Raw genomic sequence first — 54,716 nt, forward strand, 5'->3', positions numbered from 1 at the left:
AGGTTCGTGAACGCCGCGACGTCGAAGACGACGCCGTCGACGCGGTGCCGGGTGAGGGCCTGCGCGCTGACCTCGATCGCCGCGGCGCCGACGCCCTCCTCCTGCATCCGGGCGATGAGAGCGTGCAGCTCGGTGGCCTCGGGAGTGGTCAGCCCGCTCGTCACCGAGGTGTCGCCGATGTGGCGCTCGGCCGTGGAACTCAGGCCCGGCACGACGCCGAGCTGGCGGAGCATCCCCTCGAGCATGTGCACCGTCGAGGTCTTGCCGTTGGTGCCGGTGACGCCGAGGAGCAGGGGGGCGCGCTCGGTGGTCGCGTAGACGACGGCGGCGACGGCGCCGAGGCGGGCCCGCGGGTCGTCGACGACCAGCACGGGCAGACCGGTGGCGCGCGAGGCGGACTCGCCGGCCGGATCGGTGAGGACGCCGACGGCGCCGCGCTCGGCGGCCTCGGCGACGAAGTCGGAGCCGTGGCGGTGGACGCCGGCGAGGGCGACGAAGAGGTCGCCCGGCTCGACGTCCGAGGCGGTGAGCGTGATCCCGGTCACCTCGACGGGCGGGACGTCGCCGTCGGGCAGCTCGATCGCGCGGGCGAGGGCGGGGAGGGGGACTGCTCGGACGTGCAGGGGGCGCAGCATGGGGTCCTCTCGTCATCGGGACCGGTGGGCGGCTCATCCGAGGGGGCGGATGCGCGCGGTCGCCGAGGCTGTCACTCAAGCTAGGGGGTCTGCTTATGTGAATCCTTTGAGGATATTCGACACCCCCATGGAGGAGCAGTGCTGAACGGATACACCCCTCAGTGCTTGACAGGGCTCTCCGCGGGCGCGAACGGGGCCCCGCGTAGGCTCGGAGCATGACCTCGGACGAGAACCCGGCCCCCGACGGGCGCCCCGTACGGCGCCGAGCCCTGGTGATCGGGGGAGTCGCCGTGGCCGCCGGGATCGCCGCCGTGGGCGTGAACGCGGCCCTCGGTGCGGGGCGCGCGAGCGCTCCGACCGCGTCCGCGACTCCGAGTGCCACCCCGGGCGCGTCGGCCGGCGCCTCCGCCACGGCGAGCGCCGCTCCGGTCGAGACCCCGACCGAGACGCCCACGCCGACGCCGACCGCGACGCCGGGGATCGACCTCTCCGCCCACTCGAACGACGACCCGGCCAGCATCTGGGTGGTCGTCAACAAGCTCCGCACCCTGAACCCGGTCGACTACGTGCCGGCCGACCTCGTCTCCCCGGACGTCCGCTACGTCAACCGCCAGCCGATGCGCCAGGCGACCGCGGACGCGCTGGTGCCGATGTTCGCGGCGGCCTCGAGCGAGGCCGGCCTGACGCTCGCGGTGCAGAGCGCCTACCGCTCCTACGACACCCAGGTCAGCGTCTACGCCGGCTGGGTGTCCTCGCGCGGCCAGGCCGGAGCGGACGCGACCAGCGCGCGCCCGGGGCACAGCGAGCACCAGACCGGCTGGGCCGTCGACGTCGTCGGCTCCTCGGGGACCTGCGCGCTCGAGATCTGCTGGGGCGATACCCCCGAGGGCCAGTGGGTCGGCGCGAACGCGCACCGCTTCGGCTTCCTCGTCCGCTACAAGCCCGACACCACGCCGATCACCGGCTACGAGTCCGAGCCGTACCACCTCCGCTACATCGGCGTGGAGCTCGCGCAGCACCTGCACGACGCCGGCATCCCGACCCTCGAGCGCCTGTTCGGTCTGCCGGACGCCCCCGACTACGCGCCGGGCACGGTCTCCTAGCGCGCCCCCGGTCGGCTGATCGGCGGGCTCGAGATCACCTCCTCGCGCATCCCGGCGCGCCCTGTCGGGCATCCCGCGCCACGCCTTCCGTTCGAACGAGCACGTCCCTAACCTCTCCTTCAAAGCGAGGCAGGCTCGCTTTCGATCGAAGGAGATCTCATGACGTTCCCGCTGCACGCCTCCTCGAAGCGCTCGTCCGCGATCATGGTCTGCCTCAGGGGAAAGTAGGGCCGGAGCGTGTTCCGCCGACGTTCACCTGAGTGCTTATTGCGTGAGCTCCGCTCGATCGATGACGCCATTGCAGCGCATCCCTTCAGGTCCGAGCCGATCACGCGCGCCTTCGCCGTCATCGAGGACGGCGACGGGGACAAGGAGCTGATCAGCGCGCGACTCCGTGAGCAGGGCCTGCCGGAACTTCAGACGATCGGAGCTTCCACGCTGCGGTACTCGCTCAGCTGGTGGTGGCTGCACAACCGGCGGCGCGCGGCCGTGCGGAAGATCGAGCGGCATCGGGGTTGAACCCGCCCGTCGTCCGTCGGCGAGCCTGCCCTGCGCTCGAACGGACTGGGAGCTGTCGGCGCATCCGCTGGAGGGTGACAAGCCTGTTGAGACGCGGGCGGGAGGGGTTCCCGCCCGCGTGGCCGAGAGGCGGAAGGGAAGCGCGGTGCTCCGGAGACCGACGCGGGAGAAGCTGCAGCGCGACCTGGAGGTGATCGACGCCGCGATCGCCGGACATCCGTTCTCCTCCGACGTGCTCGTTCGCCTCCAATCGGTCTTCGCCGAGAGCGACGGCACTGGGAAGGACGGGCAACGGATCAACGCGCGCCTGGCGGAGGAGGGTCTGCCGACCATCCCGGGGATCTGGATCTTCTACGCCCGGAACTTCTCCAGCTGGGGGTGGCTGCACAACCGGCGGCGTGCGGCCGTTCGCAGGATCGAGCGGCGCGAGGGCTGAAGGCGTGTCCGTTCGGACATCCGGATGTGTCCGGAAATCGGTCCGCAAGGGCTTGCGGAGGCGGCCGTGATCAGAACCGGACGTGACAGACGGGCGTTGTTACCGTACCGTTACTCGGAGTGCTTTCGGAGGTCGCCCTTAGGGGACTCCGACTCCCGCGTGGTGACATGGCCGCTTCCCCCTGAAATCCCGCACGCCCCCGCCCCCGTGCGCACCGACCCGTGAGTTCCCCTGTGCCCCACAGTTCCACCCGTTCCACCGTGCCCGCTGCCGCCGAGGTCGCCCCCGCCGACGCTCAGCTCGCACCGCCGCTGACCCGCCGTGAGGCGCGCGAGCGCGAGGGCCGCGTCCGCGCGACTCCGGTCGCCGCTCCTGCCGCTGCCGCCGCCCCCGCCGTCGAGGCCCCGGACCCGGCCGTCCTCGCTCCCGCCGCGCTCGCGCCGGCCGCCGAGGGCATCCGCCCCTCCGCCGGAGCGCCGCTGCACCCCGCCAGCGGCGACGTCTTCCCCTCCCGCCGCGACCGTCGCGCCGCCGAGGGGCACCGCCAGCGCGTCGAGCCCGCTCGTCGCGGCTCCTCCTTCTTCCGCCCCTCGCGCCGGCACCTCGTGCTGGCGATGTCGGGCGGGCTCGTCCTCGTGGCCGCCGCCTCCGGCGTGAGCCTCACCGTCGGCGCCTCCGCCGACGCCGAGTCGGCGACCGCCTCCACCGCCGCTTCGACCGTGACGGCCGCTCCCGTCACCGTGCTGCCGGCCACCACGGCCGACGCCCGCGTGGTGCTCAGCAGCGTCTCGACCACCACCGGCACCGTCGCCGGCGGCACGAGCGTCACCATCGCCGGCTCGAACCTCGACTCCGTCGCCACGGTCCGCTTCGGCGACGCCGAGGGCAGCGTCACCGTCGACAACCCCGACCAGATCACCGTCACCGCTCCGCCCGCGGACGGCGAGACCGAGGGTGTCGTCCCCGTCGCCTTCTTCGACGCCGGGGGAGCGCCGATCACCTTCGACGCCGTCACGGACTCCGTCGCCGCCGCGACCGTGGACGGCACGCCGGTCGAGACGGTGCAGCCCGCCGTGGACACCACGACTCCGACCGAGGAGCCGCTGACCGCGACCACGGCCACTCCGGCGGCCACTCCGACGGCCGCCGACGCGACCGCCGCTCCGACCGCGACGCCGGCCGCCGCCGCCACCGAGGCGCAGCCCGCCGAGCTCGTCGCCCCCACCGCGACGGCCTCGCCCAGCCCGACCGCCACCGGCGTCCTCGCGACCACCAAGGTCGTCGCCTCCGCGATCACCTTCGCCTACACGCCCGACCCGGCGATCGAGGCCGCGAAGGCCGCCGCCGCGCTCGAGGCCAGCCGCCTCGCGTCGCAGCTCGACTACCTGCAGACCTACTGGTCCGACTACAACTCCGCGCAGTACGGCGTCATCGGCGGCAACGACTGCGTCAACTTCACCTCGCAGTCGCTGATCGCCCGCGGCTGGGAGATGGACGGCGAGTGGAGCTACTCGCGCACCGGCGGCTACAGCTCGGCCTGGGCCTCCTCGACCGCCTTCAACTCCTACCTGGCCGCGCACCCGGAGCGGGCGACGCCCCTCACGAACGCGCAGCGCTCGGAGGTCAAGCCCGGCGACGTCGTGCAGTTCGACTGGGACGGCTCGGGCGACTGGGACCACACCGGCGTCGTCACGAGCGTGAAGGGGAGCACGATCCTCTACTCCTCGCACACCGCCGACAACCTCGACCAGAGCATCGACTCGGCCTCGGCCGGACGCATCATGTTCTGGAGCGTCTGAGCCGGAACCCCGGGGCCGCGAGCCCAGGACTCCGCAGGGAGCCCGGACACAGCGGAAGAGGCCGCCGTCGCATCAGCGACAGGCGGCCTCTTCGTCGTTCGACGAGGGCGTCAGTTCTTGAAGACGTCCTTGACGTCCTCGCCGACCTTCTTGGTGTGCGCCTTGGTCTGGTCGGCCTTGCCCTCGGCCTCGAGCTTCTCGTTGTCGGTCAGCTTGCCGGCCGCTTCCTTGGCCTTGCCGAGCAGGTTCTCGGCCGCGTTGCGGATCTTGTCGTCAGCACCCATGAGGGGCTCCTTCCGTTCGATTCGGTTCGTCCTCCGGCGACGGCCGCCGGAGGAAGTGGTGGGCGAGCGCGGGCGCTCGCGGGTCAGGCGACCCGGTCCTCCTTGGAGAACCCGGCCCGGGCGCTCGAGGCGACCTCGAGCACGACGGGCAGTCGCGCGCCGAGCAGGCGATCGAGCTCCAGGACCTCCTGGTGCACGGCGTCCACGACCGTGCGGGGTGAGACCCCGCCGCGGGGCAGGACCCGGACCTTGAGCGCCGTCGACGAGCCGTGGCGGTACGCCGAGACCGTGACGTCGATCAGGTCGGTGCGGCCGGCCAGCGCGTTCTCGAGCACGTCCTCGGCGAAGCCGGTGGCGATCTCGACCTCTCCGGCGACCCCGCTGGACGAGCCCGCGTCGGTGAGGACGGTGCTCGTGCGGCCGTGGCCGTGCGCGGAGATCAGGACGATCGCGAGCACGATGCCCAGCAGGCAGATGCCGAGGATCGCGTAGAGCGGCCACAGCACGGCCGCGTCGCTCCAGGCGGTGCCGTCCTCCGGCGAGATGCGGGAGACGAGGGCCGCGCCCTGGCCGTCCGCGAAGTCCGCGACCGCGTCGCGGACCGGCTGCGAGACGGCGATCAGGACCAGGCCTGCGGTGACGGCGGCGAGGACCAGGCCGACCAGGAAGAGGATCAGGCGGTTCACGAACCGGTTGCTCGTGGTCATCAGATCCTCCCGGACTCGGAGATGCGGACGGTGGCGCGGGTGGCGGGCGTCGCCGCGATGCGGCTCAGCTCGTCGTCGACCGCGGACTGCACGGAGTCGCGGTCGACGGTGATCCCCGAGGAGGGGGTCACCTCGATCACGGCGGTGCGGCGGCCGATCGAGGCGCGGGTGTCCTCGCGACGCGACCGGGCGGCCGAGCGGGCCGAGCGGGCGAGGGAGGAGGCGATCACGCCGTCGTCGATCACGACGGCGAGCCGGTCGTCCGCCACGGTGTGGCGGGCGCGGGCCCCCGGGGCGAGGGCGAGCACCAGCAGGATCAGCGCCAGCACCGCAGTGCCGACGGCGATGCCGATGATCGCGCCGGAGGCGAGATCGGTCACGCCGACGATCGCGCCGAGGAGCGCGGACGGAGCGAGCAGCAGCGGAGCGGCACCGAAGATCGCGAGCACCGCCTCCGTTCCGACGTACGCGGCGATCAGGATGATCAGCACGAGCACGACGATCTGGGCGGCCGAGCGCGAGCTGTGGGTCTCGCGGCGCAGGTAGCGGCGGTAGCGCGCGTCCGGTGCCGCGTCGCGCGGTGTGGCTGCGGGGCTCATGCGACTCTCCTCGTGGCTCGGGTCGGGGTGCGGGTGCCGGTCACGCGGATGTCCACGCGGCTGACGGTGCGGCCGGTGAGCGCGCCCATCCGGGAGGCGATGGCCGCCCGGTCGCGGTGGAGGCGATCGAGCAGGCTCCCCTCGGCGGTGGAAGCGCCCTCGGTCAGGACCGGGGCGGAGACGGCGAGCGCGAGGCCGCCGCTGTCGTCCGACAGCCGGACGCGGATCGCGGAGACCTCGACGCCCAGCTCCTCGTGGACGACCGCCACGGCCATCCGCTCGAGGGAGCGGACGGAGATGGTGACGGTCCCCGGCTCCGACGGAGCGGTCCGCTCGCCGGGACGCTGGTCGAGTGCGGTCACGGCGACTCCTAGCGGGAGGTGGTGCGGCCGCGGAACACGTCCACGAGGCTGCGCACGTCGAGCGAGCCGTCCAGCATCCGCGCGATCAGGACGCCGAGCGCCATGAACACGGCGGTGAGGACGAAGCCCCAGAAGCCGAAGAGCAGGGAGGCGAAGGCGAGGATCGCGCCGACGACGAGGCCGAGCGTGGTGCTGCGGCCGGCCGGGGCGGGGGCGGGGGTGCGGGGTTCGCTCATCGGACGCGGCTCTCGGTCTCGGTGTCGCCCTTGTCCTCACCGGGGATGTGCACGTCGACGATGGCGACGTTGATCTCGGCGACGGACATGCCGACGAGCTCGGTGATGGCCTCGGAGACCGCGGCGCGGACCTGGTCGGCGACCGACTGCATCGGCACCGGGTACTCGACGACGAGGGTGACGTCGGCGGCGACCTGGGTCTCGCCGACCTCGACGCTGACGCCCTGGGCGTGGTCGTTGCCGCCGACGGCCGAGCGGATCGCGCCGAAGGCACGGGCGGCGTTGTTGCCGAGGGCGAAGACGCCGGGCACCTGGCGCGCGGCGATGCCGGCGACCTTGGCGATCACGGCGTCGTCGATGACGGTGCGGCCCTGGGCCGTGCCCGAGGCGGCGCTGTTGCCGAGGCTGGTGACGGTGTCGACCGACGCCTTGTCGACGCGGGGGGCGGTGGGGGTAACGGGGGTGGCGGGGGTGCGCGTGCTGTCGCTCATGGTGACTCCTGTGCGTGTCGTCGGCCGCTGGTGGTGCGCGGCCGGGGTCGGGGAGTCCGGCGGATTTCCCGTCGGGCTGTGCTTTCATGAGTGAGACGGAGCCCGACGGGGATTCGTCACGGTGCGATCCGGAGTTTTTCCTGATAGTCACCTGATGGTCGATGCCGGCTCGAGCCGGTGCCCGCTGGAGGAGTCCCATGCCCGGTCTGGAGACGGCGAGCGACGCGCTCCTCGCCGAGCGCTCCGCCGAGGGCGACGTCCGCGCGTTCGAGGTGCTGGTCAAGCGGCACCAGTCGATCCTCCGCGCCTACGCCTGGCGGCTGACCGGCTCGCAGGCGGACGCCTCCGACGCGGTGCAGAACGCGCTGATCACCGTCTGGGCCCAGCTCCCGCAGCTCCAGGAGCCGGCGAGCGTGCGGAGCTGGATGATGCGGATCGTCAGCCGCTCCAGCGTCGACCTGCTCCGCCAGCGCAAGCCGGTCGACGACGTCGACGCCGTCGAGCACCCGCCGGCGCGCGAGCCCGGGCCGTTCGAGTCGGTCGAGCAGAGCGACGCGATGCGCGCTCTCGCCCAGGCGCTGGCCGAGCTGCCCGAGACCCAGCGGCAGTGCTGGCTGCTCCGCGAGGTCGGCGGCGAGTCGTACAGTGAGATCGCCGAGCACCTCGGCATCACCGCCACCGCCGTCCGCGGCAAGCTCGCCCGAGCACGGGAGTCGCTGGTCGTGGCGATGGAGGACTGGCGATGAGGGCCCGCGGAGAAGGAGTCGGCGCGATGAAGGAGTCGGCGCGATGACCCCGGACGAGACGCCCGGCGGGACGCCCGGCCTGCCCGGCACCGGCGAGGACGCCGTGCTGCCGCTGCCCGTGCCGCTGGTCGCGGACGACGCCGACGCCGAGCCGGACGACGGCTCCGCCGACGCGATCGGCATCGACGAGCTCGGCGACTACCTGGACCGGGGCCGCCTGCCCTACGACCCCGCCATCGAGGAGTCGCCGGAGCACCGGCGCACGCTGCGCGCCCTCGAGCGCGTCCGCGCGCTCTCCGGTGCGCTGATCGACGACGACGCGGCGCACCTGCCCGCGCCCACCGAGAGCTGGTTCGGCTCGATCCTCACCCAGGTGCGGCGCGAGGCGCGGGCCGGACGCGACATCCCGCTCGCGAGCACCGACCCCGACGTCGAGCTGACGATCACCGAGGGCGCCGTCCGCGGCATCGTCCGCGAGGCGGGCGACAGCGTCTCCGGAGTCCTCGTCGGCCGCTGCCGGCTGCAGGGCGACGTCGCCGATCCGGGTGCCGACATCGCGGTCGAGGTGACGATCTCGGTGTTCTGGGGCGTGCCGATCGCCGACGCGGCCCAGCAGGTGCGCGAGCGCATCCACTCGCGGCTGCTCACCCAGACCGAGCTGCGCGTCTCGACGATCGACGTGCGCGTCGAGGACGTCTACGTGCCGGGAGGGGAGGAGTCGTGAGCGGGTCCGAGCCGATCCCCGTCCCTCCGGCCCTGCTGGTCCCCGCGGTCGCCCTCGGCGGATCCGCGCCGAGCGCGGCCGCCGTGCTCACCGCCGAGATCCGCGCCCTCGTGGGAGTGGCGATGCTCGTCCCGGCGCGCGGCCAGGTGCGCGACGTCCTCGCGCACGCGGCCGGCGCGCTGACGCCCGCCACCGTCGATCCGGCCGACGGCCCGCTCGGTGCGGTCTCCGGCGGCACCTTCGCCGAGCCGGTGCTCGTGCGCGTCCTCGGCGACGAGGTGTCGGTGTCCGCGGAGGTCTGCGTCGCCGCGGAGTCGTCGGCGCCCGACATCGCCCGCGCGGTCGGCTCCGCGGTGCGCGAGTGGTGCCGGCGCGAGCACCCCGGGCGCCGCGCGCGCATCGCGGTCAGGATCGCCTCCGTCGACTGACGCTGAAGCGCGTCGTCGCTGAGGGTGCCGCCGCTAGGCGCCGTGCTCGGCGAGGAAGGCCTCCGTCTCGGCGGCCGTCGGCGTCGAGACCGCCGCTCCCGCCCGGGTGACCGAGATCGCCGCGGCGGCGGTCGCCCAGCGGACGAGCTCGACCAGTGCGGCCGGGTCGTCGAGCCTCTCGCCGCCGCTCGCGAGCCGTGCCGCGAAGACGCCGCAGAAGGTGTCGCCCGCGCCGGTCGTGTCGACGACGGAGACGCGGAAGGCCGGTGCGCGCACCGGCTCCTGGTCGCGGACGGCGACCACGACGCCGTCCGCACCGAGGGTGACCAGCACCACCGGGACGAGCGCCGTGAGGGCGACGGCGAGGGCCGTGTCGTCCGCCGCCGCGATGCCGCGCTCCGCGCCGAGCTCGCGCGCCTCGTGCTCGTTGACGATCAGCACGTCCAGCTCGGCGAGCAGCTCCTCGGGCAGCGGGCCGATCGGCGCCGCGTTGAGGATCGTGGTGGTCCCCGCCGCGTGGCCGGCCCGCGCCGCCGCCAGCACGGTCGGGACCGGGATCTCGAGCTGCAGCAGGAGCGCCGAGGCGCTGGCGATCAGCGCCTCCTCCTGCGCGGTCAGGTCGGTGAAGGCGGCATTGGCCCCGGAGTCGACGACGATCGCGTTCTCGCCCGCGTCGTCCACCGTGATCTGCGCCGTGCCGGTGCGCTCGCCGCCGCGGCGCGCGTGCAGCTCGAGCGGCTCCTCCGCCAGCAGCCCCGCGAGCTCGTCGCCCGCGGCGTCGCGGCCGAGGCTCGTGACGAAGCTGCTGCCCGCGACCGTGCGGGCGGCGGCGACCGCCTGGTTGAGCCCCTTGCCGCCGGGGAAGGTGCGGGAGTCGAGGGCGAGGACGGTCTCGCCGGGCGCGGGGATGCGGGCGACCCGGTGGACGTGATCGAGATTGGCGCTTCCGAGGACGACGAGGCTCATGCTCCGACGGTAGGGCACGCGCAAGGGGCTGCTCGCATCCTCCGGCCGCACCTACGGTGGAGGAATGGAAACTCGAATCTTCGGCCGCACTGGTGCGCCCGTCTCCGTCGTCGGCCTCGGAACCTGGCAGCTCGGTGCCGACTGGGGTGACGTCGCGGAGAGCGACGCCCTCGCGATCCTCGACGCCGCGGCGGAGTCCGGCGTCACCCTCTTCGACACCGCCGACGTCTACGGCGACGGCCGCAGCGAGCGGACCATCGGCGCCTGGCGCGCCGCGCACCCCGACGCGGGCGTCTTCGTCGCGACGAAGATGGGCCGCCGCGTCGAGCAGGTCCCCGCGAACTACGTGCTGGACAACTTCCGCGCCTGGACCGACCGCTCGCGCTCGAACCTCGGCGTCGACACGCTCGATCTCGTGCAGCTGCACTGCCCGCCGACCTCCGTCTACTCCGACGACGCCGTCTTCGACGCACTGGACACCCTGGTCGACGAGGGCGCCATCGCGCACTACGGCGTCTCGGTCGAGCGCACGGAGGAGGCGCTCACCGCCATCGCGCGGCCGAACGTGGCGAGCGTCCAGATCATCCTGAACGCGTTCCGCCTCAAGCCGCTCGACGCGGTGCTGCCGGCGGCCCGCGAGGCCGGCGTCGGGATCCTGGCGCGCGTCCCGCTCGCGTCCGGCCTCCTCAGCGGCCGCTACACGACGGAGACGACCTTCGCACCCGACGACCACCGCACCTACAACCGCGACGGCTCCGCCTTCGACGTCGGCGAGACCTTCTCCGGCGTCGACTTCGCGACCGGCGTCGAGGCCGCTCAGGAGTTCTCCCTCCTGGCCGCCGACCACGGCCTCGCCCCCGCCGCCGCCGCGCTGGCCTGGATCATCCAGCAGGACGGCGTCACCGCCGTCATCCCCGGCGCCCGCTCCGTCGAGCAGGCGAAGGCGAACGCCACCGCCGCGGACGCCGCCCCCCTCGGCCCCGCCTTCATGGAGGCCGTCAACGCCCTCTACGACACCCACTTCCGCCCTACGGTCCACCCCCGCTGGTAGCCGTCACCCGCTGAGTCGCCCGAGAAGGCTCGTTCTCCACCCCGAGAACGAGCCTTCTCGGGCGAGTCAGTGGTGCCTGTGGACAACTCGACGCACGGGTCGCTCAGGGGCGCCAGCATGGCGCGGTGAGTGGCGACGGGCCGGAGGGCCTCTTCAGGGTGGCGGAGGGGAGCGCCGCGGGGCTGTCGCGGGCGCGGATGCGGTCGGCGGAGTTCTCGTCGCCGGCCTACGGAGTCAGATCGTCGGCTCCGGCCGTCACGCTCGCGGATCGCTGTGCGGCGGTGCAGCACCGGCTCGGCGACCACGTCTTCGTCTGCGGGCCGACCGCGGCGCTGCTGTGGGGCGCTCCGCTCGACCGGTGCTGGGAGCAGCGCGCCGTCCTGGACGTCGCCGTCGTCGCACCGGCCAGGGCGCCGCACGCGCGAGGGCTGGCGGGCCGCAGCCTCACGGTCGATCGCGACGTCGACATCGTCCTCGGCAAGCGAGGCGCGCTGACCACTCCGGCCCGCACCTGGTGCGACCTCGGTGCCGTCCTCGAGCTGGCGGACCTCGTCGCTGTCGGCGACGATCTCCTCCACCGGCGTCTCGTCGGCGAGGAGTCCCTGCGTGCCGCGCTCGCCCGGCACCCGGGTCGACGCGGGATCGCGCGCCTGCGTCGAGCCCTCGGGCTGCTCGACGGCCGCGCGGAGTCGCGGCCCGAGTCGCAGGTCCGCGTCGCGCTCGTGCTCGCAGGCATCTAGGGTCTCGAGGCGAACGTCGAGATCCGTGACGAATCGGGCGCCTTCCTCGGTCGGGTCGACCTGTGCATCGCCACGGCCCGCCTGATCATCGAGTACCACGGCGACTACCACCGCTCGGAGCCCGGCCAGTGGCGCAGGGACGTCGCCCGCGCCCGCCGCCTCCGCGCGGCCGGCTGGACCGTGATCGAGCTCACCGGCGACGACCTCGCCGACCTCGCCTCCGTCGTCGCCCAGGTGCGCGCGGCGCTGCAGCACTGACTCGCCCGAGAAGGCTCGTTCCCGGGGTGGGGAACGAGCCTTCTCGGGCGACTCAGCGGTAGCGAGCCGCGGGCGGCGCGCGGGCTAGGAGCCCAGGGCGGCGTCGACGATGGTGCGGGCCTCGGCCTGCACCTCGTGCAGGTGGTCGAGGCCGCGGAAGGACTCGGCGTAGATCTTGTAGACGTCCTCGGTGCCGGAGGGGCGCGCGGCGAACCACGCGTTCTCGGTGACGACCTTGACGCCGCCGACCGCCGCGTCGTTGCCGGGGGCCTTCGAGAGCTTGGCGACGATCTCCTCGCCGGCCAGGGTGGTCGCCGAGATAGCGTCGCCGTCGAGCTTGCCCAGCGCCGCCTTCTGAGCCTTCGTGGCCACCGCGTCGACGCGCTCGTAGACCGGGTCGCCGAAGCGCTCGGTCAGCTCGCGGTACAGCGCCGAGGGGCTCTTGCCCGTGACGGCGACGATCTCCGAGGCGAGCAGCGCCAGCAGGATGCCGTCCTTGTCGGTGGTCCAGACGGTCCCGTCGAAGCGGAGGAACGACGCACCCGCCGACTCCTCGCCGCCGAAGCCGACCGAGCCGTCGACCAGCCCGGGCACGAACCACTTGAAGCCGACCGGCACCTCCCAGAGGCGGCGGCCGAGCGACTCCGCGACCCGGTCGATGATCGAGGACGACACCAGCGTCTTGCCGATCGCCGCGTCCTCGCGCCAACCGGAGCGGTGGCGGTACAGGTAGTCGATCGCGACCGCCAGGTAGTGGTTGGGGTTCATCAGGCCGCCATCGGGCGTGACGATGCCGTGGCGGTCGGCGTCGGCGTCGTTGCCGGTGAGGATGTCGTAGTCGCCGGCCCGGGCGACGACCGAGGCCATCGCGCTGGGGGAGGACGGGTCCATCCGGATCTTCTCGTCCCAGTCGAGGGTCATGAAGCCCCAGGCCGGGTCGACCTCGCCGTTGACGACCGTCAGGTCGAGCTCGTACATCTCGGCGATCAGCTGCCAGTAGTGCACCGAGGCGCCGCCCAGCGGGTCGGCTCCGATCTTCACCCCGGCCTTCTTGATCGCGTCGATGTCGATGATGTTCTTCAGGTCAGCGACGTAGTGCGTGCGGTAGTCGTAGGTCTCGACGGCGCTCGGCTCGGCCGACTTCACGTCGCGGTTGCCGTCGGCGATCAGCTCGTTGGCGCGGTTCGCGATCCAGGAGGTGGCGTCGGAGTCGGCGGGGCCGCCGTGCGGCGGGTTGTACTTGAAGCCGCCGTCGCGGGGCGGGTTGTGCGAGGGGGTGACCACGATGCCGTCGGCCCGGTCGGTGTGCGACGGGTCGTTGTTGTAGCGGAGGATCGCGTGGCTGAGCGCCGGGGTCGGCACGTAGTCGTCGAACTCGTCGACGAGCACGCGCACCTCGTTGGCGACCAGCACCTCGAGCGCGGTCGTCAGCGCCGGGCGCGAGAGGCCGTGGGTGTCGGCGCCGATGAACAGCGGGCCGGTGATGCCCTCGTTCGTGCGGTACTCGACGATCGCCTGCGTCACCGCCGCGATGTGGTCCTCGTTGAAGGCGGTGTCGAACGACGAGCCGCGATGCCCGGAGGTGCCGAAGACCACCTTCTGCAAGGGGTCGGACACGTCCGGCTTCTTCTCGTAGTACGCCCTCACGAGGGCCTCGACGTCGATGAGATCGGAGGCCTCTGCCGGCTTCCCTGCGCGATCGGTCATGGGGTCCATAGTGGCAGTCGCGCCGGGGCCGCGATACCGGCTGGACAGGCGCTGGCTAGGCTGTCCGCCATGCCCGACCGCGCCTCCGACGGTGTCCCCGACACCGCCCCCGCCCCCCGCACCTACAGCTATCTCGGGCCCTCCGGCACGTTCACGGAGGCGGCGCTCGCGCAGGTGCCCGAGGCGCGCGGGCACGTCTGGCGGAGCGTCGGGAACGTCGGCGAGGCGCTCGACGACCTGGTCTCGGGCCGCAGCGACGGCGCGGTGATCGCGATCGAGAACTCGGTCGAGGGCGGGGTGACGGCCGCGCAGGACGCGCTGGCCAGGATCCCGGGCGTGCGGATCGTCGGCGAGTACCTCGTGCCGGTGTCCTTCATCCTGGTCGGCCGCCCGGGCGCGCGGCTCGAGGACGTGCGGATCGTCGCCGCGCACCCGGTCGCCTACGGGCAGTGCCGCGAGTGGCTCGACCGCACGATCCCGAGCCACGAGCACCTGCCGGCGTCGAGCAACGTGCAGGCCACGATCGACCTGCTCGCGGGCTCGCCCGCCCAGGCCGCGATCGCACCGCCGGGCATCGTCCGCCACCACGACGTCGAGGTGCTCGCGGAGCGGATCGGCGACAACCCGAACGCGGTCACCCGCTTCGTGCACGTCTCGCGCTCGCGGGTGCTGCCCGAGCCGACGGGCGCCGACAAGACCAGCCTGATCGTCGAGCTGCCCTCCGACGCCCCCGGCGCGCTGCTCGACATGCTGGAGCAGTTCGCGACCCGTGGAGTGAACCTGAGCATGATCCAGTCGCGGCCCATCGGCGACGCCCTCGGCCGCTACCGCTTCGTGATCGACCTCGACGGCCACGCGCACGACGAGCGGGTCGCCGACGCCCTGCTGGGCCTTCGCCGCTTCAGTCCGCGGGTGATCTTCCTGGGCTCGTATCCCCGTGCGGATCGCCGTCCGGTCTCGTACGTGCGACGCTACGACGACGAGGTGTTCATCGAGGCGCGTGACTGGCTTCGCGGGATCCTCGGCAGCGAACCGGAGGTCGACGATGACTGAACGAGGCGGAGCCGAGCGCGAGCGCGTCGATCCGCGGTACGACGCCGCCTTTCAGCGGGGTTTCGCCGGGGGAGTGGACCGGGTGCGCGGCGACGAGCGCGCGTTCGCCCGGCCGGTGACGGCACCGGAGGGGATCGCGCGTCGGCGGCCGCCCGCGCTCGCCGACATCGCGACCACGGCCGACAGCCGGCGCTCGCGGCGGGCGGCCGAGAGCGGCACTCCGATCAGCGCACCCGCCCGGCTGCCCTCGGACGCGGCACTGGACCGGGAGCCGTTCGCCGATCCCGCGCCCGAGGAGACGTCCGTCCGCCGCGTCGAGGTCGCCGTGGAGCCGTCGGCGCCGCTCTGGCGGAACCCCTGGCTGCTCGCCCTGCTGCTCGCGGGGCTGGCCGGCAGCGTGCTCGGCGTCGCGCTGCTCTACAGCGGCTACTCCTCGCCGCCCGCGTCGTACTACGGCGACTCCGACACCCCGTCACCGGAGTGGATCCAGCGCCAGATCACCTACTACGCCTCGATCCCGCTGCTGGGCAGCCTGCCGTTCGCGCTGCTGCTCGCGATGGGCGTCGCGGCCCTGCGCTGGCGGTCCAGGCCCGCGAAGCAGGCGCCCTCCGACGACGTCGAGACCGAGTCCGAGGCGACGAGCATCTGACGCCACCCCCTCCGGCGGAGGGGGATCCACGTGGAAGAGACACCCGCACACATGCTGGTCGAGTAGCCCCGCAGGGGCGTATCGAGACCCACGACCGCCAGCACTTCCCGCGGAGGGTGGATCTCGATACGCCCGCTGCGCGGGCTACTCGATCAGCGCGAGCACGCCGGCTCCGGCAAGCTGCTCAGACCCCCGACGCGCCGAACAGCAGCCCGAGCAGGTAGGTGACGAGCGCCGCGCCGTAGCCGATGCCGAGCTGGCGCAGGGCGCGCGCGAGGGGCGGCGCGCCGGAGAGCAGGCCGACGATCGCGCCGGTGGCGAGCAGCGCCAGGCCGACCAGGACCGACGCGAGGATCACCGCGGCCAACCCGGACATCCCGAGCAGGTACGGCAGCACTGGGATGATCGCGCCCGAGGCGAAGAAGCAGAAGCTCGACAGCGCCGCGCCCATGCCCGTGCCGATCGACTCGTACTCGTCGACCGACGGGTCGGCCTTCACTCCGCCGATGGTGATCGGCGAGGTCGGCGCCGCGCCACCGCGCAGTCCCGCGAAGACCCGGGCCGCGCGGGCGTCCGCGTCCTCCTGCGAGAGCCCGCGGGCGCGGTAGACGAGCGACAGCTCGTTGGCGTCGACGTCGAGGTCGGGGACGACGTGGTTGGTGTCGAGGTCGGGGGAGGAGGCGGAGAGCAGCTCGCGCTGCGAGCGCACCGAGACGAACTCGCCGGCGCCCATCGAGAGCGCGCCCGCGAGCAGCCCGGCGATGCCGGTGAACAGGACGACCCCGGTGCCGACTCCGCTCGCACCGACGCCGAGGACGAGCGCCAGGTTCGAGACCAGGCCGTCGTTGGCGCCGAACACCGCGGCGCGGAAGGTGCCCGAGAGCCGGTTGCGACCGCGCTCGGCGAGCCCGCGGACCACCTCGCCGTGGATCCGCTCGTCGGCGGCCATCGCCTCCGTCGCATCGTCGTCGTCGGCGTAGGGCGAGCGGGCCTCGGCGCGCTGGATCAGCGCGAGGACGAAGACCGAGCCGAACTGCCGGGTCAGGAAGCCGAGCAGCCGCGTGCGCAGATCGGGTCGGGGCTGCGGCTCTGCGGCTGCCCCCAGCAGCTCGCGCCAGTGCTCCTCGTGCCGGCCCTCGGCGGCGGCCAGGGCGAGCAGGATCTCGCGTTCCTCGCCGGAGCGGCGCTCGGCGAGATCGCGGTAGCTCGCGGCCTCGGCCAGCTCGTCGGCGAGGTAGCGCCGCCAGCGGCGGATCTGCACCGGTGTGGGGGAGGAAGGGGTGTCTCGGGCGGTGGTCGCCATGGGATCTCCTGGGCTTCGGCACCCCGGCCGACCCGCGCGAGAGGACCGGCCAGGACACGTGTCGACTGGCCGAAGGTCTCGTTCGCCCGATTCCGCGAGGATCCGGGTGGCGCGCCGGGTCCGGGACTCTCCGGACCAGCATGTCGACGCGCCTCGTCGTCCGCTCGGCGGACGGTGGGAACTACTCCCCTTCGCAGGGACCACCGTAGCCGAGAAGGCAGCGCGGCGCCCCTCCGATCGCAGGGCGGCGCCCGCGGGTACAGTCGAGCCGCGGCGGAGCCTCCCGGCCCCGCCCCCGCGCCGCACCGGCGCCCTCGAAGGGGAGGCCGCCCATGACCGCCGACAGCGCACCGACCCGCCGGCTCGTCGCCGAGCTGGAGGAGCGCGCCCGCGAGGTGCTGCCCTGGTTCGTCGCCGACTACTACGGCGCCGTCGCGGGCGGCCGCTCGGAGCGCGACGCCGACCTCGCGGCCTGGGACGCGATCCGCTTCCGGCCGGCGGCGCTGCGCGGCGAGCTCGACGGCGACACCACGACCTCGGTCCTCGGCACCGAGGTGCAAGGCCCCGTGCTGATCGCGCCGATGGCGCAGCAGAACGCGGCGGATCCGCGCGGCGAGATCGCGATGGCGGAGGCGGCGGCGCGCGCCGGCACCCTGCTCGGCGTCTCGACGAACACGGCGCTGCCCTTCGAGCGGATCGCTGCGGCGGGCGCGCCGTGGTGGTTCCAGGTGTACCTGCTCGCGGACCGCGACGTGACCCACGCGTTGATCGAGCGGGCCGCTGAGCACGGCGCCCGCGCTCTGATGCTCACGGTCGAGATGCCGGTGCTGCGCGGCGAGCGCCCCGGCATCGAGCCGCTGACCTGGCCGGAGATCCCCGGCAAGGCGAGGCTCGGCAACCTGACCGAGCAGGAGCGCGCCCTGGTCCTCGGCCGTCCCGTGCCGAACCCGGGACTCGACGACATCGGCCGGCTCCGCTCGGTCAGCGGTCTGCCGGTCCTGGTGAAGGGCGTGCTGCGCGGCGAGGACGCCCGTCGCGCGGTCGACGCGGGCGCCTCCGGGGTCGTCGTCTCGACGCACGGCGGCCGGCGGATGGACGGCTCGATCACCGCGGTCGGGGCGCTCGCCGAGGTGGTCGACGCGGTCGGCGCCGACGCCGAGGTCTACATCGACAGCGGGGTGCGCACGGGCCGGCACGTGCTCGCGGCGCTCGCGCTCGGGGCCCGCGCGGTCTTCGTCGGGCGGCCGCTGATGTGGGCGCTCGCCGTGGGCGGCGCCGACGAGGTCGCCGGGCTGCTCGGACTCCTCGACCGCGAGTTCCGGGTCATGCTGCAGCAGTCGGGGGCGGCGTCGATCCGCGATCTCGGCGGGCTCGTCGCCCGGTCCTGACGGGGGTCCCCGGTCAGGCCGCGATACTGCTGCGGGCCCGGCGGCGCTGCTGCCGCTCGTGCTCGGCCTCGAGCAGCGCGCGGGTGCGCTCGGTGGCGAGCAGCTCGACGAGGGTGTCGGTCTCCTCCTCGATCCGCTCGCGCAGGTCGAGCGGCTCGGCGGTCAGCAGTCGCTTGGCGGCGGCGGCCACCAGCGGCGGGCGGGCCGCGAGCGCCCGGACGCGCTCGTCGACGCGGGCCGCGAGCTCGGCGCGGGGGACGACCTCGGTGACGAGCTGCCACTCGAGCGCCTCGGCGGCCCGGACGGAGCGGCCGGAGAGCACGAAGTCCAGGGCGCGGCGGCGCCCGATCGTCGCGGGCAGGGTCGCCGTGACGCCGCAGTCCGGCACGAGCCCGACGTCGCCGTAGGCGCTGACGAAGGTGGCGGCGGGCGTCGCGACGACGATGTCGGCGGCGAGCGCGAAGGCGATCCCGGCTCCCGCGGTGATGCCGTCGATCGCGCAGACGACGACGGCGCTGCTCTCGCCGAGCAGGCGGAAGGCCTCGCCCGCGGTCGTTGCGAGGTCGCGGAGGTACTGGTCGGGCCGGTCGGCGCCCAGGATCGCCGAGACGTCGCCGCCGGTGCAGAACGCGCGACCCGCGGACTCGACGACGAGGACGGTGCAGCCCGCGTCGGCGTTCAGCGTGATCAGGGCGCGCACCAGCTGCAGGGCCGTGTCGAGGTCGAGCGCGTTGAGAGAGTCCGGCCGGTCGAGGATCAGGCGGGCGACGGGGCCGGAGCGCTCGACGCGCACGGTCGGGGGTCGGGGAGTCATGGCGGGGCCTCTCGGGGTGAGGTCGGGGAGCTGTGGTCGGAGCGCTGCGGCCCTCTCGCGGGGGAACGGAGGGGGCCGGCGCCGTCCGTCGGGGGAGGTGGCGCAGAAGTGGTTCGCAGCCCCGGCCCCGCCGGTTCGGTCCGCCCGGCCGATCCTCAGGCGCGCCTCCCGGCCCCTCTAAACTGCTCTGGTGATTGATCCCGTACTTCTCCGCGAGAACCCGGACGTCCTCAAGCGCTCGCAGGAGGCGCGCGGCGACTCCGTCGAGCTCGTCGACGACGCCCTCGAGGCCGACCGCGCACGCCGGGCCGCGATCACCGAGGCCGAGCGCCTCCGCGCCGAGCAGAACGCCTTCGGCAAGACCGTCGCGAAGGCGCCGAAGGACGAGAAGGCGGCCCTGGTCGCCGAGGCGCAGCGCCTCGCCGCCGCCGCCAAGCAGGCGCAGCAGGAGGCCGCCGAGGCCGACGAGCGCTTCGGCTCGCTCGTGAAGCGGCTGGCCAACCCGATCATCGACGGCGTTCCCGCCGGTGGCGAGGACAAGTTCGAGCTCGTGCGCACCGTGGGTGAGCGCCCGGTCTTCGACTTCGCGCCCCGCGACCACCTCGAGATCGGCGAGCTGCTCGACGGCATCGACATGCAGCGCGGCGCGAAGGTCAGCGGCGCGCGCTTCTACTTCCTCAAGGGCCTCGTCGCCCGCCTCGAGATCGCGCTGATGAACCTCGGCCTGGAGCGCGCCCTCGAGGCCGGCTTCACCCCGCTGATCACGCCGACGCTCGTGCGCCCCGAGATCATGGACGGCACCGGCTTCCTCGGCGAGCACGACGACGAGGTGTACCGCCTCCGCGACGACGACCTCTACCTCACCGGCACCAGCGAGGTGGCGCTCGCCGGCTACCACGCCGACGAGATCCTGGATCTCGCGGGCGGCCCGAAGCGCTACGCCGGCTGGAGCACCTGCTACCGCCGCGAGGCCGGCTCGGGCGGGCGCGACACCCGCGGCATCATCCGGGTGCACCAGTTCAACAAGCTCGAGATGTTCGTCTACACGCTGCCCGAGGACGCGGAGGCGGAGCACGCGCGCCTGCTCGCTCACCAGGAGGGCGTGCTGCAGAGCCTCGGCCTGCACTACCGCGTCATCGACGTCGCCGCGGGCGACCTCGGCCAGAGCGCCGCGCGCAAGTTCGACGTCGAGGCCTGGGTGCCCACCCAGGACGCCTACCGCGAGCTGACGTCGACCTCGAACTGCACCACCTTCCAGGCCCGCCGCCTCGACACCCGCTACCGCACCGAGTCGGGGAAGACGGCGCCCGTCGCCACCCTGAACGGCACGCTGGCGACCACCCGCTGGATCGTCGCCCTGCTCGAGACGCACCAGCAGGCCGACGGCTCGGTGCTCGTCCCCGAGGCGCTGCGCCCGCACCTGGGCGGCCTCGAGGTCCTCGAGCCGGTCCGCACCGCATGAGCGCCGGCCGCCGCCTCATCGCCCTCGACATCGACGGCACCGTCATGCACGAGGACGGCACCATCACCGACGCGGTCGTCGACGCGATCACGCGGGTGGTCGCCCAGGGTGACGAGGTCATGCTCGCGACCGGCCGCTCGCCGTCGACCACGCTGCCCGTGGTCGCGCGACTGGGCATCGCTCCGGAGTTCGTCATCTGCTGCAACGGCGCCGTCACCCTGCGCCGCGACCCCGAGGCGGAGGGCGGCTACCGCCCCGACGTCGTCGAGACCTTCGACCCCACCGAGGTCCTCGAGACCATCCGCCGGCACCTGCCCGACGCGCACTACGCCGTCGAGGACGCCGACGGCGCCTTCTCCTACACCGAGGCCTTCCCCGGCGGGGCGGTGATGGGCGCCGAGACGGTGCACGTGCCGTTCGAGGAGCTGCTGGGCGTGCAGTCCACCCGCGTGGTCGTCATCTCGCCCGGCACCGGCATCGAGGAGTTCACCGAGCTCGTCGAGCGGATGGGCCTGCACCAGGTCAGCTACGCCATCGGCTGGACCGCCTGGCTCGACATCGCCCCGCACGGCGTCAACAAGTCGACCGCGCTCGAGCTGGTCCGGAACCGCCTCGGCATCGAGCGGAGCGACGTGGTCGCGCTCGGCGACGGCCGCAACGACATCGAGATGCTCACCTGGGCCGCCGAGCACGGCGCCGGCCTGGCGATGGGGCAGGCGCCCGCCGAGGTCCTCGCCGTCGCGTCCGCGATCCTCCCCGGCGTGCACGAGGACGGCGTCGCCGTCGCCCTCGCCGACCTGCGCTGACCCGACGCGGCGCCGGCCGCTCCCGCGCCGCGCGGGCCGTCGGTTACCATCGACTGTCTCTCCCCGCGGGGAGCGGCAGGGAGGGCTGTCCGAGCGGCCGATGGAGCCAGTCTTGAAAACTGGTGGGCAGAGATGTCTCTAGGGTTCGAATCCCTAGCCCTCCGCCACTTGATCGAGCGGCGAAGCCGCCCCCCGCTGGTGGCGAAGACGTGCACGCGAACCTGCCGTCGTGTCTGCCGTGGTGAGAGACAGGAGGCAGCGGCGTCCCGCCGTGCTGGTCGTGAGGTAAAGGCCGCGGCGGCGTCCCTTCATGCTGGTCGAGTAGCCCCGCAGGGGCGTATCGAGACCCACCAACGTCAGGAGGGCGGGACTGAAGACTCGCCCTTGATGCTGGTGGATCTCGATACGCCCGCTGCGCGGGCTACTCGATCAGCATGAATGGCCCGCTGCGTGGGCTGCTCGATCAGCAGGGAGGGCCCGATGCACGGATCACGCGGTCGGCCCGGACGGCCCCGAGGAGCTGGCGGCCCGAGGTCCGTCGCTGGCGCGCAGTGACATCGTCGTCGGACCCGGTCGCTAAAGTGACGTTCTGTCGATATTCGAGACGGGTCGCCTCCGCCGAGACGCATCTTCTGAGCTTCGGGCCGCCCGCCTCTCGATGGAGAAGGAGCCGTCATGAGCGACGAGAACGTGCCGGGACCTCGCACTGAGCGCCTGCGAGCGGGGGTGTACGCGACACGGGACGCCAACGGCACGACCGTGATGGCGTGGCCACGAGCCCTGGCGCTCGGCGACGGCGCGGACGTCGACGAGCGACTTCGGCAGCTCGTCGAGGGCGGGCCGGGCGGTGCCGACGATCCTGTGACTGCGCGGCTGCGCGAGGACGGCTGGCTCGTCCAGGAGTTCGGGGACGACGACGGTCCCGGCTTCGTCGTCCGTCCGCTTCGGGCCGCGGTCGAGCCCGCTCCTGAGCCGTCCGCCGACCTCGACCTCTCGCGGTTCGCCGTGGTCCGCCGCGACGGCGCCGACCTGCTCGTCGAGTCCCCGCTGGCCAGTGCCGAGATCGTGCTGCACCGGCGGTCCTTGCTCGCCGACGCGCTCTCGGACTCCGGCGGTCTCGCCGCCGCCCTGCGCCGCGAGCTCCAGCGGCACGGGTTCCTCGCGCTGCCGGGCGGACCGGAGGACACCGAGTTCCGCTACCGGCAGTGGGCACCCCACGAGCTTCTCTTCCACGACCGCAGCCGGCAGGGCCATCGCGGCCCGGCCGCCGACTTCGGCGGCACCTGGTGGGGTGGGAAGGCGGGTTTCGGTCCGGAGGGCGCCGCCCCGGTCCCGTTCGGCGGGCGCCGGGTCGCCCTCCCCGCGGTCGATCTCGCCGCCCTGCGTGCGAGTGACCCGCCCTATGCCGAGGTCGTCGAGCGCCGGGTGTCCCTGCGCGACCACGACGACGCCGCGCCGATCGACGTCGCCGAGCTCGGGGAGCTCCTCTACCGGACGGATCGGGTCCGCTGGGTGCGCGTCGACCACGGGACGGAGGTGGTCGGCTCGCCGCGGCCGTCCGGCGGCTCGCTCGCGGAGCTCGAGCTGTACGTCGCCGTCTCGCGCTGCGCCGGGCTCGAGCCGGCGTACTACCACTACGACGCGCACCGCCACGAGCTGGAGGAGGTGTGCGGCATCGGCGCTCCCGCCGTGCGCCGGATGGTCCAGGTCGCGAGTGGGGTCGCGGCGACCGGGGTCACCCCGCAGGTCCTGATCGTCGTCTCCGCCCGCGTCGGCCGGGTGATGTGGAAGTACCAGCAGATGGCGTTCGAGCTCGTCCTGAAGGACACCGGGGTGCTCTACCAGGCCCTCGCCGGGGCGTGCAGCGCGATGGGACTGGCGGGCTGCCCGCTCGGGACCGACGACCCCGTCGCCTTCGCCGAGGCGACCGGTCGCGACCCGCTCCTCGAGTGCAGCGTGGGCCAGTTCATCGTCGGCTCGATTCCACGACCGGTGCCGGCGGTGACGCGATGACCCTCACCGTGGACACCAGCGCCTGCGTGATCGACCATGAGGGGCGCACCTACGGCATGACCGCCGCCGGTGACATCGAGCTGGCCGGCGAGGTCGCGGGCTGGATGCGCGTGATCGCGGCGTGGATCCTGGCCGGCGACGACGTCGAGGAGCGGGCGCGGTCGCTCGATCCGGCCCGGGCCGACCAACTCCGGCGCGTGCGCAGCGCGATGCTCACCCTCGGCTTCCTCCGGGAGGCCCCCGTCGCCGGTCGCGTCCGCCTCCTCGGCGAGACGGTCCTCCTGCAGCGCGCGGTGGCGCGGAGCGGCCGTGCGCTCCCCGAGTGCTCGCTCGCGGTCGGCCCGGTCGGGGGGCGGTGGCTGATCGACGAGGTCCGCGAGCACCCGGAGCGGACGTACGGGGCGGTGCTGCTGCGTGACGGCGCGGCGCTGGTCGTCGGCCCGGCGCCCGGCGCGGAGCTGCTCCCGGTGCTGGTGGCAGCGGCAGAGCGCGGGGTCGAGGCGGGCAGGCCCGAGGGGCACGTGCTCCGGCTGGCCGTCGCCCAGCTGGTCCGCCGCGCTGCCTCCGACCGCACGGATCCGTGGCGGGCCACGACGGTCACTGCGGAGGGAACCGTGCTCACCCGGATCAGCCCGCACCCGTGGCAGGCCGGGCAGCCGGAGGCGACCGGCCCGTTCGAGGAGCGCGCGATGACGCTCGTCGATCCCGACTTCGGGGTCGTCCGGCTGATCGAGGAGGCGGACCTGCCGCAGGTGCCGCGGCACCACTCCCGAGCGCTGGTCGCCTGCGACGCCGTCGTCGCGCGGCGGGACGTCCAGGTCGTCGGCGAGGGCGCGGACTTCGCGGAGGCACGGGCGGACGCCGTGCGCCGGGCACTCGCGGTCCGCGCGGAGTCGGTCCTCGATCCGCGCCGGGTGCTCGACGCCGCAGGACGCGCCGTCGCCGCGCCGACCGCGAGCCTCGAGGAGCTGCGTGCGGCGGTCCGCGACATCGTCGCCGCACCCGCGGAGTGCACCGTGCCGGGCCGGTGCCTGGCCGACAGCGCGACCGTCCGGGTGCCGGTCTCCTTCGCCTTCCGCTGCTCGGACGCCGAGCCGGCGACCGGCGGCCTCGGAGTGGCCGACACGGAGGAGGAGGCGCTGAGGCTCGCGCGGGAAGCGGCTCCCACCTCCGATCCGCGGGCCGTCGTGGTCGACCTCGACCACGATCCCGTCGTCGCGAGACTCGGGCTCGTCGTCCGGAAGGTGGTGATCCTGCCGTGAGCACGGGTGAGATCGACGCTGCGGACGCCGAGGACGGACTGCTCCAGAGCGCACTGGCCGGCATCGGCGCGGCGAGCGGGGTCGTCGTCCGAGCGTCCGACACCTGGCGCATCCCGAGCCGTCCCGCGGCGGACGTCCCGTGGCTGCCCGTGCACGTCGAGGTGAACCGCATCGTGATCGGCCCCCTCGTCCGCCCCGGAGTCCCGGGCTGCCCGCGGTGCCTGGCGCTCCGCCGGGAACGGCTGGGCGGCGTGGAGCCGTGGCGGCTGCGCCTGAGGGAGGAGCACAGGGAGCAGCTCGAGGGCCGCCGCCCCGAGGCGCTCGACGAGCTGGCGACCGACGTCGCGGCGATCTCGCTCGAGCGCCTCCTGGCCCGGGAGCGCGAGGCTGCGGGTGCCCAGCGCCGGGTCGCGGTGGTCCGCCTCGACACCCTGGCGGTGGAGTTCCACGCCTTCCTCCCCGAGCCCCTCTGCGTGCTCTGCGGCGACCTCCCGGAGGACACCGCCGCGGCTGCCCAGCACGTCCTCGCGCCGCAGCCCAAGACCGTCCCGTTCGGAGCGCGGATCCGCGACGTCGTCGGCGAGGCCGACGCCCTCTGCTCCCTCTACATCGACCCCTTCTGCGGGACGATCGCCGCCACGCGCCGCGGGGACGAGGGCGGGCTGGTCATGGCGGCCGCGCCGATGCCGATGCGGCTCGACGGCCTCGTCGAGCCGGGCTACGGGCGCGGTCGCGACTACCGGTCCGCCGAGGTCACCGCCGTGCTGGAGGCGCTCGAGCGCTACGGGGGAGTCGCGCCGGGCGGGCGCCGCTCGACGGTGCGGGGGAGCTATCAGCAGCTCGCCGCCGACGCCGTGCATCCCGACGTCTTCGGCCGGCATCCGGACGAGTCCTACGACGATGCGGCCTTCCGCTACCGGCGGTTCGACGAGGACGTGCCGATCCAGTGGGTCTGGGCGCACTCCTTCGCCGGGGGGCGTGCGCGCCTGGTCCCCGAGGCCCTCGCCTACTACTTCTCGCAGCGACTGCGCGGGGACGACCCCGTCTCCTACTACGAGGTCTCGAACGGCTGCGCGCTCGGCTCCTCCTGGGAGGAGGCCGCCCTGCACGGTCTGCTGGAGACGGTCGAGCGCGACGCGTTCCTCTGCACCTGGTACACCCGCAGCACACCCGCCGCCATCGACCTGACCAGCTGCCGCGACCCGCTCGTCCCCGCTCAGGCGGCGGCGATCACCGCGGCGACCGGCTACGACGTCGCCGCCTTCGACGTCACGACGGACTGGGGCATCCCGGCGGTGTGGCTGCTGGCGACGCGGCAGGGCGGCTCCGGACCGGCCGCCCTCTGCACCGCCGGGGCGGGCCTGGACCCCGAGCGCGCCCTGCTCGGCGCGCTGAACGAGCTCGGCCCGATCCTGGCGGACCTCCTCCGGCGCTACCCGGGCGAGGAGGCGCACGCCGCGGAGATGGTGCGCGACCCCTCCGCCGTGCGCACGATGCTCGACCACTCCGCCCTCTCCGCGCACCCGGACGCCCGCCACCGCCTCGACTTCCTCCGCGGCGGTCCGACGATCCGCGCCGACGACATCGGCGGAGCGGACCGCGTGCGCCCGGACGCCGCGGACCTGGCGGTCGATCTCCGCGCCGCGGTGGACCGGATCGGCGAGGTGCTCGTCGTCGACCAGACCACCCCGGAGCACCGCGCGGGCGGATTCGCCTGCGTGAAGGTGCTCGTGCCGGGTGCCGTGCCGATGACGTTCGGCCACCGCAACCGCAGGATCGACGGGCTTCCCCGGCTCCTCGAGTTGCCGCGGCGACTCGGCACGCTCGACCGCGACCTGCTCCCGGACGAGCTGAACCCCGATCCGCACCCGTTCCCGTGACGCCCGCATCAGGGAGCGAAGACGCGTCGAACGACCCGGATCTCCGGGGCTCGGAGGTCGCCCATCCGCGCCGACCCGAGACCGCCGACCCGCGGCGGCGGGAGCGCATCCTCGACGCGATGCGCGATCTCGTCCTCCGCTGGGGCTACCGCAAGGTCTGCATGCAGGACGTGGCCGACGCCGCGCACGTCGGCAAGGGCACGCTCTACCTGCACTGGAGCAGCAAGGACGAGCTCCTCGACGCCGTCCTCGTCCGCGAGGCGGGCCGGATCGACGCCGAGCTCGGGGCGGCCCTCCTGCGCCGGCCGGAGCTGGTCGCGTTCGGCCTCACCGCGGCGATGCTCTTCCACGGGACCATGGCGGTGCCGCTGCTCGGCGCCTACAACCGCGGGGACAGCGCGGTCCTCGGCTCGCGCGGCGCCCAGCCCGGAGCGCCCGACCGGCTCGGGCTCTCGCTCGTCTCCCGGCTCTCCGACCCGGGCTACCTCGGCGTTCTCAGCCGGCACCACCTCGTGCTCGGCGACGCGCGCTCGGAATCCGGGCGGCTGGCGGTCGGAGCGGTCGTCGGCGGCTTCGTCCTGCGGCCCGAGGGCGCCGGCGACGCGGATCGCGACGGCGACTGCGCCCGGCTCCTCGGCACGGTCCTGCAGCGGTCCTTCGGGCAGCCGACCCACGACCGGCACGCCGAGTACGCGGCGGCGGTGGCCGAGACGGTCTCGCCGGAGGGCCGGTGGGCTGCCCCTCCAGCGTCGCCGCGGACAGCAGAAGGCTCCCGTCCTGCGTGAAGCGGGACGGGAGCCCGGTGCGGCACGCGGAGGGACGCGTGCTCGCGAGCCGCGTCGAGGGGGCGACCGGCGCGCCCTCGGCGCTCAGGCGGCGGGGCCGCCGCAGCAGATGTAGCAGACGCAGTTGGAGTCGGCGAGCTCCTTCATGCCGTGACCGGCGGTGAGGGACTCGACCACCCCGCCCTGGTCCGCCACCTCGAACACGGTCATCGGCAGGTCCCGGACGTCCGTCAGGTGCTTCTCGTTCATGGTCTCTTCTCCTTCGCTCGGTGCGCGTCGCGCCCGGGACGATCCCCGAGGCGTCTCCTCGACTCTGCGCCGGTCACCGTCGGGCCCACCCCTCCGATGAACGGGTGACCGGGATCCGAGCTCGGTCACCCGACCGCTCGGCGCATCCGTGGTGGCGCTGCCATCCGCCAAGTGGCGGGCGAAAGCGCGTCGCTGTCCGGATGACTCCGGGCCGCTGCGTCGGCAGAGTGGCCGGTGGCGTCGATCCCCTCGCGAGGAGTCGCCCCACCCGCACTGCCTGTCGAAGGAGACACGATGCACGTCCACGGACCCACCACGAGATCCCGCCGCCTGACGTCGGCACTTGCCGCGGCCGTGGTGGTGCTGCTGCCGCTGACCGGCTGTCAGAGCGCGACCCCGTCGCCCCCGGCCGGCGAGCGCCCGGCCGAGTGCGACGGCGTCGGGCTCACCCGCGTCGGCTACTCGCCGTACTCCAACTCGGGCGGCTACTTCCCGCTGGTCGAGAAGGGACTGCAGAGCGTCCTCGGCGACTGCGGCATCGACGTCGTCACCTCCGACCCCGACGGCGAGTCCGGCGAGCAGGTCTCCGGCATCGAGAACCTCGTCGCGGCAGGCGCCAAGGCGGTGATCGTGTGCCCGACGGACCCGAAGGCGATCTCGCCGGTGGCACGCCGCCTGGCAGGGCAGGACGTCCTCGTCATCGGCCTCGCGACCGACATCCCCGAGGCGGACGTCGTCTTCAACCTCGACGACCGCGCCTTCGGCGAGCTCGAGGGCGAGAGCGCCGGCGGCTGGCTCGCGGCGAACCGCGCGGACGAGAAGCCCACCGTCGCGATCCTGCACCAGGACTCGGGCGGTGCACCGCTGATCGCCCGGCACGAGGGCGTGATCGCGGGGCTCGACGCGGCGCTCGGGGAGGGGGAGTGGACGCTCGTCAGCGAGGTCGAGGCGTATCAGGAGGACACCGGCAACGCGCAGACCTCGACCGTCCTGCAGGCGCACCCCGATCTCGACCTGATCGTCGGCCTGAACGATTCCAGCGCGCTCGGGGCGCTCTCCGCGGTCAAGGCCTCGGGACGCACCCCCGGCGAGGACGTGGCGATCGTCACGGGCGGCGAGGACGCGCGGATCCTTCAGGGCGTCCTGTCCGGGGAGGTCGTCTCGACGGTGGGACTCTTCCCGGTCCAGCAGGGCGAGATCATCGCCCGAGCGGTCCTCGAGCTCTCCTCGGGCGGCGACGTGGAGCGCGAGCAGATCGTGCCCGTCGAGCTCGTGACGGCGGAGAACGCCCAGGGGATCCTGGACTCCCTCGGATGACGGCACCGCACGGCAGCGCCGCCGTCCTCACCGTCCGCGGAGTGAGCAAGTCCTTCGGCGGGGTCGCGGCCCTCACCGGCGTCGATCTCACGGTGCGCGCGGGCCGGATCCTCGGACTGGCCGGCGCCAACGGGGCGGGCAAGTCCACCCTGATCAACATCCTCACCGGCCAGCTGCCACCCGATTCGGGCGAGCTGCGGGTGGACGGGGAGCCCGTCTCGTTCTCCAGCCCTCGGGAGGCGCAGCAGAAGGGCATCGGCGTGGTGCGCCAGGAGCTGGATCTCGTTCCGGATCTCACGATCGCCGAGAACCTCTTCCTCGGCGATGAGCGGGTGTTCCAGCGGGCGCTGCGGCTCGACCGGCGGCGGATGCGCGAGGCCGCTCGCGCGCTGCTGCGCCGGATGGGGCTCGAGAACGACGTCGACACCCCGGTGCGCGACGTGTCGATCGGCGACCGCCAGCTGATCGCGGCCGCCCGCGCGCTGCGCAGCGCCGGATCCGTCCTGCTCCTGGACGAGCCGACGTCCTCGCTCACGCCGTTCGAGGCGGCTCGCCTCTTCCGCGTGATGCGCTCGCTCAGCGACGAGGGCGTCGGCGTCGTCTTCATCTCGCACCGGCTCGACGAGGTCGTCCAGCTCTGCGACAGCATCGTCGTGCTGCGGGACGGGCGCGTCGCCGGCGAGTTCGGCGCCACCGCGGCCGTGCTGCCGCAGGTGGTCGACGCCATGGTGCCCGGGTCCGCCGCTGTCACCCGGGTCGAGCGGGCGGCCGTCTTCGGCGAGCCCGCCTTCGTCGGCAGTGCTCTGGTGGTCAAGGGACGCCCGCCCGTCGACCTCGCGATCCGGCGGGGCGAGGTGCTGGGCGTCTTCGGGCTCGTCGGCGCGGGCAAGTCGTCGATCGGCCGCTCGATCGCCGGGCTGGAGGCCCTGCAGTCCGGCTCGATGCAGCTGGCCGGCCGGCCCTACCGTCCCCGCTCCGCCGCCGCCGGCTTCGCCCGCGGTGTCGCGTACCTCTCCGAGGACCGCCGCAGCGAGGGAATCCTGCCGCACCTCAGCGTGCGGCGGAACATGATCGTCCGGGCGCCGCGGAACGTCGCTCGAGGCGGCGTCTTCGACCGGCGCGCGGTGACCGCCCTCGTCGCCGAGATGACGTCCCGACTGCGGATCAAGGCCGCGAGCGACGCCCTCGACATCCGCTCGCTCTCCGGGGGCAATCAGCAGAAGGTCCTCGTCGGGCGCCTGCTCGCCGAGGACCTGTCCCTGCTCGTCCTCGACGAGCCCACCCACGGCATCGACGTCCGGGCCAAGGCCGATCTCATCGACACGGTCTGGGATCTCACCGCGCAGGGCGTCGCCGTCCTGCTCATCAGCTCGGAGATCGCCGAGCTGCGCGCCGCCTGCGACCGGATCGTCGTCGTCCGCAACGGCGCCGTCGTCCGGGAGCTCCCGGCGACCACAGCCACCGAAGGAGAACTCATGTCCGCAGCGACCGGAGGCGTGTCATGACCCGCCTCGACACGCCCGTTCCCGGAGTGGCCCGCGCTCCGCGCCGCGGGTTCGACCAGGAGCGCCTCGCCACGATCGTCCTCCCGGTGGCGCTGGCCGTGATGATCGTCGTCTTCGCCGTCAGCTCGACGACGTTCTTCACCGTGGACAACCTCTTCGTCGTGCTGCGGCAGTCGGCGGTGCTCGGCGTCGCGGCGATCGGCGCGACGATCATCCTGATCGCCGGCCGGCTCGACATCAGCCAGGGCGCGCTGATCGCGGCGTCCGGGATCACCTGCGTCTCGCTCCTGCAGGCCGGGCTGCCGCCGCTCGTCGCCGTCCTCGGGGCGATCGCGCTCGGGGCCCTGCTCGGCCTCGTCAACGGCGTCCTGACCGAGAGCCTCCGGATCCCGGGGTTCATCTCGACGCTCGCGGTGGCGCTGGTGGTGCGCGGTGCCGCTCAGGTCTGGACCAGCGGGCAGTCGATCGCGGCGCCGGTCGTGGAGGGCTTCGACCTCCTGCTCTGGGTCGGCACCGGGTCGATCGGCCCGCTCCCGGTCGCGGTGGTGCTCGTGACCGTCCTCTACGTCGTCGCGTGGCTCGTGATGCGCACGACGACCTGGGGACTGCGGTCCTACGCGATCGGCTCGTCCGGGCGGGCCTCGAGGGTCGCGGGGCTGCGGGTGAACCTGCACGCGATGCAGGTCTTCGTGGTCGCCGGGGCGCTCTCGGCGGTGGCCGGCGTGCTCCTCGCGGGGCGGCTCGGCTCCGGATCCGCGAACAACGGCCAGGGCGCCGAGTTCGACATCTTCGCCGCGGTCGTGCTCGGCGGGACCTCGCTCTTCGGCGGCCGCGGCAGCATTCCGCGCACGGCGCTCGGCATCGTCTTCCTCTCGACGCTGAGCAACGGCCTCGTGATCCTGAATGTATCGTCCTACTGGCAGGGCATCGCGACGGGGACCGTGCTGGTGCTCGCCCTGGCGATCGACCGGTTGCGAGCACGCGATGACGAGTGAGGCTGTGACGCATGGAGGGTCTTCTCCGGCGGCTGTCCGAGGGCGGCGAGAGCGGTGCGGACGCGCTGCGCGTCGTCAGCTTCTTCGACAAGCTCCAGCAGTTCCGGGCCGGGATCGACGAGCTGGTGCGCTCGACGGCAATGCTGATCGGGACCGAGGCGGGGTTCGCTGGTCCGGGCGGTGGCTGCGGCTTCGACAGCCTCGGACGCGCGAGGCCGCACGATCCGCCGACCGGCGCGATCAGCACGACGATCGGCGGGGACACGGCGGACGCCGGCCTGGTCTGGGTGGTGCCCGCGAGCAGCGACCCGGACATGGCGCAGCTGATCCTCGAGCGCATGTCCCTGACAGCGGCCACGATCCTCATCCGGCAGGCCGACGCGGCCCGGCTGGGCGACGGCGAGCCGCTGCGGATGCTCATCGAGGCGCTGCCCTCGATCACGGAGCACCGGGAGGAGGCGCTCCGGCGGCTGGGCTTCCGGCCGGACTGGCGAGTGCGCGTCGTCCTCGCCCGGGGCGCGAGCGGACCGCTCTCGGATCCGCGCGGCTGGCGGGAGTGGTGCGGGCCGGAGCGCCGCTGCACCGCTCCCGTGCGCTTCGGGACGGCGCACGCGGTGCTGCTGCACGGTCCCGGGACGCGGCCGGGCACGCTCCCCGAGGGCGCCGAGACCGTCGCCGTCGGCGCGACGGCCTCGGCGCTCTCGCCGCGGGACTCCTACCTCTCCGCGCTGCGCACGCTGCGGCTGTGCTCGCCGGTGCTCGGTCCGCGCGCGCTTGCGCACGACGCGCTCGGCTCGTTGCGCTGCCTCGCCCGGGTCTCCCCGGCGGAGGCCGCCGGCTCGGAGCTCGTGCAGCGGATGCAGCTCCTGGTGCGGACGCCCGTCGGTCTGGGCGAGATCCTCGCCCTGGACGCGTACTGCCGCCACGCGAACGTCCGCGCGGCGGCGACGGAGCTCCTGCTGCACCACAGCTCGCTGGGGCACCGGCTGAAGAACGTGGGCGCGAAGCTGGGGATCGACGTGTTCGACGCCGTGCAGCGCAACGACGCGTGGCTCGCGCTGCAGCTGCTGCGCATCGCCGAGGCGGAGCCGGACGAGGCGTGAGCGCCCTGGGCGCGGCAGGCGGTGGCCGCCGTGGACGCTGAGCTCGCCGCCGCCACCGAGCTGATGCTCCGGCCCGATCTGAACGACGTCGAGGGCACCCGGCGACTGATGGGCTCGTCGACGATGCAGCCGTCGTCCGCCGAGGTGGAATTCGGCGGGTCCGTCGCGATCGAGTCGCGCTCGGTGCGCCTCGACGGACACGACATCGGCCTCCGGCTCTATCGCCCGTCGGCGTCCGTCGGGTCCGCGCTGCTCTTCCTGCACGGCGGCGCCTTCGTCGCGGGGGACACCCTCTCCGAGAACGCCCGCTGCCTGCGCTACGCGGGGGACGCGGGCTGCCTCGTCGTCTCGGTCGACTACCGTCTCGCGCCGGAGCACGCGTATCCGCACGGCCTCCGCGACTGCCGGGCGGTGCTCCGGTGGATGATCGAGCGAGCGGTCGAGCTCGGGATCGATCCCGCCAGGATCGCGGTCGCCGGCGTCAGCGCCGGCGGCGCACTGGCGGCGGGAGTGAGCATGCTCGCCCTCGACGAGGGGGAGCGGGTGCCGCGGGCGCAGCTGCTGCTGTTCCCCGTGCTGGACGACCGCCTGCACAGCTCGTCGATGCGGGAGTTCGATGCCACGCCGGTCTGGGACAACCGCAACGCCGCGGTCATGTGGCGGCTCTACCTCGCCGGTGCGCCGGCCGACGAGTACGCGGCACCGGCGCGACGGGAGTCGCTGATCGGACTGCCCGAGACCTATCTCCTGGCCGCCGAGCTCGATCCCCTGCGCGACGAGGCGCTCCGATTCGGAGCGCGGCTCCTCGAGGACCGGGTCCCCGTCGATCTGCGGCTCTGGGCCGGCACGTACCACGTCTTCGATCAGCTGGTGCCGGACGCCGCCGTGTCGCAGGCCAGCCTCGAGGATCAGGTGCGGTTCCTCCGGCGGACGCTGCGGCCCTGAGCCCGGGCGTCGGCGCGTCGGTCAGCCGGTGTCGTCGCCCGGGCGCGCGGCGTCCACTGCTCGCGCGGCCAGGCGGGCGAACGCCGCGCGGAGCTCGACCGGCTCCACATCGGTGATCGGCGCGTCGAAGCGGGCGATCGACGCGGCGACGCCGGGCCAGGACCAGGAGCCGACGCGGATCCGGCAGCGGCCGTCCGGCTCGACGCTCAGCGTGCCGTCGCCGAGGTACGGGGCGATCTGCACGGCGTCGGCGTCGAGGATCGCCGAGCCCCCGCACGGCCAGGTGTCTGCGCCGGTCGAGCCCTTGGAGCGGGCTGAGAGGAACGCCGCGGGGTCGCCGCCCGGCACGGACCGCGGGGTGAAGCTGGCGCCGGTGTGACTGCGGAGCCGGATCCGGTCGACCCGGTAGGTGCGCCAGTCGTCGCGCTCGGGAGTCCAGCCGATCAGGTACCAGCGGCCGCCGGCGAGGACGAGGTGGTGCGGCTCGGTCGTGCGGGCGGCGGGTTCGGCGTCGGCCGGTCCTGCGGGGGAGTCGTAGTCGAAGCGGAGGGTCAGCGCGTCGCGGATCGCGTCGCCGATGCGCAGCAGCACGCCGGCGTCGGCGCGCGCCTCGGCCGGGCGGGTCGCGGCGCCGGCGCTCGCCGCGAGCCCGTCGATCCGGTGCGCGAGGCGCCTCGGCAGCAGTCGGCGGATCGTTCGGAGCGCCCGCTCGGCCGCCTCGTCCAGGTCCGTGCCGAGGGTGCCGGCGGTCCGCAGCGCCAGGGCGATCACGACGGCCTGCTCGTCGTCGAAGAGCAGCGGCGGCAGCTCCGTGCCGGCGGCCAGGCGGTAGCCGCCGTCGGGGCCGCGCGTGGTCTCGATCACGTAGTCGAGCTCGCGCAGCCGCTCGACGTCGCGCCGGACGGTGCGCTCGCTCACCTCCAGCCGGTCCGCCAGCACTGGAGCGGACCAGTCGCGGCGCGACTGCAGCAGCGACAGGAGGGCGAGCAGCCGCTTCGAGGTGGAGGGCGAGGAGGAGGTGGGCACGGAACGATCATCGCGCGCGAAGCGGACGTTCCCTGGCCGGTACCGACGAGATCGTGTTCTCAAGCCCCGGAGGAACGGGGAGAACCGCGGCCCAACCGCCGCGCAGCGAAGGAGCACACCATGACCGCAGCAGTCGTCGCACACCTCACCTTCACCGGAGAGGCCCGCGCCGCCCTCGAGTACTACGCCGCCGTCTTCGGCGGCCGGGCCGTCGTCCGGACCTACGGCGACTTCGGGATGCCGGCGGGCCTGCCCGACACCGATCGCGTCGTCCACGGCCAGGTCGTCGGCGCGGGCGGATTCACCGTGATGGCGTACGACGTCCCCGCGAGCGAGGCGGACCTGCAGGCCGGATCCACGCGCCGCGAGAACGGCACGACGATCACCGACCGTCCCTTCTTCCTGGCGCTGCAGGCCGCGACGCTCGAGGAGGCGACCGGCCACTGGGACGCGCTCGCCGACGGAGCGAGCGTCGTCGAGCCGCTCGCGGCGTCGGCCTGGTCGGCCGGCTTCGGCATGCTCACCGACCGCTTCGGGGTGGTCTGGGCGATCAGCGTCGTCGAGCAGCAGGGCTGAGCGCGGGGCGGGTGGCCGTCTGGCGCGGCCGCCCCTGCCCTCCGGCGCGAATTCCGGGCGACGGATGGCTTTCCGGAGCGCTCTGGGTACTATGTCCCGACGCGGTGGGAGTCCCCTCCTCCGTGCCCGCGGGTCCCAGGCCCGCCCTCAGCTCCACGCCCCAGCCCCACCAGCCCCAGCCCACAGACGAACGGGAGACGGATGCGCACGACGCGCCCTTCGACGGACCACTCCGCCGCGGACGAGTCGGCGCGCACGCCGCGACCCCACGTCCGGCACGGACGGCAGAAGCGCCACAGCCTGCCGCGGACCCTCGTCAAGGCCGCTGCGACCGTCTCGGGAGTGGGCATCGTCGCCTCGATCTCGATCGTCGCGATCGCCGCGACGCTGCTCGTGCAGTCCGCCCAGCCGTCCGTCAGCCTGCACCCGATCGCGGCGGGCTCCGAGGTCGCGGCCGGCTCGGTCCCCGAGATCGGCGCCCTCGAGGGCGGATTCAACGTCCTCGTCGTCGGCAGCGATTCGCGCCAGGGTCAGGGCGACGCCTACGGTGACCCGGACGAGGAGACCAGCGTCCTCAACGACGTGAACATGCTGATGCACGTCTCGGCCGACCACAGCAACGCGACCGTCGTCAGCTTCCCCCGCGACATGTACGTCGACATCCCGTCCTGCGTCAACGCGGTGACGGGGGAGACCATCCCCGCCCGCTACGACACCAAGATCAACGAGGCGATGGGCAAGGACGTCAGCCTCGGCTGCGTCGCCGGCGTCGCGGAGGAGCTGCTCGGCGTCCGGGTCGACTACGGCGCGGTCGTGCAGTTCAACGGCGTCATCGAGATGTCGAACGCGATCGGCGGAGTCGACGTCTGCGTCGCGACCGAGATCGCGGATCCGTACACCAACACCTACCTCGAGCCCGGCGTGCACTCGCTCGAGGGCATGGCCGCGCTGCAGTTCCTCCGCAGCCGGCACGGCATCGGCGACGGCAGCGACCTGACCCGGATCAGCAACCAGCAGGTCTTCCTCTCCTCGCTGGTCCGCCAGGTCAAGAGCGCCGACACGCTGCTCAACCCGGTCGCGCTCTACGGACTCGCCAAGGCCGCCCTGGGCAACATGACGCTCTCGACCGAGCTCAACAACGTCAATACCCTCGTGCAGATGGGCCTCGCGCTCAAGGACGTCGACATCGCGAACGTCGTGTTCGCGCAGTACCCGACCGGCTCGGTGTCCGGTGGCGTCGTCCCCGACCGCACCGCGGGCGACGTGCTCGCCACCGCCCTGCAGACGGACCAGCCGATCGCCCTCACCGGTGGCACCGGCGCCGGCGCGACGACCTCGGGTGAGCCCGCGGCTCCTGCGGCGACCGAGGCCCCCGCCGCCGGCCCCGCCACGACCGACCCGCTCGCGACCGCGGAGGCGACTCCCGGCGCGACCGCCGCGCCCGGCACGCCCGCGGCCGGCGCACCGGTCGAGCTCCCGGAGGCCATCACCGGCCAGCCCGCCGATCAGCAGACCTGCTCGGTCGGGTTCTTCGGCTGACGCCGGAGGCGGAACCGATGACCGACCCCGTCGTCTCGCGCCGGACAGCGGCCCGTCACGGGCGGCTGCGGCCGCACAGCGGACTCCGGTTCGCCGGGCGGATCCTCGCGGCCTGCGTCGGCGTCGGCGTGCTCAGCACGATCTCGATCGTGGTGATCGCCCTCTCGATGATCGCGGGCAGCGCGCGTCCCTCCGTCGACCTCGGCATCGGCTCGACCGACGCCGGCTCCGCCGTCCCGGAGATCGGCGCGATCGAGGGCGGCGTCAACATCCTGCTCGCGGGCAGCGACAGCGCCGAGGGCTCCGCGGCGGGCGCGTACGGCGACCGCTCCGAGAACCTCAACGACGTCACGATGCTGATGCACATCTCCGAGGACCACTCCACGGTCGAGGTGATCAGCTTCCCCCGCGACATGTACGTGCCGATCCCGTCCTGCACCGACCCGGCGACGGGCACCGTCTCGGACGCGCTCCGCTCCGCCAAGATCAACACCTCGCTGAGCTACGGCGGGCTGGCCTGCACCGTGCAGACCGTGGAGCAGCTCACCGGCCTCGACATCCCCTACGCCGCCCTCATCCAGTTCGACGGCGTCATCGAGATGTCGAACGCGGTGGGTGGGGTCGACGTCTGCGTCGCCACCCCGATCGAGGACGAGTACACCGGCCTGAACCTCACCGCCGGCACGCACACGCTGGTCGGCGCCGAGGCGCTCGCCTTCCTGCGCACCCGGCACGGCGTCGGCGACGGCAGCGACCTCACGCGCATCTCCAGCCAGCAGGTGTACCTGTCGTCGCTGGTGCGCAAGGTGAAGGACGCCTCGACGCTCTCGAACCCCGTCGCCCTCTACGGCCTCGGCAAGGCGGCCGTCTCGAACATGCAGCTCTCCACCTCGCTCGAGAACGTCAACACCCTCGTCTCGATCGGCCTCGCGGTGAAGGACGTGGACCTCGCCAGCGTCGTCTTCGTCCAGTACCCGACCTACATCGACGGCGACGGCGTCTACCCGAGCGAGGAGGCGTCGGCGACGCTGAACGCCGCCCTCCTGGCCGACCAGCCGATCGCCCTCACCGGCACCACCGGCGGCGGCTCGGAGTCGGCCGACGGGTCGACGCCCGCCGCGACCGGCTCGGCGGCTCCCTCGGATCCGGCCACCTCGGACGCGGCCACCTCGGACCCCGCTGCGACCGCGGACCCGGCGACGCCGGCTCCGGGCGAGACCGCCGTCGCCCTCCCGAGCGACGTCACCGGCCAGACCGCCGACCAGCAGACCTGCACCGTCGGCCGCACCCTCGACGAGCAGTAGCGCCGCAGCGCCGGGTGTCACGCCCGGCTCCCGGGTGCGGTTATAGTGGTCGTCGTGCGTTCGCCTGGCGGGCGCTCAGGAGACGTCGCATAGTCCGGTCGAGTGCACCACCCTGCTAAGGTGGAGAACCCTTTATTGGGTTCCGTGGGTTCAAATCCCACCGTCTCCGCACTCCTCGAGAGCCCGCTTCCCCGCGGGCCGATAGCCCTCTGCTCCTCCGGTGCCTGCATCGTCGAGGGTCGTGCAGCACTCGTCTCAGCGCATCTTTCTCGCTCGACCGGCTAGCCTGGCGGGATGTCCAGTGCGATCCTCGAGGCCCTGTCCGCAGCTCCCGCCCGGCGGGACGTCGCGTCGATCCGCGGGGCCCTCGCGGAGGTCTCGATCGGCGACTCGGTACGGGTGCTCGTCCGCTCGCCGCGCTACGGGCTCTACGGCATCGAGGGCGTCGTCCGGCAGGCGGTCGGCGGGGAGCTCGTCGTCGCCGACGTCTTCCTCAACACGGGGACCGAGATCCAGAGCATCGCGCTCGCACCCGAGCCGGAGGCGGGAGCCGACGGGAACCGGTCCGTCGACGGGCTCGCCCACGGAGACCCGGTGCGGGTGACCTTCTCGACGCCGACGATCGGCTCCTTCACCGTGACCGGGCCGCTCACCGCCGGCGGCCGCGACCCCTACCTGCTCGTCGGCAGCTGGATCGTCGCCGAGGACGCGAGCGCCGCCCGCCACGTCGACCGGATCGAGCGGCTCAGCGACGTCGCCCTGCACGTCAAGCACGTCCCCGGGCACCGCTCGGCCGCCGTCGAGGAGTAGCGGGCACGCGGCGCGACAGCGCCGGGCGTCAGGTCTGGCAGCGCGGACACCAGTAGGTGACCCGCAGCTGCAGCTCGTCGTCGCCGAGCTCGCCGCGGCGAATCGCGGTGCCGCAGCGCCGGCACGGCTTGCGGTCGCGGCCGTAGACCCACAGCTGCTGCCCGGGGCGGAGGTTGCCCGTCGTCGTCCGCTCGATGCGCTCGCGGTTGACGGTGATCAGCTTCTTCGCGAGGGCGATGGTGCGGACGAGGTCGCCGCTCTCGCCGACGGGACGCGTGGGCAGCACACCGCGGAGGAAGCAGAGCTCGGCCCGGTAGACGTTGCCGAGCCCGGCCATGATCCGCTGGTCGAGCAGCGCCAGTCCGATCGGCCGCTCCGGGTCGGCGGCGAGGCGCCGCAGTGCCTCGTCCGCGTCCCAGTCCGCACCGAGCAGATCGGGGCCGAGGTAGCCGACGACATCCTCCTCGGCGGCGCGCGGCACGATCTCGAGCAGGCCGAGCTCGAAGCCGACGGCCTGCCACTCGTCCGTCTCGAGCACGATGCGCGCCTGGAAGGCGGGGCGGTGCCACTTCGGCCGGTCGCCGGTCAGCGAGTAGAGGTGCCAGCTGCCCTCCATCTTGAGGTGCGAGTGGATCACCGCGTCGCCGATGCGCATCAGCAGGTGCTTGCCGCGCGGGACGACGGAGTCGATGGTCTCGCCGGTGAGGTCGACCGTCGCGAACTTCGGCACGCGGACGTCGCAGCGGGTCAGCACCTGCCCGTCGAGGGCGTCGGCGAGGTTGTGGGCGGAGCGGTAGACGGTGTCACCCTCGGGCACGGGCGCTCCTCTCGTGGCGGCCGGCGCTCACGCGCGCAGCCTCAGGCCGCGCGGGTTCGCGACGAACCCGGCGGCGGTCAGGGCGTCGCCGAAGGGCGTGCCCAGGGCGAAGACGCCGTCGATCTTCTCGACGGTGAGCTTCTCGACCCCACGGGAGCGGACCAGCTGCGCGAGCGCTCCGGCCGCGTCCGCCAGGACGGTCTCGTCGGCCGAGAAGGTCAGCGCCGTCTTGCCGCCGCGCTCGAGGTAGACGGCGAGCTCGCCGTCGACGACGGCGACCAGAGCGCCCGCCTTGCGACCGGGCCGGTGGCCCTCGCCCTGCGGCCACGGCAGTGCCGCGCCGAACGGGTTCGCCGGGTCGGTCGCGGCCAGCGCGAAGACGGGCCGGGCGCGCTGCTGGGCCTCGTCCTGCGGCGCGAAGGTGCGCAGCCGGTCGACGCTGCCCGCGGTGCCGAACTGCGCGGCGCCGAGCTTCTCGATGAAGTAGCCGCGGCGGGCGCGCCCCTGCTGCTCGAAGCCGCTGAGCACCTTGTAGGCGAGCGCGAAGCCGCCGAGCACACCCTCCGCCTGGACGGAGCCGCGGGTGACGATGCCGTAGCGCTCGAGCAGTGTCTCGCCGAGCGCGTGCCCACGGATCGTCGCGTCCGACTCCGCCAGCGGCACGATCGACCAGCGGCCGCCAGCGGTGGGCGGGCCGACGCGGGTCGCCATGGTGGGCCTGGCGGTCATCCGGCCGCGCGGCGCCCTGGCGCGGGCGGGGGCGCGCGGCTGCCGGTGCGCGCCGCCGGTGGAGCCGACGAGGGTGCGCAGCGGAGCGAGCGTGTCGTTCGTGAGCAGACCCGCCCAGACCAGCTCCCACAGCGCCTCGACCAGCGTCTTGTCGTCGGTGGAGCCGACCGCGTCGGAGAGCTGGCGGAAGAAGTAGCCGCCGCCGGAGCCGAGCACGCCGACGATCTCCTGCTGCAGCTCGCCGAGCGGCACCGCCTCGGCCGCGGGGACGGGCAGCGTGAGACCGGCGGTGTCGGCGAGGTGCAGGCTCACCCAGCCGTCGTTGCCGGGGAGGGTGCCGGCGCCGGCCCAGAGGACCTCGCCGGTGGCGGTCAGCTCGTCGAGCATGGCGGGCGAGTAGTCGCGCACCCGCGCCGGGAGGATCAGCGACTCCCAGGCCGAGGCGGGGATGGGCGCGCCCGCGAGCTGGTCGATGACGGAGGCGACGCCGTCGATGCCGCGCAGCGAGCCGCCGAGGTGCTGCCAGGCCGGCAGGAAGCGGCCGTAGGCAGCGGCGTCGACCGGCTCGACCTCCTTGCGGAGCGCGGCGAGCGAGCGGCTGCGCAGGCGGCGCAGCACCTCGGAGTCGCACCACTCCGAGCCGGTGCCGTTCGGGCGGAACTCGCCCTCGGAGACGCGCCGCTCGCCGGAGAGCCGGCGAAGGGTGCCGTTGACGACCGCGACGCCGAGGCCGAGCCGCTCGGCGACCGCGACGGCGGTGAACGGGCCGTGGGTGCGGGCGTAGCGGGCGACGAGGTCGCCGAGCGGGTCGCGCACCGGGTCGATGAAGGCGACGGGGACGCCGATGGGCAGCGGCACGCCGAGGGCGTCGCGCAGGCGCGAGGCGTCCTCCATCGCGGCGTAGCGCTGCTCGCCCGCGAGACCGACCGGCAGGACGCGCTTGGCGCGGACCAGCTCGGCGACGATCGCCTCGAGCGTCCCGCGCGCGATCGGCGCGGCCTTCGCGACGTCGGCCGACGTCACCGACTCGTCGACCAGCCGCTCGCCGAGCTCGTCGATCGTCAGCGGGCCGAGCAGGCGGAGCAGGTCCGCCGCTCCCTCGAGGCCGCGCAGGCGCCGCTCCGGCTCGACCCGCTGCAGCTCGCGCTCGATCTGCGCCAGGACGAGCGGGTCGAGCAGCTCGCGCAGCTCGGCGCGGCCCAGCAGCTCGCCGAGGAGCGTCGCGTCGACCGAGAGCGCGGCGGCGCGGCGCTCGGCGAGCGGGCTGTCGCCCTCGTACATGAAGGCGGCGACGTAGCCGAACAGCATCGAGCGGGCGAACGGGCTGGCCGTCGGCGTCTCGACCTCGAGGATCTGCAGCTCCCGGCCGTCGAGCCGCGCGGCGAGGCGCAGCAGCGCGGGCAGGTCGTAGACGTCCTGGAGGCACTCGCGCAACGTCTCGAGGATGATCGGGAAGGTCGGGTAGGTGCGGGCCACGTCGAGCAGCTGGGCGGCGCGCTGGCGCTGCTGCCAGAGCGGCGAGCGCTTGCCCGGGTTGTAGCGGGGGAGCAGCAGGGCCCGCGCCGCGCACTCGCGGAACCGGGCGGCGAAGAGCGCGGAGCCGCCGACCTCGCTGGTCACCAGCTGCTCGAGCTCGTCGCGGTCGAAGAGGAAGAGCTCGGCACCGGGCGGCTCGGACTCGGTGTCGGGGATCCGGACGACGATGCCGTCGTCGCCCGCCATCGCGGCGCCGTCGACCCCGTGCCGCTCGCGGACCCGCGCGCCGATGGCGAGGGCCCAGGGGGAGTGCACCTGCATCCCGTAGGGCGAGTGCAGCACCAGACGCCAGTCGCCCAGCTCGTCGCGGAAGCGCTCGAGCACGAGCGTGCGGTCGTCCGGGATGCGGCCGGTGGCCAGCCGCTGCTCGTCGAGGAAGGACAGCAGGTTGTTGGTCGCGTACTCGTCCAGGCCCGCGGCGGTGCAGCGCTCGCGGGCGGTCTCGACCGCGGCGCCGCCGATCTCGCGGGTGAAGGCGCCGATCGCCTCGCCGAGCTCGGCCGGCCGGCCCTGCGAGTCGCCCTTCCAGAACGGCAGGCGTCCCGGCTCGCCGAAGGCGGGCGTGACGATGACGCGGTCGTAGGTGATCTCCTGGATCCGCCAGCTGGTCGCGCCGAGCGCGAAGACGTCGCCGACGCGCGACTCGTAGACCATCTCCTCGTCGAGCTCGCCGACCCGGTTGCCGGTCGAGCCGGGCTCGCCGACCATGAAGACGCCGAACAGCCCGCGGTCGGGGATCGTCCCGCCGCTGGTCACCGCGAGGCGCTGCGCTCCGGGCCGGCCGGTGAGGGTGTTCTCGTCGCGGTCCCAGACGACGCGGGGCCGCAGCTCCGCGAACTGGTCGGAGGGATAGCGGCCGGAGAGCAGGTCGAGCGTCGCCTCGTAGGCCGAGCGCGGCAGGGCGACGAAGGGGGCGCTGCGGCGGACGGTGTCGAACCACTCGTCGACGTCGAGCGACTCCAGTGCCGTGGCGGCGACCGTCTGCTGCGCGAGGATGTCGAGCGGGTTGGCCGGCACCATGATCGCCTCGATCAGGCCGGCGCGCATCCGCTCGGTGGTGACGGCGGAGTGCAGCAGGTCGGCCCGGTGCTTGGGATAGAACGAGCCGCGGGAGACCTCGCCCACCTGGTGGCCGGCCCGGCCGACGCGCTGGAGCGCGCTCGCCACCGACGGCGGGGTCTCGACCTGCACGACGAGGTCGACGGCGCCCATGTCGATGCCGAGCTCGAGGCTCGAGGTGGCGACCACGCAGCGCAGCCGGCCCGACTTGAGGTCGTCCTCGATGATCGCCCGCTGCTCCTTGCTCACCGAGCCGTGGTGCGCACGGGCGAGGAGCGGCTCGTCCTCGGGAGCGGCCTGACCGGTACCGCTGGTCGCTCCGGCGGCGCCCATCGTCGCGGCGGGGCTCCGGCGGGCGGAGGCGCCGACCGCCTCACCGAGCAGCGCCCCGACCGCGACCGGCTCGCCGGCCTCGCGGGCGCGCTCGGCCTCGGCCTCGCGCCGCTCCGCGTAGATCTCGTTGAGCCGGGCCGTCAGCCGCTCGGCCAGCCGCCGCGAGTTCGCGAAGACGATCGACGAGGTGTGCGCGAGCACGCGGTCGACGATCGACTCCTCCACGTGCGGCCAGATCGAGCCGCTCTGCGGGCCGGTGGCGCCCATCGTCGAGCCGTCCTGCGAGGCGGTGGAGCCGAGCTCGGACATGTCCTCGACGGGGACGACGACGCTGAGGTCCCACTGCTTCTCGGAGACCGGGGCGACGATCGTGACGGGGGAGCGGCCGGCCAGGAAGCGCGCGACCTCCTCGCGCGGACGGACCGTGGCCGAGAGCCCGATCCGCTGCACGGGCTTGGGCAGCAGCGCGTCAAGCCGCTCGAGCGAGACCGCGAGGTGCGCGCCGCGCTTGGTGGAGGCGACCGCGTGCACCTCGTCGACGATGACCGTCTCGACCCCGCGAAGCGACTCCCGCGCGGCCGAGGTGAGCATCAGGTAGAGCGACTCGGGGGTGGTGATCAGGATGTCCGGCGGCGTCTTCTGCAGCACCCGGCGCTCGGCCGCGGGGGTGTCTCCGGAGCGGACGCCGACCGTGACCGTCGACGGCGCGCTGCCGATGCCCTCGGCGCTCAGCCGGAGCGCGGTCTGCGTGACGCCGACCAGCGGCGAGCGGAGGTTGCGCTCGACGTCGACGCCGAGCGCCTTCAGCGGCGAGACGTAGAGCACGCGGGTGCGGTGCTGCGGGTCCTCCGGCGGCGGGCCCTGGACGAGCCGGTCGATCGCCCACAGGAACGCCGAGAGCGTCTTGCCCGAGCCGGTCGGAGCGACCACGAGGGCGTGCGCGCCGCTCGAGATCGCCGCCCATGCGCCCTCCTGGGCGGCCGTCGGCGCGGGGAAGGCGCCCTCGAACCAGGCCCGCGTGGCGGGGCTGAAGCGATCGAGGACGTGCGGCATGCGTGAATCCTCCCTGCCACCACCGACATTGCCGTGCGCGGGCCCCGCGGGCGAGCCCTTGACGAGCGGCCGAGGCGGCCGGTGATCGTCGGGGGGCACCGGAGTCAGGCGAAGCCCAGCCGCACGAAGGTGCCGATGTCGGCGAGCTCGGCCTGGCTCACGCCGTGGGCCACGCCCTCGTAGACCCTCGCGTCGAGCGCGGTGTGAGCCGGGAACCACTCCGCCGCCGCCGCGACCAGCTCCGGTGGGATCACGGCGTCGAGCGTGCCGCGCCCCCAGAACACCGGCGGACGCTCCTCGGCGAGGACCTCGTCGGCCGCGTCGCCCTCCGCCAGCGGCACCACGAAGCCCGAGAGGGCCACCGCGAACGCGAACCGGCCGGGGGCTCGCCGCAGCAGCTGCACGGCCAGCGCCGCGCCCTGCGAGAAGCCGAGCAGCCCGACGGGCCCGTCGTGCTCGAGCGCGTCCAGCCAGTCGAGGACGCCCTGTGCCGCCTCCTCGACCGCGACCGGGTCGGCCCGGGGCTGATCCGGATCCAGCGGCACCCGCAGCGGCCACCAGGCGTTGGCGCCGCCGTCCAGGGCCAGTGGCGCCCGGAGCGAGGCGAGCACCGGCTCCAGCGGCAGGTAGGCGCCGAGCGAGAACAGGTCGCCCTCGTGCGAGCCGTAGCCGTGCAGGAGCATCAGGAGGGGCCGCCCGGCCCGGTCCTTCGCGGAGGAGGACCACAGCACTGCGTTCGCGTCGATAGCCATCGGACCATCATCGCCGAGCCCGCCGGATGCGAGCCGAAACCGGACTGACATGAACGTCGGGTAAGAATGGCCCTATGAGCGTGCGTACCCCTGATCCCAACTCCGGGTGGCTGTCCGACGATGAACTCGCCGAGATCCGCCGTCGGCTCCCGCTGCTGTACGTCGAGGCGGTGCCCGTGCGCGTCGACGGACTCGGCCAGGTGACCGAGGTCGGGGTGCTCCTCCGGGCGACCGCCTCGGGGCAGATCACGCGCACCATCGTCTCCGGCCGGGTGATGTACGGCGAGACCCTCCGCGACGCGCTCTTCCGCCACCTCGAGAAGGACCTCGGCCCGATGGCGTTCCCGCTGCTGCCGGCCAGCCCGCTGCCCTTCCACGTCGCCGAGTACTTCCCCATGCCGGGCATGGGCCCCTTCACCGACGACCGGCAGCACGCCGTCTCGCTCGCCTACGTCGTCCCCGTCACCGGCACCTGCGATCCCCGCCAGGACGCCCTCGAGCTGACCTGGATGACCCCCGACGAGGCCTGCTCCGACGCCGTCTCCGCCGAGATGGAGGGCGGGCGCGGCGCGTTGCTGCGGGCAGCGCTCGCATCCGTAGGGAAGCTCCGCTGAAGGAAGGCCCGCAGCGTGCCTTCTCGCGCGCCGCGGGGCGGCGCGCCGCGGTCGGCTCTGGCAGGTGGTCGGGTTCCGTAGAGCGTCCGACGTCCGCCTAGCGGAATTCGCTGGCACGCGAATTCCGCCTCCGGCTCGAAGCGCGCTCTCGCGCCGAGACTAGGGGCGAGGGGCTTCGCATTCGCTGGCACGAGGCAGCCGGCTCCATTGAGTCGTCCCGTGCGGCGCGGGGCGGCGCGCGACATGCTGGCCGAGTAGCGCGGAGCGCGTCTCGAGCGGCGAAGCCGCTTCGCGTCTCGGTGGTGAGGGAGAGGACACGGCGGCGCCGCGTCATGGTGGCCGAGTAGCCCTGCAGGGGCGTATCGAGACCCGCCGTCGCCAGCATGGCGGGTCTGCAGACTCGTCTTTTAGCGATGGTTGATCTCGATACGCCCGCTCCGCGGGCTACTCGATCAGCATGGCTTTCCCATACGGACTTGGTGAACTTTCCTAGGAGACCCGCCGTGACCTGGCAGGCATCGTCCGCGGTCCTCTGGTCTCAGAGGTCTCGGTGCGGGTGGGCCGCGCTTGCGCGCGAGCATCCCGTCGAGAGGTGCGCCTCAAGCGGGCGACCCGTACACAACGAAGGCTGAAGAGCGTTCTCACGTCCTTTTTCGTGCGGAACGGGCGGTTCAGCCTTAGTTGTGCACACCGCTGACGACTGAGAGACGACGAAGGCCGGGACTCCGACCCGCGACTGTGTCGCGGAAGGACTCCCGGCCTTCTTCATGTCTCTTCGTGCAGTCGTCGCGGCAGGCGCACGTCGTCAGACGCTGCGCCCCCGGACCAGCCGCCCCTCACGAGGCGGAGCGGCGATTCGCGTGCCAAGCGAATCGCCGTAGCCGTTCGCAACCCGCTCTGCGGAACGCGACCGTCCACCCAGCCGACCGCGGCGCGCCGCCACGCGGCGCGCAAACAAGCTCAGCCCTGCGCGCGTCGCGCAGGGCGGCGCTCGGCGCCGGTCGGGGCGGAGCTGCTGGAGCCCGAGCCGGTGCTGTAGTACGAGCGCGAGCCGCCCGAGGTGGTCGCTGCGGCGGCGGAGCGGCCGCGGCCGCCACGCTGTCCGCCGCGAGCGGCGCCGTCGGAGCTTCCGCCGGTGCCGCGGCGGGGACGGTCGGAGCCGGCGCCGGCGGGAGCCGCCGAGCGCTCACCGCGTCCGCCGCGGGGGGCGGTGCCGCCGTCGGTGCGTGCGGCGCGCTTGCGCTGCGCGTTGGCGCCCTGCGAGCGGCCGCCCTGCGACTGGCCGCGGACGGGCTCGACGACGGCGGTCGGGGTGACGTACGCCGCGACGTCGCCGACGAGCTTCGACACGGCGGCCGAGTCGGCTGTGACGAGCTGCGGGGTGACCTGGATGGCGGCCTTGCGCAGGAGCGTCTTCACGTCGCCGCGCTGGCTGGGCAGCACGACGGTGACGACGTCGCCCTCGCTGCCGGCGCGGGCGGTGCGGCCCGAGCGGTGCAGGTACGCCTTGTGCTCCATCGGCGGGTCGACGTGGATGACCAGCTCGACGTCGTCGACATGCACACCGCGGGCGGCGACGTCGGTGGCGACGAGCACCTTCACGGTGCCGGCGCCGAAGGCGGCGAGGTTGCGGTCGCGGGCGACCTGCGAGAGGTTGCCGTGCAGGTCGACGGCGGGGATGCCCTGGCCGGTGAGCTGCTTGGCGAGCTTCTTCGCGTGGTGCTTGGTGCGCATGAAGAGGATGCGGCGGCCGGTGCCGGACGCCAGGGTCTTCACGAGGGCGTTCTTGGCGTCGAGGCCGTCGACCTCGAAGACGTGGTGGGTCATCAGCGCGACGGGCGAGTTCGCCTCGTCGACCGAGTGCAGCACCTCGTTCTGCAGGTACTTCTTGACCAGCTTGTCCACGCCGTTGTCGAGCGTGGCCGAGAACAGCAGGCGCTGTCCGCCGCGGGGGGTCTTGTCGAGGATGCGCGTGACGACGGGCAGGAAGCCCAGGTCGGCCATGTGGTCGGCCTCGTCGAGCACGGTGATCTCGACGGCGTCGAGGTTGACGAAGCCCTGCTTCATCAGGTCCTCGAGGCGGCCGGGGCAGGCCACGACGATGTCGACGCCCTGCTTGAGCGCGGCGACCTGGCGCTGCTGCGAGACGCCGCCGAAGATCGTGGTGGTGACGATGCCGTAGGCGTCGGCGAGGGGCTGCATGGCCGCGGTGATCTGCGTGGCGAGCTCGCGGGTCGGCGCGAGGATCAGGCCGAGCGGGCGACCCGGGCGACGGCGGCCGCCGGCGAGCGCGCCGCCGAGACGGGCGACCATCGGGATGGCGAACGCGAGGGTCTTGCCCGAGCCGGTCTTGCCGCGGCCGAGCACGTCGCGGCCGTTCAGGGTGTCGGGGAGCGTGTCCACCTGGATCGGGAAGGGCTCGGTGATGCCGTTCGCGGTCAGGGCGGTGACGAGGGGTGCGGGGACGCCGAGTGCGGCGAAGGTGGGGATGGTCGACATGGATGGTGCCTTTCGGGGCATCATGCCGATCTGACAGCGCAGGCGGTGGCCGGGCGCGGGTGATCGGCTGTTCGGGCGAAGGTGACGGTGGTCACATCCGTTCGCCGTACGAAGCGGTGCGCGCGGCCGGGGGCCTCATGCACGTGAGCCAGATGGTCGGGATCCAGAGGGATCCGCAACGGAAAATGGTCGTTCTACGACGCGGGGGAGCGCAGTCGTCGCGCTCGCACCCTCCCACCCTAGTGGGTGCCGATCCATCCCCGCATGGTCGACTGCACGCGGGAGCCGTCGAGGTCGGCCAGCTTCAGGCCGACGAAGTCCCGCGCCCAGTCCGAGGTCTGCACCCGGAAGGGCGGCTCCGGGTCGCGCAGGGTCTGCAGGATCACGGCGGCGACCTCCGCCGGCTCCTGGGCGTGGCTGGAGGAGAAGGCGGAGGCCGTGCGGTCGAGGTAGGCGCCGAGCGCGCCGGCGTACGGGCCGGCCTCGGCCATCAGAGCGGAGGAGTCGATGCCGACGTTCTCGACGAAGCTGCTGCGGACCGCGCCCGGCTCGATCAGCGAGACGTGCACGCCGACGGCCGCGGCGACGGGCGCGAGGGCCTCGAAGAAGCCCTCGATCGCGAACTTCGCGGCGCAGTAGTCCTCGTTGAAGGGCTGGCCGATCGCGCCGCCGACGCTGGAGACCGTGACGATCCGCCCGCGCGAGGAGCGCAGCAGCGGCAGCGCGGCACGGGTCACGGCGACGGTGCCGAAGAAATTGACCTCCATCACACGGCGCAGCTCGGCCGGGTCCTCGAGCTCGGTGATGCCGACGTGGCCCGCGCCGGCGTTGTTCACCAGGACGTCGAGTCCGCCGTGCACGGACTGGATCCGCTCGAGGCACGCGGTGACGGAGTCGGCGTCGGTGACGTCGAGCCGCTGCACGTCGAGCTCCACCCCGGCCCCGCCGATCGCCTCGCGCAGTCCATCGGCGTGCTCCACGTCGCGGACCGTCGCGACCACCTGCCAGCCCGAGCGGGCGGCCTCGATCGCTGTCGCGCGGCCGATGCCGGTCGAGGTTCCGGTGACGAGGAGAACGGGTCGGGGCATGCTGATTCCTGCTTTCCGGCACGGGAGCGCGCCGCCCGGAGGCTATCGGCGGAGCCTCCGAGAACGGTCAGCATCGAGTACCTATGCCAGTCGAGCAGCCCCGGAGCGGCGGCCCATGCTGGTCGAGTAGCCGCGCAGCGGCGTGTCGAGACCCGGCCTGCTGAGCACGGTGGATCTCGATACGCCCTCTGCGAGGGCTACTCGATCAGCATGTCGGCGCCCCTTCAGCCCTTGTAGCGCTCGCCCACCGGCACCTCGACCGGCAGCGTGTTGCCGGCCTGCGCGAGCGGGCAGGCCCAGGCCGGGTCGTACGCGCAGGAGGGGTTGTAGGCGAAGTTGAAGTCGAGCACGAGCGTCGACGGCGTCGCTCCCGTGCCGAGATCGGCGCCCTTCACGGTGTCGAGCAGGTAGCGCCCGCCGCCGTAGGTGCCGCCCGGCGTCCCGGCCAGCGCGTCCTTGACGGGCACGAAGAGCCCGCCGCCGTAGGAGCCGAGCTTCCAGACGTCCAGTGTCCCTGCGGAGGGGACCTCGACGGTCCCGACCAGCTCGAACGGCACGACGCCGTCCGTCCCGGTCTCCACGTCCATCCGCCGCGCCTCCTCGGCCGGCGCGACCTCGAGCTCGAACCGCCAGGCCGCGTCGTACGGCGCGATCGGCAGCGAGCGGAAGTGCGCCCGGTCGGCGGGCAGCAGGGGAGTGGCGGGGTGGCGGTCGAACAGCGCGTTGCGCGCCCGGATCCACGACGCGTGCGCGGCGAGCAGGTCGACGTTCGAGAGCCTGCGGACCTCGGCGTACATCGCCTGGACGTGGCGGCGCCAGTCGGCGACCTCGATGGCGGAGGCGAGCCGACGCCGCGGCGACACGGCGCCCTCTTCCTCGCTGCCGTCGTCCTCGCCGGAGGGCCAGCGGAAGCGCAGCAGGTCCGCGCGGGACAGCTCGACGGCCTCCTCGGCCGATCCGTCGGGGCTCACGGTGCGTCCTCCCCTCGGGGGCGGGTATCGGCGCCGACGTCGTGACGCCAGGTCGGGGCCAGCGCGCGGATGCGGATCCCGCGCCACTGCCAGAACGCCCACATCGACGGCCAGAGCGCCGGCGAGGCGAGTCCGGCGCTGAACTCCAGCCGGTCGCGGAAGAGCGTGCGCCCGTCCGGGAGCGGCGCGACGGCCATCCGGTGGTCCCACGCGGTGATCAGCCGCAGCGCGCCGGAGAGCGGAGCGCCGTTGTCGCGGAGGATCCGGACGTCGGGCATCGACGGGACGCGGCGGTAGGAGAGGTCGATCTCCTGCGCTCCCATCGGCACGATCCCGAGGGCGTCCATCGCGACGTCGTGCGGCCCGAGGCCCCAGGTCGGCCGGAAGCCGCCCTCGTCCAGGGACGCCGCGGTCAGGAACGGGGACATCACCTCGCGGAACACGGCCGGACTCTGCAGGGCGCGCCAGGCGGAGCCGGGGTCGGTGTCGAGCACGTGCTTGAGCATCACCTTCACGGAGTCCATCCTCCTCCGGGTTCTCCCGGGCGGGAACCGGGTGCGCGCCGGGCCGCGGGAGTGTAGGCGGCGGCGGAGCGGTCGGTACCGTGGAGGAGTGAACGCCGCGCTCCCCGACTCCGACCGCACCGCCGCCGCCCCGGCCGCCGCCTTCGACCAGGGGTCGTACCAGATCCGCTTCGACTGGGGCGCCCGAGGCCTCCGGGACCTCGCCCCGGCACACATCACCGTGCTGGTCGACGCGCTCCCCGGAGGCGCGGACGACGCGATCGACCCCGACGGGATCGACGGCCACGTCGTCCGCGCCGGCTTGGCCGACCGCACCGCCGTGGCCCGCTGGATCCTCGAGCGCCAGCACGAGAACGGCGGCCGGACCAGCGTCAACGTCGTCGCCGTCGGCGAGCTCGACCCGAGCGGCGAGCCGCGCTTCGCCGTCGAGGACCAGCTGGCCGCCGGCGCGCTGATCGACGCCCTGATCGGGCTCGGCATCGACCACGCCTCGCCCGACGCGGCCGTCGCCTCGGCGTCCTACGAGGGACTCCGCCGGGCGTGCGTCCACCTGCTGACCGCCTCCGCCACCGGCCGCCTGCTCACGGCGCAGGGCCGCGGGGCGGAGATCTCCGCCGCCGCCCGCGTGGACACCGTCGACACGGTGACGGTCCTGCGCTCCCCGCGCTGACGGACCGGGCCTGAGCGTCTCCGCAAGGGGTGCGGCCGCGCTCGACCCGCGGGGCCGGAGCGGCGTAGCGTTCCCCGGGAGCGGAGGACCGCCTCCGCCGATCGTCTCCGCGACAGGAAAGCTGGCCCGAATGAAAGCCGTCCTCAACGACGTCGTCATCGCCGACGCCCCCGACTCCGACCTCATCTCGATCGAGGGCAACTGGTACTTCCCGCCCACGAGCGTGAACAACGACTACCTGGTGCCGAGCAGCACCCAGTACACCTGCCCGTGGAAGGGCGAGGCGCAGTACTACGACGTGAAGTCCGACGACGGGATGCTCAAGGACCGCGCCTGGTCCTACCCGACGCCGTACCCTACCGCGTTCGACCGCGTCGGCAAGGACTTCTCGGGCTATCTCGCGTTCTGGAAGGACGTGAAGGTCGTCGACTAGCCCTCGACGCGGTCCGCGCGCTCGGCGCTCCGGCGCCGGTGCGCGCGGACCTTCGCCCGGTTGCCGCAGCGCTGCATCGAGCACCAGCGCCGCGAGCCGGCCCGGGAGGTGTCGAGGTAGAGGATCCGGCAGTCCTCCGCGTCGCAGCGGCGCAGCCGCCCCGGAGTGCCGCCGCCCAGCAGGTCCACCGCCTCGCGGGCGAGGGTCGAGAGTGCCTGCCGCGCCGCCGCGTGCGAGCGGCCGGCCTGGCGCGAGCCGCCGGAGAGCGACGGCGGGACGTCCGGCATCGCGGCGAAGAGGTTGACGACGTCGACGTCCGCCGGGTCGCCCGCGACACCCCGCTCGGCGGCGACCGCCAGCCGCGAGACCGCGCCGCGCAGCATCAGCGCGTCGTCGAGCCGCGCGTCGCGGGCGGTGGCGTCGACGGCGTCGAAGCGCTCGGCGAGCCACGCCGCCAGGGCCTCGTCGGAGTCGAGGCGCTCGCCGGGGATCCCGCGCAGCGGTCCGGTGCAGGCGAAGTCGAGCGCCAGGCTCCCGGAGTCGAACCACCAGCGCAGTCCGCCCGCGTCGACCAACCACTGCCCGGTGCTCGGCACCCGGCCGCGGACCACGCGATGCGGTGCGCCCTCGCTCACGCCGAGCGCTCGCTCGCGGCCGGTCGCGCCGGCACCTCGCGGCGCCGCCACTCGATCGCGTTCGCGGCCTCGAAGCGCCGGGCGCACCTCCCGCAGGCCAGCGGCCGGCTCGGGCGGCGGTGCCGGTAGAAGAGGTGCCCGCTCGGGCAGCTGCCGACCCACGGGGCCAGCTCGTCCGCGGTCGGATTGCTGTGCGTGCGGTCGCCGGTGTAGCCGAGCGCGGTGGCGATCCGCCGCCACGCGGGCCCGTGCCCGGCCTTCGGGCCGGCGAGCGCGTGCGCGACCTCGTGCAGCAGGGTCTGGTGCACCTCCTCGTCGCTCCACCGCGCGGCGAGGTGCCGCGAGACGGTGATGCGCCGGTCCTTCCAGTGGCAGGCGCCGCCGCGGGTGCGGGCGTGATCGAAGGCGAAGCTCCACGAGGCGTCCAGGTGCTCGCGCAGCAGCGCGTCCGCCCAGCGGGCGACCTGGTCGAGCTCAGCCATCGGTCGGATCGGCTCCGGGGCTCAGGCCTCGTCGCCCTCGGCGCGGCGGCGGCCGCGCACGGCGCCGTCCGCCCGGGGGCCGCGGGTCGACTCGTCCTGGAACTCGGAGGCGGCGGCGAAGCCGAGGCGCGCGACCTCGAGCTCCTCCTCCTCCACGCCGACCCGCTCGCCGAGCGCGGTCGCCGCGTCGAAGTCTCGCGCCGCCTGGCTGTACTCGCCGCTCTCGAAGAGCGCGAGCCCGCGGTGCTTGAGTGCGAAGGAGTGCTCGACGTGCCACTCGTGCGTGCGCGCCTCCTCGACGCAGAGCGTCAGCTCGGAGAGCGCCTCGTCCGAGCGGTCGCGCAGCTGCATGAGGCGCGCGCGGCGGACGCGCGCGGTGAGCAGCTCGGCGCGGTCGCCGGAGAAGCGGGTGCGGCGGACGGCCTCGGTGGCGATGTCCCAGGCCTCGTCGAGGCGGCCGAGCAGGCGCAGCAGCTCGGCCTTCTCGGTGAGCGCGGCGAGGGAGCGCAGCGCGCCGATCTCCTCCAGGCGGTCCTGGGCGGCGTCGACGTCGATCTCCTCGCGGAGCGTCGCGGGGTCGTGGCGGATGATGATGCTCAGGGCGGTTCTTCCTCGTGGATGCGGATCCGGATCGGCGCACGCGGCGGCGAGAGGACGGAGGGGGCTCTGGCCCCCGTCCACTGTACGGGCAACCGGGCCGGGGCGCCCGGCCCGGGCGCGCGGGGTCGAGGTCGGCCCCGGCGACGTTCCTCAGCCCCTGCGTCGCTCCTCAGCCCCGGCGGACCTGGAAGATGCTGCGCGCCGGCAGCGGCGAGGGCGTGGCGGTGTCGTCGGTGACGACCGAGGCGCCCCCGAGGAAGTTCTCCAGCTCGCGCCCCTGCACCAGCTTCGCCGGCGCCGGGTCGGAGGCCAGCCGCCGCGGCAGCCCGTCCACCGGCAGCGGGGAGGGCGAGGCGAGCATCACCACGTTGCCGAAGCGCTTGGCCTTCAGCATCTGGGTGTCGGTCATGATCGCCGTGTGCGCGAAGACCGCCGCGAGCGTGGCGGCCTGCGCCCGGGCGAAGGCCAGCGCCCCGCCGTCGGCCACGTTGACCGCCACGACCCCGGTGGGCGCGAGCAGCGGAGCGATCTCGCGGTAGAACTCGGCGCTCGTGACGTGCGCGGGCGTCCGTGCCCCGGAGAAGATGTCGACCACGACGACGTCGACGGTGCCGAGCAGCCCCGGCGGCAGCTTGCCGAGCACCTCGCGGGCGTCGCCCTGGCGGATCCGGATCTGCGCGCCGCGGGGCAGTGGGAGCGCCTCCCGCACCAGGTCGACCAGCGCCGCCTCGATCTCGACGACCTGCTGCCGTGAGCCGGGCCGGGTCGCCGCGACGTAGCGGGGGAGGGTCAGCGCGCCGGCGCCCAGGTGCAGCGCCGTCACGGCCTCGCCCTCGGGCGCGAGCAGGTCGATCGCGTGGCCGATCCGCCGCACGTACTCGAAGGAGAGGTGCGTCGGGTCGGCGAGGTCGACGTGCGACTGCGGGGTCCCGTCGACGACGAGGGTCGCCGCGTCGGAGGAGTGCCGGTCGGGCTCGATCTGCGCGAGGAATCCGCTGGCGAGCACGGCGCGGGGGTGCTCGGAGTCGTCGCCGCGTCGGCGACCGGTGCGTTCGGCCATCCGACCAGTCTGCCGTGCCGCGCAGCAGGGGAGGCGGGGCGGGAGAGGAGGAGCAGGAGAGGCGGGGAGGGAGAGACGGAGCGGGCGAGACCCTCGACCCGGTCGTATACCCGAGGCCCGTGCCGGGCGCAAGCACCTGCACTTGCGCGGCGTGGCGCAGTGCATCTATAGTTGTACTTTGCGCTCCCGAGTGCCGAGTCGTCATATTGCGGTCGACCAGCCATCGGAACCCGGCATCAGATGGTGGATGCCGATGCCACACTCTAGCCCCCGCCCCGAAGGCCGC

55 protein-coding genes and 2 tRNA genes (1 of these 57 only partly in view) are annotated in these 54,716 nt (G+C 73.7%); 33 read left to right on the forward strand and 24 right to left on the reverse strand.

Annotation, left to right across the window (positions count from 1 at the left end; all coding sequences use genetic code 11):
* A protein-coding gene (locus tag EDF45_RS03395) for a Mur ligase family protein (RefSeq protein ID WP_123734977.1) crosses the window boundary here: on the reverse strand, window positions 1–635 show its start. It extends 910 nt beyond the left edge of the window; only the first 635 of its 1,545 coding nucleotides appear in the window; its start codon is at window positions 633–635; the stop codon falls past the left edge of the window.
* 215 nt (window positions 636–850) lie between these two features.
* Here EDF45_RS03395 and EDF45_RS03400 point away from each other — a divergent pair, with 215 nt between their 5' ends.
* The 4 genes from EDF45_RS03400 (at window position 851) to EDF45_RS03415 (ending at window position 4,492) form a co-directional block, all read left to right on the forward strand.
* Window positions 851–1,738, forward strand: coding sequence for a M15 family metallopeptidase (locus EDF45_RS03400; RefSeq protein ID WP_165908962.1), 888 nt, complete (start codon window positions 851–853; stop codon window positions 1,736–1,738).
* 237 nt (window positions 1,739–1,975) lie between these two features.
* On the forward strand, window positions 1,976–2,257 hold the full coding sequence (locus EDF45_RS03405) for a hypothetical protein (RefSeq protein WP_243580969.1): 282 nt from the start codon (window positions 1,976–1,978) through the stop codon (window positions 2,255–2,257).
* 145 nt (window positions 2,258–2,402) lie between these two features.
* On the forward strand, window positions 2,403–2,693 hold the full coding sequence (locus EDF45_RS03410) for a hypothetical protein (RefSeq protein ID WP_123734980.1): 291 nt from the start codon (window positions 2,403–2,405) through the stop codon (window positions 2,691–2,693).
* Window positions 2,694–2,926: 233 nt separating this feature from the next.
* Window positions 2,927–4,492 (forward strand): amidase domain-containing protein, encoded by a 1,566-nt coding sequence (locus EDF45_RS03415; protein ID WP_132434694.1) that lies wholly within the window; start codon window positions 2,927–2,929, stop codon window positions 4,490–4,492.
* Window positions 4,493–4,602: 110 nt separating this feature from the next.
* Here EDF45_RS03415 and EDF45_RS03420 read toward each other — a convergent pair whose 3' ends face one another.
* The 6 genes from EDF45_RS03420 to EDF45_RS03445 all read right to left on the reverse strand — a co-directional run bounded on the left by EDF45_RS03420 (window position 4,603) and on the right by EDF45_RS03445 (window position 7,171).
* A complete protein-coding gene (locus tag EDF45_RS03420; protein ID WP_123702005.1) occupies window positions 4,603–4,776 on the reverse strand; it encodes a CsbD family protein in 174 nt (57 codons plus the stop codon).
* A gap of 83 nt (window positions 4,777–4,859) precedes the next feature.
* Complete coding sequence (locus EDF45_RS03425; RefSeq protein WP_123734982.1) at window positions 4,860–5,483, reverse strand: hypothetical protein; 624 nt, start codon at window positions 5,481–5,483, stop codon at window positions 4,860–4,862.
* Complete coding sequence (locus EDF45_RS03430; protein WP_123734983.1) at window positions 5,483–6,082, reverse strand: hypothetical protein; 600 nt, start codon at window positions 6,080–6,082, stop codon at window positions 5,483–5,485. The genes EDF45_RS03425 and EDF45_RS03430 overlap by 1 nt, the downstream gene beginning before the upstream one ends.
* The gene (locus EDF45_RS03435) at window positions 6,079–6,444 is read right to left on the reverse strand and encodes a hypothetical protein (protein ID WP_123734984.1); all 366 of its coding nucleotides are present in this window, start codon (window positions 6,442–6,444) and stop codon (window positions 6,079–6,081) included. The genes EDF45_RS03430 and EDF45_RS03435 overlap by 4 nt, the downstream gene beginning before the upstream one ends.
* An 8-nt stretch (window positions 6,445–6,452) precedes the next feature.
* The gene (locus tag EDF45_RS03440; protein WP_123734985.1) at window positions 6,453–6,680 is read right to left on the reverse strand and encodes a DUF2273 domain-containing protein; all 228 of its coding nucleotides are present in this window, start codon (window positions 6,678–6,680) and stop codon (window positions 6,453–6,455) included.
* Window positions 6,677–7,171: an Asp23/Gls24 family envelope stress response protein gene (locus EDF45_RS03445; RefSeq protein ID WP_123734986.1), complete on the reverse strand. Its 495-nt coding sequence runs from the start codon at window positions 7,169–7,171 to the stop codon at window positions 6,677–6,679. The genes EDF45_RS03440 and EDF45_RS03445 overlap by 4 nt, the downstream gene beginning before the upstream one ends.
* A gap of 197 nt (window positions 7,172–7,368) precedes the next feature.
* Here EDF45_RS03445 and EDF45_RS03450 point away from each other — a divergent pair, with 197 nt between their 5' ends.
* Genes EDF45_RS03450 through EDF45_RS03460 form a run of 3 tightly spaced genes read left to right on the forward strand, consistent with a single transcriptional unit; the run spans window position 7,369 to window position 9,069 of the window.
* The gene (locus EDF45_RS03450) at window positions 7,369–7,917 is read left to right on the forward strand and encodes an RNA polymerase sigma factor (protein WP_123444992.1); all 549 of its coding nucleotides are present in this window, start codon (window positions 7,369–7,371) and stop codon (window positions 7,915–7,917) included.
* A gap of 43 nt (window positions 7,918–7,960) precedes the next feature.
* Window positions 7,961–8,641 (forward strand): Asp23/Gls24 family envelope stress response protein, encoded by a 681-nt coding sequence (locus EDF45_RS03455; RefSeq protein ID WP_123734987.1) that lies wholly within the window; start codon window positions 7,961–7,963, stop codon window positions 8,639–8,641.
* Window positions 8,638–9,069 (forward strand): hypothetical protein, encoded by a 432-nt coding sequence (locus EDF45_RS03460; RefSeq protein WP_123734988.1) that lies wholly within the window; start codon window positions 8,638–8,640, stop codon window positions 9,067–9,069. Before EDF45_RS03455 ends, EDF45_RS03460 begins: the two co-directional genes overlap by 4 nt.
* Window positions 9,070–9,102: 33 nt before the next feature.
* On the opposite strand, the gene EDF45_RS03465 is transcribed toward EDF45_RS03460, so the two are convergent.
* Window positions 9,103–10,035: a ribokinase gene (locus tag EDF45_RS03465; protein WP_123734989.1), complete on the reverse strand. Its 933-nt coding sequence runs from the start codon at window positions 10,033–10,035 to the stop codon at window positions 9,103–9,105.
* Window positions 10,036–10,099: 64 nt separating this feature from the next.
* Here EDF45_RS03465 and EDF45_RS03470 point away from each other — a divergent pair, with 64 nt between their 5' ends.
* From EDF45_RS03470 to EDF45_RS21940, 3 genes are all read left to right on the forward strand, one after another.
* Window positions 10,100–11,086 (forward strand): aldo/keto reductase, encoded by a 987-nt coding sequence (locus EDF45_RS03470; RefSeq protein WP_123734990.1) that lies wholly within the window; start codon window positions 10,100–10,102, stop codon window positions 11,084–11,086.
* Between the two features lie 125 nt (window positions 11,087–11,211).
* The gene (locus EDF45_RS03475; RefSeq protein WP_148060210.1) at window positions 11,212–11,826 is read left to right on the forward strand and encodes a hypothetical protein; all 615 of its coding nucleotides are present in this window, start codon (window positions 11,212–11,214) and stop codon (window positions 11,824–11,826) included.
* Between the two features lie 66 nt (window positions 11,827–11,892).
* Window positions 11,893–12,084, forward strand: a complete 192-nt coding sequence (locus tag EDF45_RS21940; RefSeq protein WP_397460037.1) for a DUF559 domain-containing protein — start codon at window positions 11,893–11,895, stop codon at window positions 12,082–12,084.
* Window positions 12,085–12,168: 84 nt separating this feature from the next.
* On the opposite strand, the gene pgm is transcribed toward EDF45_RS21940, so the two are convergent.
* A complete protein-coding gene (pgm, locus tag EDF45_RS03485; RefSeq protein WP_123734992.1) occupies window positions 12,169–13,791 on the reverse strand; it encodes a phosphoglucomutase (alpha-D-glucose-1,6-bisphosphate-dependent) in 1,623 nt (540 codons plus the stop codon).
* 69 nt (window positions 13,792–13,860) lie between these two features.
* Between pgm and pheA the strand changes: the two genes are divergently transcribed.
* A complete protein-coding gene (gene pheA / locus EDF45_RS03490; RefSeq protein ID WP_123734993.1) occupies window positions 13,861–14,844 on the forward strand; it encodes a prephenate dehydratase in 984 nt (327 codons plus the stop codon).
* Entirely contained in the window at window positions 14,837–15,493 is a 657-nt protein-coding gene (locus EDF45_RS03495; RefSeq protein WP_148060211.1) for a hypothetical protein, read from the forward strand. Before pheA ends, EDF45_RS03495 begins: the two co-directional genes overlap by 8 nt.
* Before the next feature lie 184 nt (window positions 15,494–15,677).
* Here the strand turns inward: EDF45_RS03495 and EDF45_RS03500 are convergent, their stop codons facing one another.
* On the reverse strand, window positions 15,678–16,796 hold the full coding sequence (locus EDF45_RS03500) for a VIT1/CCC1 transporter family protein (protein WP_123734995.1): 1,119 nt from the start codon (window positions 16,794–16,796) through the stop codon (window positions 15,678–15,680).
* A gap of 332 nt (window positions 16,797–17,128) precedes the next feature.
* Between EDF45_RS03500 and EDF45_RS03505 the strand changes: the two genes are divergently transcribed.
* Complete coding sequence (locus tag EDF45_RS03505; RefSeq protein ID WP_123734996.1) at window positions 17,129–18,184, forward strand: alpha-hydroxy-acid oxidizing protein; 1,056 nt, start codon at window positions 17,129–17,131, stop codon at window positions 18,182–18,184.
* A 13-nt stretch (window positions 18,185–18,197) separates the two neighbouring features.
* Here EDF45_RS03505 and EDF45_RS03510 read toward each other — a convergent pair whose 3' ends face one another.
* The gene (locus EDF45_RS03510; protein ID WP_123734997.1) at window positions 18,198–18,998 is read right to left on the reverse strand and encodes an enoyl-CoA hydratase/isomerase family protein; all 801 of its coding nucleotides are present in this window, start codon (window positions 18,996–18,998) and stop codon (window positions 18,198–18,200) included.
* Window positions 18,999–19,188: 190 nt separating this feature from the next.
* On the opposite strand from EDF45_RS03510, the gene serS reads away from it, so the two are divergent.
* The 7 genes from serS to EDF45_RS21545 all read left to right on the forward strand — a co-directional run bounded on the left by serS (window position 19,189) and on the right by EDF45_RS21545 (window position 27,206).
* Window positions 19,189–20,460: a serine--tRNA ligase gene (gene serS / locus EDF45_RS03515; protein ID WP_123702032.1), complete on the forward strand. Its 1,272-nt coding sequence runs from the start codon at window positions 19,189–19,191 to the stop codon at window positions 20,458–20,460.
* Complete coding sequence (locus EDF45_RS03520; RefSeq protein WP_123734998.1) at window positions 20,457–21,266, forward strand: HAD family hydrolase; 810 nt, start codon at window positions 20,457–20,459, stop codon at window positions 21,264–21,266. The genes serS and EDF45_RS03520 overlap by 4 nt, the downstream gene beginning before the upstream one ends.
* Before the next feature lie 79 nt (window positions 21,267–21,345).
* Window positions 21,346–21,433, forward strand: a tRNA-Ser gene (locus EDF45_RS03525).
* Between the two features lie 508 nt (window positions 21,434–21,941).
* On the forward strand, window positions 21,942–23,279 hold the full coding sequence (locus EDF45_RS03530) for a SagB family peptide dehydrogenase (RefSeq protein WP_123734999.1): 1,338 nt from the start codon (window positions 21,942–21,944) through the stop codon (window positions 23,277–23,279).
* Window positions 23,276–24,541 carry a hypothetical protein gene (locus EDF45_RS21155; RefSeq protein ID WP_185020077.1) on the forward strand — a complete coding sequence of 422 codons (1,266 nt, stop codon included), beginning with the start codon at window positions 23,276–23,278 and terminating at the stop codon, window positions 24,539–24,541. Before EDF45_RS03530 ends, EDF45_RS21155 begins: the two co-directional genes overlap by 4 nt.
* Window positions 24,538–26,421 carry a TOMM precursor leader peptide-binding protein gene (locus EDF45_RS03535; protein ID WP_185020078.1) on the forward strand — a complete coding sequence of 628 codons (1,884 nt, stop codon included), beginning with the start codon at window positions 24,538–24,540 and terminating at the stop codon, window positions 26,419–26,421. Before EDF45_RS21155 ends, EDF45_RS03535 begins: the two co-directional genes overlap by 4 nt.
* Window positions 26,422–26,540: 119 nt before the next feature.
* A complete protein-coding gene (locus EDF45_RS21545; RefSeq protein ID WP_123735571.1) occupies window positions 26,541–27,206 on the forward strand; it encodes a TetR/AcrR family transcriptional regulator in 666 nt (221 codons plus the stop codon).
* 84 nt (window positions 27,207–27,290) lie between these two features.
* Here EDF45_RS21545 and EDF45_RS03545 read toward each other — a convergent pair whose 3' ends face one another.
* The gene (locus EDF45_RS03545) at window positions 27,291–27,455 is read right to left on the reverse strand and encodes a thiomuracin/GE37468 family thiazolyl RiPP peptide (protein ID WP_123445007.1); all 165 of its coding nucleotides are present in this window, start codon (window positions 27,453–27,455) and stop codon (window positions 27,291–27,293) included.
* 294 nt (window positions 27,456–27,749) lie between these two features.
* Between EDF45_RS03545 and EDF45_RS03550 the strand changes: the two genes are divergently transcribed.
* Genes EDF45_RS03550 through EDF45_RS03570 form a run of 5 tightly spaced genes read left to right on the forward strand, consistent with a single transcriptional unit; the run spans window position 27,750 to window position 33,320 of the window.
* Window positions 27,750–28,772 (forward strand): sugar ABC transporter substrate-binding protein, encoded by a 1,023-nt coding sequence (locus tag EDF45_RS03550; RefSeq protein WP_123735001.1) that lies wholly within the window; start codon window positions 27,750–27,752, stop codon window positions 28,770–28,772.
* The gene (locus tag EDF45_RS03555) at window positions 28,769–30,277 is read left to right on the forward strand and encodes a sugar ABC transporter ATP-binding protein (RefSeq protein WP_123735002.1); all 1,509 of its coding nucleotides are present in this window, start codon (window positions 28,769–28,771) and stop codon (window positions 30,275–30,277) included. Before EDF45_RS03550 ends, EDF45_RS03555 begins: the two co-directional genes overlap by 4 nt.
* Window positions 30,274–31,272 (forward strand): ABC transporter permease, encoded by a 999-nt coding sequence (locus tag EDF45_RS03560; protein WP_123733488.1) that lies wholly within the window; start codon window positions 30,274–30,276, stop codon window positions 31,270–31,272. The genes EDF45_RS03555 and EDF45_RS03560 overlap by 4 nt, the downstream gene beginning before the upstream one ends.
* An 11-nt stretch (window positions 31,273–31,283) precedes the next feature.
* Entirely contained in the window at window positions 31,284–32,375 is a 1,092-nt protein-coding gene (locus EDF45_RS03565) for a helix-turn-helix domain-containing protein (protein ID WP_123735003.1), read from the forward strand.
* A gap of 30 nt (window positions 32,376–32,405) precedes the next feature.
* Window positions 32,406–33,320, forward strand: coding sequence for an alpha/beta hydrolase (locus tag EDF45_RS03570; protein WP_148060212.1), 915 nt, complete (start codon window positions 32,406–32,408; stop codon window positions 33,318–33,320).
* Between the two features lie 21 nt (window positions 33,321–33,341).
* On the opposite strand, the gene EDF45_RS03575 is transcribed toward EDF45_RS03570, so the two are convergent.
* Window positions 33,342–34,346: a YafY family protein gene (locus EDF45_RS03575; protein WP_123735005.1), complete on the reverse strand. Its 1,005-nt coding sequence runs from the start codon at window positions 34,344–34,346 to the stop codon at window positions 33,342–33,344.
* Between the two features lie 120 nt (window positions 34,347–34,466).
* Between EDF45_RS03575 and EDF45_RS03580 the strand changes: the two genes are divergently transcribed.
* The 5 genes from EDF45_RS03580 to EDF45_RS03600 all read left to right on the forward strand — a co-directional run bounded on the left by EDF45_RS03580 (window position 34,467) and on the right by EDF45_RS03600 (window position 38,575).
* On the forward strand, window positions 34,467–34,922 hold the full coding sequence (locus tag EDF45_RS03580; RefSeq protein WP_123735006.1) for a VOC family protein: 456 nt from the start codon (window positions 34,467–34,469) through the stop codon (window positions 34,920–34,922).
* Window positions 34,923–35,123: 201 nt separating this feature from the next.
* Window positions 35,124–36,461, forward strand: a complete 1,338-nt coding sequence (locus EDF45_RS03585; RefSeq protein ID WP_123735007.1) for an LCP family protein — start codon at window positions 35,124–35,126, stop codon at window positions 36,459–36,461.
* 17 nt (window positions 36,462–36,478) lie between these two features.
* Entirely contained in the window at window positions 36,479–37,765 is a 1,287-nt protein-coding gene (locus tag EDF45_RS03590) for an LCP family protein (protein ID WP_123735008.1), read from the forward strand.
* 78 nt (window positions 37,766–37,843) lie between these two features.
* A tRNA-Ser gene (locus EDF45_RS03595) sits at window positions 37,844–37,934 on the forward strand.
* 125 nt (window positions 37,935–38,059) lie between these two features.
* Window positions 38,060–38,575 carry a hypothetical protein gene (locus EDF45_RS03600; protein ID WP_123735009.1) on the forward strand — a complete coding sequence of 172 codons (516 nt, stop codon included), beginning with the start codon at window positions 38,060–38,062 and terminating at the stop codon, window positions 38,573–38,575.
* A gap of 28 nt (window positions 38,576–38,603) precedes the next feature.
* Here the strand turns inward: EDF45_RS03600 and EDF45_RS03605 are convergent, their stop codons facing one another.
* The 3 genes from EDF45_RS03605 to EDF45_RS03615 all read right to left on the reverse strand — a co-directional run bounded on the left by EDF45_RS03605 (window position 38,604) and on the right by EDF45_RS03615 (window position 44,854).
* On the reverse strand, window positions 38,604–39,392 hold the full coding sequence (locus tag EDF45_RS03605; protein ID WP_123735010.1) for a DNA-formamidopyrimidine glycosylase family protein: 789 nt from the start codon (window positions 39,390–39,392) through the stop codon (window positions 38,604–38,606).
* 27 nt (window positions 39,393–39,419) lie between these two features.
* The gene (locus EDF45_RS03610; RefSeq protein ID WP_123735011.1) at window positions 39,420–44,102 is read right to left on the reverse strand and encodes an ATP-dependent helicase; all 4,683 of its coding nucleotides are present in this window, start codon (window positions 44,100–44,102) and stop codon (window positions 39,420–39,422) included.
* Between the two features lie 104 nt (window positions 44,103–44,206).
* Complete coding sequence (locus tag EDF45_RS03615) at window positions 44,207–44,854, reverse strand: alpha/beta hydrolase (protein ID WP_123735012.1); 648 nt, start codon at window positions 44,852–44,854, stop codon at window positions 44,207–44,209.
* A gap of 74 nt (window positions 44,855–44,928) precedes the next feature.
* On the opposite strand from EDF45_RS03615, the gene EDF45_RS03620 reads away from it, so the two are divergent.
* Window positions 44,929–45,468, forward strand: coding sequence for an NUDIX hydrolase family protein (locus tag EDF45_RS03620; protein WP_123445016.1), 540 nt, complete (start codon window positions 44,929–44,931; stop codon window positions 45,466–45,468).
* A 960-nt stretch (window positions 45,469–46,428) separates the two neighbouring features.
* On the opposite strand, the gene EDF45_RS03625 is transcribed toward EDF45_RS03620, so the two are convergent.
* The 4 genes from EDF45_RS03625 to EDF45_RS03640 form a co-directional block, all read right to left on the reverse strand.
* Complete coding sequence (locus tag EDF45_RS03625) at window positions 46,429–47,967, reverse strand: DEAD/DEAH box helicase (protein WP_123735013.1); 1,539 nt, start codon at window positions 47,965–47,967, stop codon at window positions 46,429–46,431.
* Between the two features lie 239 nt (window positions 47,968–48,206).
* A complete protein-coding gene (locus tag EDF45_RS03630; RefSeq protein ID WP_123735014.1) occupies window positions 48,207–49,055 on the reverse strand; it encodes an SDR family oxidoreductase in 849 nt (282 codons plus the stop codon).
* Window positions 49,056–49,279: 224 nt separating this feature from the next.
* A complete protein-coding gene (locus EDF45_RS03635; RefSeq protein ID WP_123445360.1) occupies window positions 49,280–49,852 on the reverse strand; it encodes a DUF1684 domain-containing protein in 573 nt (190 codons plus the stop codon).
* Between the two features lie 170 nt (window positions 49,853–50,022).
* Entirely contained in the window at window positions 50,023–50,532 is a 510-nt protein-coding gene (locus EDF45_RS03640; protein ID WP_260312361.1) for a hypothetical protein, read from the reverse strand.
* A gap of 106 nt (window positions 50,533–50,638) precedes the next feature.
* On the opposite strand from EDF45_RS03640, the gene EDF45_RS03645 reads away from it, so the two are divergent.
* Window positions 50,639–51,220 carry a 2-phosphosulfolactate phosphatase gene (locus EDF45_RS03645; RefSeq protein WP_123735015.1) on the forward strand — a complete coding sequence of 194 codons (582 nt, stop codon included), beginning with the start codon at window positions 50,639–50,641 and terminating at the stop codon, window positions 51,218–51,220.
* A 130-nt stretch (window positions 51,221–51,350) separates the two neighbouring features.
* Window positions 51,351–51,653 (forward strand): DUF427 domain-containing protein, encoded by a 303-nt coding sequence (locus tag EDF45_RS03650; RefSeq protein WP_123445021.1) that lies wholly within the window; start codon window positions 51,351–51,353, stop codon window positions 51,651–51,653.
* Here EDF45_RS03650 and EDF45_RS03655 read toward each other — a convergent pair.
* From EDF45_RS03655 to EDF45_RS03670, 4 genes are all read right to left on the reverse strand, one after another.
* Window positions 51,650–52,288 carry a CGNR zinc finger domain-containing protein gene (locus EDF45_RS03655; protein ID WP_260311752.1) on the reverse strand — a complete coding sequence of 213 codons (639 nt, stop codon included), beginning with the start codon at window positions 52,286–52,288 and terminating at the stop codon, window positions 51,650–51,652. The two genes, EDF45_RS03650 and EDF45_RS03655, sit on opposite strands and share 4 nt — an antisense overlap.
* A complete protein-coding gene (locus EDF45_RS03660) occupies window positions 52,285–52,770 on the reverse strand; it encodes a SprT-like domain-containing protein (protein ID WP_123735016.1) in 486 nt (161 codons plus the stop codon). The genes EDF45_RS03655 and EDF45_RS03660 overlap by 4 nt, the downstream gene beginning before the upstream one ends.
* Window positions 52,771–52,791: 21 nt before the next feature.
* A complete protein-coding gene (locus tag EDF45_RS03665) occupies window positions 52,792–53,451 on the reverse strand; it encodes a hypothetical protein (RefSeq protein ID WP_185019941.1) in 660 nt (219 codons plus the stop codon).
* A gap of 88 nt (window positions 53,452–53,539) precedes the next feature.
* Window positions 53,540–54,430 carry a spermidine synthase gene (locus tag EDF45_RS03670; protein ID WP_123733504.1) on the reverse strand — a complete coding sequence of 297 codons (891 nt, stop codon included), beginning with the start codon at window positions 54,428–54,430 and terminating at the stop codon, window positions 53,540–53,542.
* Between the last annotated feature and the right edge of the window lie 286 nt (window positions 54,431–54,716).

Source organism: Rathayibacter sp. PhB186 (assembly GCF_003751825.1).
GTDB lineage: Bacteria > Actinomycetota > Actinomycetes > Actinomycetales > Microbacteriaceae > Rathayibacter > Rathayibacter festucae.

Excerpts from the sequence above, each read along its gene's own strand:
- EDF45_RS03400 (WP_165908962.1), top strand. The coding sequence starts at position 851 with ATGACCTCGGACGAGAACCCGGCCCCCGACGGGCGCCCCGTACGGCGC.
- EDF45_RS03420 (WP_123702005.1), bottom strand. The coding sequence starts at position 4,776 with ATGGGTGCTGACGACAAGATCCGCAACGCGGCCGAGAACCTGCTCGGC.
- EDF45_RS03425 (WP_123734982.1), bottom strand. The coding sequence starts at position 5,483 with ATGACCACGAGCAACCGGTTCGTGAACCGCCTGATCCTCTTCCTGGTC.
- EDF45_RS03430 (WP_123734983.1), bottom strand. The coding sequence starts at position 6,082 with ATGAGCCCCGCAGCCACACCGCGCGACGCGGCACCGGACGCGCGCTAC.
- EDF45_RS03440 (WP_123734985.1), bottom strand. The coding sequence starts at position 6,680 with ATGAGCGAACCCCGCACCCCCGCCCCCGCCCCGGCCGGCCGCAGCACC.
- EDF45_RS03445 (WP_123734986.1), bottom strand. The coding sequence starts at position 7,171 with ATGAGCGACAGCACGCGCACCCCCGCCACCCCCGTTACCCCCACCGCC.
- EDF45_RS03450 (WP_123444992.1), top strand. The coding sequence starts at position 7,369 with ATGCCCGGTCTGGAGACGGCGAGCGACGCGCTCCTCGCCGAGCGCTCC.
- EDF45_RS03455 (WP_123734987.1), top strand. The coding sequence starts at position 7,961 with ATGACCCCGGACGAGACGCCCGGCGGGACGCCCGGCCTGCCCGGCACC.
- EDF45_RS03465 (WP_123734989.1), bottom strand. The coding sequence starts at position 10,035 with ATGAGCCTCGTCGTCCTCGGAAGCGCCAATCTCGATCACGTCCACCGG.
- EDF45_RS03470 (WP_123734990.1), top strand. The coding sequence starts at position 10,100 with ATGGAAACTCGAATCTTCGGCCGCACTGGTGCGCCCGTCTCCGTCGTC.
- pgm (WP_123734992.1), bottom strand. The coding sequence starts at position 13,791 with ATGACCGATCGCGCAGGGAAGCCGGCAGAGGCCTCCGATCTCATCGAC.
- pheA (WP_123734993.1), top strand. The coding sequence starts at position 13,861 with ATGCCCGACCGCGCCTCCGACGGTGTCCCCGACACCGCCCCCGCCCCC.
- EDF45_RS03495 (WP_148060211.1), top strand. The coding sequence starts at position 14,837 with ATGACTGAACGAGGCGGAGCCGAGCGCGAGCGCGTCGATCCGCGGTAC.
- EDF45_RS03500 (WP_123734995.1), bottom strand. The coding sequence starts at position 16,796 with ATGGCGACCACCGCCCGAGACACCCCTTCCTCCCCCACACCGGTGCAG.
- EDF45_RS03505 (WP_123734996.1), top strand. The coding sequence starts at position 17,129 with ATGACCGCCGACAGCGCACCGACCCGCCGGCTCGTCGCCGAGCTGGAG.
- EDF45_RS03510 (WP_123734997.1), bottom strand. The coding sequence starts at position 18,998 with ATGACTCCCCGACCCCCGACCGTGCGCGTCGAGCGCTCCGGCCCCGTC.
- EDF45_RS03520 (WP_123734998.1), top strand. The coding sequence starts at position 20,457 with ATGAGCGCCGGCCGCCGCCTCATCGCCCTCGACATCGACGGCACCGTC.
- EDF45_RS03530 (WP_123734999.1), top strand. The coding sequence starts at position 21,942 with ATGAGCGACGAGAACGTGCCGGGACCTCGCACTGAGCGCCTGCGAGCG.
- EDF45_RS21155 (WP_185020077.1), top strand. The coding sequence starts at position 23,276 with ATGACCCTCACCGTGGACACCAGCGCCTGCGTGATCGACCATGAGGGG.
- EDF45_RS21545 (WP_123735571.1), top strand. The coding sequence starts at position 26,541 with ATGCGCGATCTCGTCCTCCGCTGGGGCTACCGCAAGGTCTGCATGCAG.
- EDF45_RS03545 (WP_123445007.1), bottom strand. The coding sequence starts at position 27,455 with ATGAACGAGAAGCACCTGACGGACGTCCGGGACCTGCCGATGACCGTG.
- EDF45_RS03550 (WP_123735001.1), top strand. The coding sequence starts at position 27,750 with ATGCACGTCCACGGACCCACCACGAGATCCCGCCGCCTGACGTCGGCA.
- EDF45_RS03555 (WP_123735002.1), top strand. The coding sequence starts at position 28,769 with ATGACGGCACCGCACGGCAGCGCCGCCGTCCTCACCGTCCGCGGAGTG.
- EDF45_RS03560 (WP_123733488.1), top strand. The coding sequence starts at position 30,274 with ATGACCCGCCTCGACACGCCCGTTCCCGGAGTGGCCCGCGCTCCGCGC.
- EDF45_RS03565 (WP_123735003.1), top strand. The coding sequence starts at position 31,284 with ATGGAGGGTCTTCTCCGGCGGCTGTCCGAGGGCGGCGAGAGCGGTGCG.
- EDF45_RS03580 (WP_123735006.1), top strand. The coding sequence starts at position 34,467 with ATGACCGCAGCAGTCGTCGCACACCTCACCTTCACCGGAGAGGCCCGC.
- EDF45_RS03585 (WP_123735007.1), top strand. The coding sequence starts at position 35,124 with ATGCGCACGACGCGCCCTTCGACGGACCACTCCGCCGCGGACGAGTCG.
- EDF45_RS03590 (WP_123735008.1), top strand. The coding sequence starts at position 36,479 with ATGACCGACCCCGTCGTCTCGCGCCGGACAGCGGCCCGTCACGGGCGG.
- EDF45_RS03600 (WP_123735009.1), top strand. The coding sequence starts at position 38,060 with ATGTCCAGTGCGATCCTCGAGGCCCTGTCCGCAGCTCCCGCCCGGCGG.
- EDF45_RS03610 (WP_123735011.1), bottom strand. The coding sequence starts at position 44,102 with ATGCCGCACGTCCTCGATCGCTTCAGCCCCGCCACGCGGGCCTGGTTC.
- EDF45_RS03615 (WP_123735012.1), bottom strand. The coding sequence starts at position 44,854 with ATGGCTATCGACGCGAACGCAGTGCTGTGGTCCTCCTCCGCGAAGGAC.
- EDF45_RS03620 (WP_123445016.1), top strand. The coding sequence starts at position 44,929 with ATGAGCGTGCGTACCCCTGATCCCAACTCCGGGTGGCTGTCCGACGAT.
- EDF45_RS03625 (WP_123735013.1), bottom strand. The coding sequence starts at position 47,967 with ATGTCGACCATCCCCACCTTCGCCGCACTCGGCGTCCCCGCACCCCTC.
- EDF45_RS03630 (WP_123735014.1), bottom strand. The coding sequence starts at position 49,055 with ATGCCCCGACCCGTTCTCCTCGTCACCGGAACCTCGACCGGCATCGGC.
- EDF45_RS03635 (WP_123445360.1), bottom strand. The coding sequence starts at position 49,852 with ATGTACGCCGAGGTCCGCAGGCTCTCGAACGTCGACCTGCTCGCCGCG.
- EDF45_RS03640 (WP_260312361.1), bottom strand. The coding sequence starts at position 50,532 with ATGCTCAAGCACGTGCTCGACACCGACCCCGGCTCCGCCTGGCGCGCC.
- EDF45_RS03650 (WP_123445021.1), top strand. The coding sequence starts at position 51,351 with ATGAAAGCCGTCCTCAACGACGTCGTCATCGCCGACGCCCCCGACTCC.
- EDF45_RS03660 (WP_123735016.1), bottom strand. The coding sequence starts at position 52,770 with ATGGCTGAGCTCGACCAGGTCGCCCGCTGGGCGGACGCGCTGCTGCGC.
- EDF45_RS03670 (WP_123733504.1), bottom strand. The coding sequence starts at position 54,430 with ATGGCCGAACGCACCGGTCGCCGACGCGGCGACGACTCCGAGCACCCC.